We start from the raw sequence: 43108 nt of genomic DNA on the forward strand, positions 1-43108 counted from the left end.
CAGGCCTCGAGCCGGAGAAGAGCGTCTACGACAACGTTGCCCAGGGTAGCGACCGAATCACCGTGGGCGGCAAGGACAAGCACGTCATCAGCTATCTGCAGGACTTCCTGTTCACCCCGGAGCGGGCGCGCCAGCCGGTCAAGGCGCTCTCTGGCGGCGAGTCCAACCGACTGCTGTTGGCCAAACTGTTCACCCAGCCGGCCAACGTGTTGGTGCTCGACGAGCCGACCAACGATCTCGACGTCGAGACCCTGGAGCTGCTGGAGGAGTTGTTGCTCGACTTCGACGGGACCCTGCTGCTGGTGTCCCACGACCGCGCCTTCATGGACAACGTGGTGACCGGCGTGCTGGCCTTCGAGGGTGATGGCGTGGTGCGCGAATACGTGGGCGGCTACAGCGACTGGGTGCGCCAGGGCGGAAAACTGCCGCCGGCGCCATGGGAGGGGGCGGCACGCCAGCAGGTCGAGCCTACGGCCAAGCCGGTGGAGAAGGCGCCCGCCGGCCCGTCGCCCTCAGCGTCGGCGGCGAAGAAACCCGCCAAGCTCTCCTACAAGCTGCAGCGCGAGCTCGATGCGCTGCCGGCCGAGATCGAGCGGCTCGAGGCCGAGGTGGCGGAGTACGAAGCCAGGGTGGGCGCCCCGACGTTCTATCAGCAGGAGGCAGGGGTGGTGTCCGAGGTGCTGCAGGCGATGAGCGACAAGCAGGCCGAACTCGACGCCGCCATGGAGCGGTGGATGGAGCTTGAAGCCATGGCGGCAGGGGAGTAAGACGCTCCCCACATCCCTGTGGGTCGTCGAGCGCAGTAGATAAACAGGGTTTCCGCTACTCGGCGCTTTCGCCCTTTTTTCCTACCCGTACGGCGAGCACGTCGCACTGGGCGCCGTGCAGTACCCCGGTGGAGGTGGAGCCGAGCAGCAGGGCGAAGCCGTGCCGGCCGTGAGAGCCGACCACGATCAGGTCGACGCTGCGCTCCTCGGCGAAGCGGTGGATCTCGGTATCCGGCATGCCCACCAGGACGTGCTGGTTCTCCTTGGCCACGTGAGGGTCGGCAATTTCAGCCAGGCGCTGCTTGGCATGCTCGTCGAGCTGATCCTGGATGCTGGTCAGATCCATTGGGATGTCGCCACCGTAGGCGAAGCCCAGCGGTTCGAGAGTATGCATGATCGACAGCTTGGCCTGGTTGCGCTCGGCGATCTGCAAGGCGCGCTCGAGCACCTTGTGGGAATCCTTGGTCAGGTCCACGGCGACCAGGATGTGGCGGTACTCATTGCTCATGTCAGACTCCTGCGAAGCGGCAAGATGTGGTTGATATGCCTTAACTCTAGGACGCCTGACGAGTCAAGACAACGACTTGCGTCAAGAAACGGAGATAGAGATGGTCTGGGTAGTAATCGTGGCGGCGCTTTTGCTCATGATCTCGCCGGTGATGTGGCTCAAGCCCAGCGCGAGGCAGCGTCGGCTGGCGCCGCTGCGCAGCGCGGCGAACAAAGCCGGGGTCAAGGTCGTTATGGAGAAGCCGCCGCTGCACGGTATCGGCACGCCCATGCCGGGCTATCGCTGGAGCTATCCCAGCGATGCCCCGGGTCCGCGATTCGTGCTGGTGAGGGCAAGCGAGGCCAGCGACGTGCTCGAGCCCTGCGTGGCCGACTGGCGCTGGCGCATCGAGCCTCTCCGGCCGCTGCCGGAAGCGGCTCGTCGACCTCTCGAGGCGCTGCTGATGCGCCTGCCGCAGGATGCGCTGGTCGTCGAATCCAGCGAGTTCGCCATCACCCTGTGGTGGTGGGAGTCGCAGACGGCCGAGCGCTTCCTCACCTACGTCGAGGATTTCCGGTTGCTGCGTGATGCCCTGGCCGGCTACGCCGATCACCCCGGGGCCCGGCGCGCTTTCGGTGAGAAGTCGCCGGGCAACTGAGCTCAGCCATCGCTCTCTCTGGCCTGGATCGCCAGGCCGTTGTTCTCGATGTGCTCCAACAGGGCGTCGAGCTGCCGGATCTCATCCTCGCTGAGGCCTGCCAGCATTTCGCGCCGCGCCTGATTCACCACATCATCGATCTTCTCCAGCAGCGGCGTTGCCGCTTGCGTCAGAAAGACACGCTTGGTGCGCCGGTCCTGATCGCAGGGGCAGCGTTCAATCAGCCCCTGCTCGGAGAGCTGGTCGAGGGTGCGTACCAGGGAAGGCGCTTCGACGCCTATCGCCCGTGCCAGGTCGCACTGAGGCTGCCCATCGCCTAGCCGCCATAGATGGTACAGCGTGATCCAGCGGGTCTGGGTCAGACCCAGCGGCGCCAGGCGCCGGTCGATGATGGCCCGCCACTGCCGGGGCAGGCGGGACAGCCGGAAGCCGATGTTCTGGTGCATGGGACTCCGCAATAATATCGTTGAATTTGTCGAATTGTCCGGACCCCTTGCGTGTAATGCAACTTGTCTGGCGAAAACGCATAGGGAGCGACATGGCCCGGGCCGCCACTTCATTGCCGACGCAGCTCCGTCCGGTGCGGCTCCTGCCACTGAAGCGACTATGCTGTCAGCCAGTTCCACTGACTTCCATTGACCAAGCGTGCCGGTCGCTACGGCCAACAAAGCATCGCCAGGGGCTTGACGTGCCGGCTGGAGTGGACCAAGCTTTCCCGAATCAAACGGCCGTATGAAATCTGGCACTCCGCCAACGCCAACCTCTGTGTGGAGATTCGTGGATGATCTATCAAGGCAACGCCATCACGGTGGCCCGCGGTACCAACAACGGGGGCGACGATGTCGCCATGCTCACCTTCGATCTGAAGGATGAATCCATCAACAAGCTGTCCAGCGCCGTGATCGCCGAGCTCGACGAAGCCGTCCAGGCGATTCGCGCCGAGAGCGGTCTCAAGGGGCTGGTGATCGGCAGCGCCAAGGAGTCGTTCATCGTCGGTGCCGACATCACCGAATTCCAGAGCATGTTCGGCAAGGGCGCCGAGTTCCTCGAGTCGATGCTGATGAAGGTGCATGACATCTTCAATGCCATCGAAGACCTGCCGTTCCCCACGGTGACCGCGATCAACGGCCTGGCGCTGGGTGGCGGCTGCGAGGTCACGCTGACCACCGATTTCCGGGTGATGGGCGACAAGGCCAAGATCGGCCTGCCCGAGACCAAGCTGGGAATCCTGCCCGGCTGGGGCGGCTGCGTGCGCCTGCCGCGCATGATCGGCTCGGACAATGCCGTCGAGTGGATTGCCGGCGGCACCGAGAATCGCGCCGATGCCGCGCTCAAGGTCGGGGCGGTGGATGCCGTGGTACCGAACGATCAGCTCGAGGCGGCGGCCCTGGACATCCTGGCGCGTGCCAATGCCGGTGAGCTCGACTACCAGGCGCGCCGTGCCGAGAAGACCGGCCCGCTCAAGCTCAACGCCATCGAGCAGATGATGGCCTTCGAGACCGCCAAGGGGTTCGTGGCCGGCAAGGCTGGGCCGCACTACCCCGCGCCCATCGAGGCGATCAAGGCGATCCAGAAGGGCGCCGGCGAGGAGCGGACCCGTGCCCAGGCCATCGAGGCCAAGGCCTTCGCCAAGCTGGCCATGACCGACGTGGCCTTCAACCTGGTCGGCCTGTTCATGAACGATCAGGTGGTCAAGAAGAAGGCCGGCAAGTTCGAGAAGCAGGCCAAGGCAGTCAAGCAGACCGCCGTGCTGGGTGCCGGCATCATGGGCGGCGGCATCGCCTACCAGAGCGCCTCCAAGGGCACGCCGATCCTGATGAAGGACATCAAGGAAGAGGCCGTCGAGCTGGGGCTCAAGGAGTCGCGCAAGCTGTTCGCCAAGCAGGTGGAGCGGAAGAAGCTGACCACCGAGCAGATGGCCGAGAAACTGACCCTGATCCGCCCGACGCTCTCCTACGGCGACTTCGGCCACGTCGACCTGGTCGTCGAGGCGGTGGTGGAGAATCCCAAGGTCAAGGGCGCGGTGCTGAGCGAAGTGGAAGGCCTGGTGAGCGAGGACACCATCCTCACCTCCAACACCTCGACCATCTCGATCACTCGCTTGGCGCAGAACCTCAAGCGTCCCGAGAACTTCTGCGGCATGCACTTCTTCAACCCGGTGCACCGTATGCCGCTGGTCGAAGTCATCCGCGGCGAGAAGACCGGCGACGCCGCCGTGGCCGCAACCGTGGCTTACGCCCGGGCCATGGGCAAGACGCCGATCGTGGTTAACGACTGCCCCGGCTTCCTGGTCAACCGGGTGCTGTTCCCCTACTTCGGCGGCTTCAGCCTGCTGGTGGAGCAGGGCGCCGACTTCCAGCGCGTCGACAAGGTGATGGAGAAGTTCGGCTGGCCCATGGGCCCCGCCTATCTGCTCGACGTGGTGGGCATGGATACCGCGGTGCACGCCAACGAAGTGATGGCGGAGGGCTTCCCGGACCGCATGGCTCGCGACGGCAAGACGGCGATCCAGGTCATGTACGAGAACGAGCGCCTGGGCCAGAAGAACGACAAGGGCTTCTATGCCTACGAGGAGGACCGCAAGGGCAAGCCGAAGAAGGTCAGCGACGACAAGGCCTACGAGCTGGTCAAGCAGGTGGCGGTCGGCGAGAAGGAATTCTCCGATGAGGACATCATCGCGCGCATGATGGTGCCGCTTTGCCTGGAGACGGTGCGCTGTCTCGAGGACAACATCGTCGAGACGCCGGCCGAGGCCGACATGGCGCTGATCTACGGCATCGGTTTCCCGCCGTTCCGTGGTGGCGCGCTGCGCTACATCGATGCCATGGGCGTGGCCGAGTTCGTCAAGCTGGCCGATGGCCTGGCCGAGGAGCTGGGGCCGCTCTACGCCCCCACCGACAAGCTGCGCCAGATGGCCGAATCCGGCAAGCGTTTCTATCCCAGCCAGGCCCAGGGCTAATCCACCACGAGCAGGAGGTAAGTTGAAATGAGTTTGAATTCGAGAGACATCGTGGTGGTCGACGGCGTCCGTACCGCCATGGCCAAGGCCAAGAACGGCGCCTTCCGCAACGTGCGCGCCGAGAACCTCTCCGCTGCGGTGATGCAGGCACTGTTCGATCGCAATGCCAACCTCGACCCGGCCGAAGTCGACGACGTGATCTGGGGCTGCGTCAACCAGACCCTCGAGCAGTCGATGAACATCGCCCGCAATGCGGCGATCATGACCGGTATTCCGCGTACGGTGCCGGCCCAGACGGTCAACCGCCTGTGCGGCTCCTCGATGACTGCGCTGCACATCGCGGCGGCCAACATCAAGGCCGGCATGGGCGACTTCTACGTCATCGGTGGCGTCGAGCACATGGAGCACGTGCCCATGGCTCACGGGGTCGACGTCAACCCGGCGGCCAGCAAGTATGCTGCCAAGGCCGCCATGATGATGGGCCTGACCGCCGAGCTGCTGGGCAAGATGCACGGCGTCACCCGCGAGGATCAGGACAAGTTCGGCGTGCGTTCGCACCAGCGCGCCGCTGCGGCCAGCGATCAAGGCTACTTCGATAATGAAATCATCGGCGTCGAAGGCCACGACGAACGTGGCTTCCGCCAACTGGTCAAGCGTGATGAAGTCATCCGCATCGACGCCAGCCTGGAGGACATGGCCAAGCTCAAGCCGGTGTTCGATCCGCGCGGCGGCACGGTGTCGGCAGGCACCTCCTCGGCGCTCTCGGTCGGCGCTTCCGCCATGGCGATCATGAGCTACGAGCGTGCCCGTGCGCTGGGGCTCGAGCCCATTGCCCGGGTGCTCTCCACCGGCGTGGCCGGCTGCGATGCCTCGATCATGGGCTATGGCCCGGTGCCGGCGTCCAAGAAGGCGCTCAAGGCTGCCGGTCTCTCTGCCCAGGATATCCAGACCGTCGAGCTCAACGAGGCCTTCGCCGCTCAGGCGATCCCGGTGCTCAAGGACCTGGGCTTCCTCGAGGCCATGGACGAGAAGGTCAACCTCAACGGCGGCGCCATCGCCTTGGGTCACCCGCTGGGCTGCTCGGGATCGCGTATCTGCACCACGCTGCTCAACGTGATGCGCCAGCAGGACACCACCCTGGGACTCGCCACCATGTGTATCGGCATGGGGCAGGGTGTGGCGACCGTTTTCGAACGCCTGAAGTAAACGCCTGAAGCAACTCTTGATGAAGTCAGTACTCCTATGACCGACGGCCCCGTCCTCAAGGACGGGGCCGTCGACGTTTGTTGCGTTGACGTTTCAGTGTGCGAACAATAAGATACATTTTGTATGCTTCTTTTAATTGCTGCGAGGTGACTCCCGTGGAGCGGCTCAAGAATCTGTTCAAGAAAGCCAAGGCGCAAGACAAGCAGGTCGTTCAGGGCTTCGAGCCTGGCGCACCGACAGGTGCGGAGGTGGATGCCAGCCCTGAAGCAAGTTCCGCCACCGATGCTGCCAAGAAGGTCAAGCATGGTCAGCCTGGTACCTGCTGTGGATCATGCAGTAACTGACATCCGTTAACCGCCGCTAGCCACGTCAAACGGGCATGGCTTGGGGCATACCCGTTTTTGCACGTGAAGGCCAAGTCTTGGCCGGTGGGCTACAGCACGCCGGCCTCAAGGCCCGCCGCCAGATAGAGACCCAGCTCCTCGACCCGATCGACGAAGCCGTCCTGCCACTCGCCGCGCAGGATCAGCGGCTCCTGCACCCAGCGCCAGCGCAGCCCGGTGACGATGCTTTCCACCGCGCGTCGGGTACCGGTGCCGTCATGGCCGGCGCGAACGTAGAGCGCGCAGGGCAGCCCCTGTTTCTCCTCGAGCACGGGGTAGTAGCTGCGGTCGAAGAAGTCCTTCAGCGCGCCGCTCATGTAGCCGAGGTTCTCGGTGGTGCCGAGCAGAATGGCATCGCAGCTCAGCACGTCGTCCGGGCCGGCCTCGAGCGGGGCCTTGACGGTCACTTCGACGCTATCGATATCCGAGTGCGATGCGCCGTGCTTGGCGGCGTCCCGCAGGCGACGGGTATTGGGCGAGGGCGCGTGGGCCACGATCAGCAGACGTTTCATGTTTGACAGTCTAACGGCTTTTTCCGACGCTGTTTCGGCACCTTCCGTATTCGTCAGGCAGGAGGAAACACGCACATGGCCTTTGCTCTTTCGAACATGCAACTGGAAAGTTCCGCCTTCGAGGCCCACGGGGCCATCCCTACCAAGCATACCGGCGAGGGCGACGATGTTTCGCCAGCACTGAGCTGGCGCGATGCTCCCGAGGGTACCAAGGGATACGCGATCGTCTGCCATGATCCCGATGCGCCCCTCGTCCAGCACGGCAGCTACGGCTTCGTGCACTGGCTGCTCTACAACCTGCCGGGTTCGACCACGTCGCTTGGCGAAGGCAGCAGCGACGGCACCCGTGGCAAGAACGATTTCGGCAAGGTCGGTTACGCCGGCCCCATGCCGCCGGAAGGGCACGGCGTGCACCACTACTACTTCTGGGTGCTGGCGCTGAACAAGCCCACCGACCTGCCCGAGGGGCTGGGGCTCGGTGAGCTGCTCAAGCAGCTCGAGCCGCACCTGCTCGGTATGAATCGTTTGATCGGCACCTACCAGCGCGGCTGATCCACGCGACGTTCATGGCAGTCAGGGAGGATTGCGATGTTCGACTGGCTTTTCGAGCACGGAGACGGTGTCTCCGTGCTGACCGACATCGGCACGCTGATCGTCTGGGTCGTCTATGCCCAGTTGCTCTACTTCAGCTTTCGCCGTCAACGCCGGCCTCGCCTGTTGATCAATAGGGGCAGGAAGAAGGACATCGATGCGCTGTGCATCATCAGCAACATGAGCGCCGAGCCTGTCTTCATCCAGCACGTCGTGGCGGAACTGGAAACGTCCCATGGCGTGGTGCGCGTCGATGTGACCGATCGAACCGAGAGCTATCAGGATGGCGACGAGAATCGCGACCAAGACGCCTCGAATTCTTCGTCAGAGAGCTCTCCCATCGTGCGTGACGGTTCTCACCAAGGTCCGCTGGAACCAGGTGGCTTCGTCCATATCGACAGTTTCGATGCCCTTACCCGGCGCCTGGCGCACGACGGTGGGTTCGAGATGGAAGGCCACCAACCCCAGCAGGGGGTGGTGTTTCACTCGCTCACCGTGCGCATCATCTGCATCTATGGCTCCGAAGATCTGCCGATCGGTGCCGAGCGATGCTTCGAGTTCATCGACCGTCAGCCGGGTTGCGGTCTGGTGCCGGCGACCTGGGACACCAAGCGGCTGGCATCGTGGTGGCAGCGAAGACGCCTATGCCGGGAAATCATTCAGTTGAACGACAAGGATGATCTTTCCACCCTGCGCACATCCCGCTCCTGACGACAGTCAGTGGAAGGCTCGCAGTGAAATGTTCTGCTCGATCCGCGCTTACGGTTAATTTTCTTTGCGCAATAGGCGGATACAAACTCGCTTTGCATGCAAACGTTTCCAGGTCTAGGTTGGATCATTACCAGTCCGGATGACTGGCGTTTCGCTTGGATCAAGGAGGAGCATGCGATGAAAAAAGATGTCCAGGACCTGTTTCCGACTCGATTGGAACGCAAGCTGGGAATGTTCGAGCGTATCGACCCGGTGGTATTCACCGATGAGGCGGAGCGTAGCAATGGGCCGCTGAGCGAGGCGCAGGTTCGCGAGTACGAGGAGAAGGGGTTCCTGTCGTTCGAGGGTTTTTTCGACCGCGAAGAGATGGAAGCCTTCATACAGGAACTGCGCGAATACGAGCAGGACGAGGACCTCAAGCTCTCAGAGGGCACCATTCTGGAGCCGGGCCGGGAGGAGATCCGCTCGATCTTCGGCATTCATGAAATCTCGGAGCGCTTCAGCCGCCTGACGCGGGATCCGCGACTGCTGGCGATGGTCGAGCAGCTGCTCGGCAGGGGCATATACATTCACCAGTCGCGAATCAACTACAAGCCCGGCTTCAAGGGCAAGGGCTTCGATTGGCACTCCGACTTCGAGACGTGGCACAGCGAGGATGGCATGCCTCGCATGCGTTCGCTGAGCTGTTCGATCATCCTTACCGACAACGGTGAGTTCAATGGGCCATTGATGCTGATTCCGGGCTCTCACCGCTATTTCGTGCCCTGCGTAGGACGCACGCCAACGGATAACTACAAGGAGTCGCTGAAGAGCCAGGATGTCGGGGTGCCCGACAATGCCAGCCTGCGTGAACTGATGCTCAAGGGTGATATCGAGGCGCCCAAGGGCCCGGCGGGTACGCTGGTGATGTTCGAGTGCAATACCATGCACGGCTCCAACATCAACATGTCGTGCTGGCCGCGCAGCAATCTTTTCTTCGTCTACAACAGCGTCGAGAACGGGCTGATGAATCCGTTCTGCGGCAACCGTCCGCGCCCCGAGTTCCTGGCCAATCGCAGCGACTGGAATCCGCTGAAACCGGTTGGCTGAGCCGCGCCCGCCCTGGGCACACCGCAGATATCGCTCGCATGCGCCATGCCATTCGCCCCGCTTGCGGGGCGAATGCATCAGCATAGCGCCTTGACGCGCAGGCGAACGTAATCGGCCGTCCAGTTGCCATGGCTGTCGCGCAGGTTCGGCGCCAGCAGGGCCAGGGCATCGTTGAGTATCGCATCGCGCAAGTATTCGTCCAGGCCGTGGAGGAAGGGGGCGGCAAAGGTATCGAGCCAGCCGGTCATGCCCGTTGGCAGGCGTGTAGGGCGTGGAATCAGCTCGATGCTCTCGATCGTGAAGCCTACCGCTTCCAGCATTTCGGCGTACTCTTCCACGGTGGGAAAAAACCAGGGAAAGCGGGCTCTGCCGCTTATTCCCCGCGCCTGTAGTGCCGCCAGCATGGCGGTGCAGATGGCCGCCACATTGCCATGGCCGCCAAACTCGGCGACGAATCGCCCATTCGGCTTCAGCGCACGGTGGAGGCTGGCCAGGACGGCCTCGTGATTGAGCATCCAGTGCAGGGCGGCGTTGCTGAATACCGCATCGAACTCATGTTCGAAGGGCAGGTTGTGGGCATCCATGACACGAGCGTCGAGGCCTCGCGCCTTGGCGGCGGCGACCATGTCGGGGGATGAGTCGATGCCGACTACGGTGGCGCCCGCTTTCACCAACGTCTCGGTCAGGGCGCCGTCGCCGCAGCCCACATCGAGGATGCGCTCGCCGGGGCGGGGGGCAAGCAGTTTCGCCACCTCGCCGCCCAGGGCGGAGACGAAGTCGGCATTATGCATGTAGGCGGCAGCGTTCCATTGCTGGCCTGGGGCGTTATGTGGAACTTCGGTCATGGTATGCCCCCTCTCTGGTCTTGAGCCTCATTCTCATCCTACTCCATCCCGAGGTTTTCGGCACCGGCAGCCATGCGCTGCCCACGGCTGCACGGAGCGTCACAAGGACAGCTCTCCCCGGGCTGCCAGCTCCTGTGGCAGGAGGGCCGCATAGACGGCGGCATGAATCGGTGTTTCGACGCCAACCGCTCGGCCCAGGCGCACCACCGCACCATTCTGAGACTCCAGCTCGGATGGTTCACCGGCCAGGATGTCACGCTGCATGGAAGAGGTGCTGTCTGCCGGCATGGCATCGATGAACTGCATGGCGCGCGCCACGGCATTGGCGGGGAAGGCAACGCCGTGGCCCTGGGCCACCTGATGAATCTCTTCGAGCATGCGTTCTATCAAGGCGCGTGTTTCGGGCAACTGCCGTGTAATGCCGATGGGAGCCCGGCACAGGCTGCCGATACCGCTCATGGCGCAGATGAAGAGAAACTTGCTCCATTGCGCGACGACGATGTCGTCGGGTATCTCCGCACTGACGCCATGCGCCTTGTCGAATACTGCCTTGAGACGAGCCGTACGCTCGCTGGTGTGATTGTCGCGCTCGCCGAAGCGCACGAAGGGATCTACGCCGGCATGGCGAATGTGTCCCGGTGCTTCGCGCCAGGCCAGGATGCCGCACAGTCCTTCGAGGACCGGTGTCTCGCCGAGTACCTCGGTCAGGATGTCGGCGGCCTCGACGCCGTTTTCCAGCGGCAGGACCAGGGTGTCGGGCCCGACCAGCGGACGGATGGCTTCCGCTGCCTCGCGTACCTGCCACGCCTTGACGGCCACGATTACGCAATCCACCTCTCCCAGCGTGGCAGGATCGTCGGTGGCCTTGACCGGCTTCACCACGATATCGCCCTTGATGCTGCTCACGTGAAGTCCGTCGTGCTGCATGGCGGCCAGATGTCGACCGCGGGCAATGAAAGTGACGTCCTCGCCGGCTTCGGCCAGGCGTGCACCGAAATAGCCGCCGACACCGCCGCTACCCATGATGGCGAACTTCATGCTGTCTCCTTTCCCTTGCAGGTGTAACGAATTGCGGGTGTTACTCGGAGCATAGCGGCAAAGCAGCGATTGGGTGATCTCCAGGCTGCGTCGGCGGGGCTTGCCCTGGATCATGAGCGCCCGTCGTGGCGCTGCACAGGCTGAAGCAAATGAGGCAGACTGAAAACATCGACCAGCCGAAGACAGGCGCCACATGAACGACACTCAACCCAGTAGCGCGGCCAGTGACGAGACTGGCGGAGAAACGGGATTGCCCCTGGCGCTGTGTCGCGTGGCGATCGACACCTATCGCGAAAACGTCGCCTACCTGCACCGCGAGTGCGACCTGTACCGCGCCGAGGGGTTTCAGGCGCTTTCCAAGGTGGAGGTTCGTGCCAATGGCAAGCGGATACTGGCCACGCTGAACGTGGTGGATGACGTGGCCATCGTAGGCCATACCCAGCTCGGCCTTTCCGAGGATGCCTTCGCCCTGCTCGGGGTGGCGGAGGGACATCCGGTCAGCGTCTCGCAGGCAGAGCCACCCGCATCGATCCCGGCCCTGCGGCGCAAGATCGCCGGCGAGCGCCTGACGCGACAGGATTTCCGCGAGATCGTGCAGGACATTGCCGAGCTGCGTTATTCGAAGATCGAACTGACGGCCTTCGTGGTGGCCTGCGAACTGGGCGAGCTGGATCGCGAGGAAGTCTTCTATCTCAGCGACGCCATGGGCAGGGTGGGGCGACGGCTCGACTGGCACGAGCATCCGGTGGTGGACAAGCACTGCATCGGCGGGATACCCGGTAACCGCACCTCCATGCTGGTGGTGCCCATCGTGGCCGCTCATGGGTTGCTGTGTCCCAAAACCTCGTCGCGGGCGATCACTTCGCCATCCGGCACCGCCGATACCATGGAGGTCCTGGCCAAGGTCGAAGTCCCGTTCGACGAGCTGGGTGAGTTAGTGCGTACTCACCGCGGCTGCGTGGCCTGGGGCGGCACCAGCGAGCTGTCGCCGGCCGACGACGTGCTGATCGCGGTGGAGCGTCCGCTCTCCATCGATTCGCCGGGGCAGATGGTGGCCTCAATTCTGTCCAAGAAGATCGCGGCGGGCTCCACCCACCTGCTGCTCGACATCCCGGTAGGGCCGCATGCCAAGGTGCGCAGCATGCCCGAGGCGCGTCGGCTGCGTAAGCTGTTCGAGTTCGTGGCGGGGCGCATGGGGCTGGTACTCGACGTGGTGATCACCGACGGCAGCCAGCCGATCGGGCACGGCATCGGCCCGGTGCTGGAAGCCCGCGACGTGATGCGAGTACTCACCAACCATCCCGACGCGCCCATGGACCTGCGTCAGAAATCGCTGCGTCTGGCGGGGAGAATGCTGGAGTTCGATCCCGACATCCGCGGCGGAGACGGCTTCGGTATCGCCCGCGACATTCTCGATTCCGGCCGTGCTCTGGAGAAGATGCAGGCGATCATTCGGGCTCAAGGCGAGAAACCCTTCGATCTCGACCATCTAGAGCTGGCGCCGCACCGCTTCGAAGTACTCGCGCCCCGGGCAGGTGTCGTCATTGGCATCGACAATCTTCGTCTGGCCAGGATCGCGCGTCTGGCCGGCGCGCCCAAGGCCAGGGGCGCGGGGGTCGATCTGCTGGCCCGTATCGGCGATCGTGTAGAAAAGGACCAGCCGCTCTATCGGGTCCATGCGGCCTATCGCAGCGAACATGGCTTCGCTCTTCAGTGCAGTGAGCAGGACAGTGGCTTCGATATCGGCCAACCTGACGAGATACAACGCCTGAACGTGGAGTTCTGATGCAAGTGAGTCTGCTCTATTTCGACGAAGAATCTCCCCCCGCCCAGCGCTTGGCAGCGGCGGTCGGCATCGAAGCGCTGCGCATGGAACGCCACCGCTTTCCCGATGAGGAGCTGTGTTTGCGCCTGCCGGATATCGAGCTGCCTGAATGTCTGGTCGTCTATCGCAGCCTGGACCGACCCAACGAGAAGCTGGTCGAGCTGATGCTGCTGGCTCGCCACGCGCGTGAGCGAGGCGTCAGGCGCCTGGTGCTGGTAGCTCCCTATCTGGCCTACATGCGCCAGGACATCGCCTTCCGCCCGGGCGAACTGGTCAGTCAGCGGTTGGTCGGCGGCTTTCTTGCCGAGCTGTTCGACGCGCTGATCACCGTCGACCCGCACCTGCACCGTATCGAGCGCCTCGAGCAGGCGGTGCCGCTGCGCCAGGCCGTTGCGCTCTCTGCGGCGCCAGCGCTGGCCGAGGCCATCGTCGAACGACGCCGCGATGCGCTGCTGCTGGGGCCCGACGCAGAGTCGGCGCAGTGGGTGGAAAGTGCCGCACGTGCAACGGGGCTGGCGTATGGCGTGTGCACCAAGCAGCGCCATGGCGACCGTGACGTCGAGATCGCGCTACCCGAGCTGGCCCTTGCCGGTCGCCGCGTCGTACTGCTGGACGACATTGCCAGCTCGGGGCGTACCCTGGCCCAGGCGGCGAGACGAGTGCTGGCCGCCGGTGCTGCCGGCGTGGACGTGGCCGTGACGCACGCTCTGTTTGCCGGCGATGCGCTGAGCGTGATTCGTCAGGCCGGGGTGGAAGAGGTCTGGAGTACCGACAGCATCCCCCACCAGAGCAATGCCGTGTTCCTGGCGCCGGTGCTGGCGGCGGCCCTCGGGGAAGTGCTCGATGCACGCTGAGCGCGGCCCTTGCCGGCCCATGGACGTTTGACGCGTGAGGGCTGGTCATCGGCCGCACAACAGCGTAAAACGCAGCAGCTCATAGTCAGTGAGCAATCCATCATACCCAGTGAGCAATCCAGACCCAGTGAGAGAATACGCTATGCCAAGTTCCAGACTGACGGGCGCGCTGATCCTGCTGCTGTTCTTGAATGGGTGTGCCGGCCCTTCTCGGTCGCCCGCTCCGCAGGAGAGCCCAGCCCCCGAACCGGCCGAGCAGGTCACCACGCCGCCGCCGGTGGCGATGAGCGGCACCACGCGGGAAGACCGCTTTTGGGTTCCCCCGCACTTTGCTTCGCAAGACGATGAAATCCACTACTACATCAGCCGTCTGGCCGACAGGCGTTTCATTGATGTGTATGGCGGTGAGGAGCACCCGCGGGTGTGGTACATCGCCGCGGAGCAGTTGGGGCAGATCGGCGAGCCCGCGGTGCCGATGCTGTATGCGCTGATCGACACCCGCAACCAGTATGAACTCATGCTGGTGCTCTACGCGCTGCAGCTGGCGACTCAGGATCCGCAACTTCTGGCGCAAACCGGCGGGGACTACGTTCGCCTGAGCGAAACGCTCAGCGAGAGCGCCAATGTCGAGAACCGTGAGATTGCCCAGGAGTGGTGGGAGCGGCATGGCTGGCGCTGGCAATGATGACGCAGCGTGAGCGCAGGATGCCATCGGTGATTGAGACCGCCTGCGCCGAGGTGCGTTGACGGGCAGTCTTTCACGGCATCTGCTAAGGTCACCGCAACGCCGGGCACGCCTTGCCAAAGGAGAGTGTTTCAGATGGACCATTACATGCAAGCGGCTATCGATGAGGCCCGCAAGGGGCTTGCCGAAGGTGGCATTCCCATCGGCTCGGTGCTGGTGCACCAGGGCGAAATCATCGGACGTGGGCACAACCGCCGGGTGCAGGCGGGCAGTACGGTGCTACATGGCGAGATGGATGCGTTGGAAAATGCCGGCAGGCTGTCGGCCTCTGTTTACCGCAACTGCACGCTCTACACGACGCTTTCTCCCTGCCCCATGTGCAGCGGCGCGATCCTGCTGTATGGCATTCCACACGTGGTGATCGGCGAGAACCAGACCTTCCTCGGCGAAGAGGAACTGCTGCGCTCCCGTGGCGTGGCTGTCGAGGTGCTTCAGCTCGAGGAGTGCATCGAGCTGATGACGCACTTTGTCGAATCGGCTCCCGAACTGTGGAACGAGGACATCGGCGAGTAGGTGCATCGCTGTCATGAAACTGTCACACAGGATGGTTACCGTTCGCCAGCAGTCATCTGGGTGTCATGCATCCGTCACATTTCCTGCAGAGAGTAAGTGGCCCTTTCATGTCGAAACCACCTCCTTCTTCCAGCGGAACGCAACGCGCAGCACTGGCTCGTGAACCGGTGCGTGAAGTACCGGCCTGGATGCGCGGCATCTATGCCGGCCTATGCCTCTATCTCTTTCTGGCGGCCCTGAACGTACTGGGGGCGGGTCTCGGCACCTTCGGCCGCGCCAGCGATTTCCTGACCCAGCTCTTTGCCTACGGAGAGAACCCCTTCATCGCTCTGCTGGCCGGGGTGCTGGTCACCATGATCGTGCAGAGCTCCTCGTTCACTTCGGCACTGATCGTGACGCTGGTGGCGAGCGGCGAGATGACCCTCGGCACCGCGGTCTTTGCCATCATGGGTGCCAACATCGGCACCGCGGTAACCGGGGTGATCGTGGCGCTGGCCAACATGCGCATCAAGCGCAACTTCCGGCGCTCCTTCACCGCGGCGCTGATGCACGACTTCTTCAATATCCTCACCGTGCTGGTGGTGTTTCCGCTGGAGTTCGTCAGTGGCCTGTTTCACGAGGCGGGGCGTGGCATCTTCTCCCGGCTGGCGGGCTGGCTGGCCGACCTGATCGGCCTCGACGAGGTGGCACGGCCCAATAGCCCGATCAAAGTCATTACTCAGCCGGTCGTGGATCTCTTCAACCTGATCGGCGGCTGGCTGACACCCACGCCGGCCGCTCAGGGGCTGTTGGTTGCCGGGCTGGGGCTGCTGCTGATGTTCATTGCCCTGATCTTCATGGTGCAGAACCTGCGCGGCGCGCTGCTGCGGCACATGGACGGCCTTTTTCGCACCTACTTCTTCCGCAGCGACCTGCGCGCCTATGGCGTTGGCCTGGTCTCCACCGTACTGGTGCAATCGAGCACCATCACCAGCAGCCTGATGGTGCCCCTCGCCGGTGCCGGGGTGGTGCGGCTGCGTCGGGTACTGCCGTTCATGATGGGGGCCAACCTGGGCACGACCGTGACCAGCGTGCTGGCGGCCACCGCCAACCCGGTGGCGGCGGCCATGACCGTGGCGCTGTTCCATGTCATCTTCAATCTGACCGGTACCGCCATCTGGTGGCCGCTGCGCTATATTCCGCTCAAGGTGGCCACTTGGTACGGCAAGCTGGCGGCTCGCCAGACCCGCTATGCCTTCATTTTTCTGATTGGCGTGTTCCTGGTGATCCCCCTGCTGGGAATCGGTGCCGTCGAACTGTTCACGAGCCTGCGCTGAGCGCGGTATTTCAGGAGTTTCCTCGATGTTTCGTCAGCTATTCAGCGCCTTGACCTCAGAAAACACCATCAATCTCGCCTTTGAGGATCTCACCCAGATGCTGCGCGACGGCGCCTGGATGTTCGACCGAGCCAACGAGGTGCTGCACAGCACGGTGCCCGCCGATGAAGTGCGCCAGCCGCTCTACGAGCGCGACCGCAGCATCAATGAACTCGAACGCTCCATTCGACGCAAGGTGCTGCGCCACCTGACGGTCAACCCGGGCCACGACGTGGCGATCTGCCTGGCCTTGATGAGTGTGGCCAAGGACGCCGAGCGGATCGGCGACTACTGCAAGAACGTTTTCGAGGTCGGACATTTCTACCGCGAAGGCTTCCACGTCACCAAGTACCAGGAGCCGCTGGACCGCATCGCCGCCCAGGTGGCGGAGATGTTCGGCATGGTCATCAAGTCGGCGCAGAAATCCGACGAGGCCAGCGCACGCAAGGCACTGGCGCTGGCTCGCGAGGTACGCCCGCACTGCGACCGACTGATCGAGGAGCTGTTCCGCGACGAGGACCGGGTGGAGTTCCACGAGGCCGTGGCCTACTCGCTGCTGGCGCGCCACTACAAGCGCGTGGCGGCCCATCTGGCCAATATTGCCACCGCGGCTCTCGGTCGCCTCGAAGACCTCGACTTCTACTCCGACGAGGACGAATCCGAGGCTTGAGTTGTCAGGCAGGCGGGCAGGCTGTCGCGCAGTGAGCGCGGCACGATACCCAGGTCGGCGAAGGTGCCAACGTCTTCACCGACCGTATTGTCTTCGCTCATCATGAAGACCTGATCGCGGGTCAGCGGGGAGCCGGGCAGCGGCGCTGCCAGCAGGGCGGCCATGTGCCATAGCGGGAAGGGAATGGCCAGCAGCGGGCGTTCGCGCTCCAGCTGTGCCTGCAGCAGGTTCACCGCGTCGCGATAGGGCAGCACGTCCGGGCCGCCCAGCTCGAACAGGCGGCGCTCGGGAGGATTGGCCCCCAGCAGCCTGGCGATGGCTCGGGCGACGTCCACTACGTGCACCGGCTGCAGGCGGGTTTGGCCTTGCCCGAACAGCGGTATTACCGGTAGCCGCGTCAAGCCCGCCAGGCGCGTGATGAAGGCGTCGCCGGCGCCGAACATCACGCTGGGGCGCACGATCACCGCCTTGGGGTATTCTTCGATCACCTTCGCCTCCCCGCGTCCTCGTGCCCCGACATAGCGAGAACGCGCCGACGGACTTGCGCCGATGCCGGAGAGCTGGATGAAGGTCTTCACACCAGCCACCCGGGCCAGGCGCGCCATTCGGCCGGCACCCTCGACATGGATGTCGTCGAAGCTCAGCCCGGCGCTCTCCACATAGAGGCTCACGGCATTGACCACGCCGCTGGCGCCTTCGAGCGCCCGCCCGACATCGGCTTCGCTACGGACATCGGTCACCATCGGCTCCAGCGGATCGCCGGGCTCGGCCCAGTCAGGCAGCGTCGGGTGACGGGCCGCGATACGCACGGAGTGCCCTGCTTCGAACAATTCGCGAACGATCCGAGTGCCCAGAAAGCCGGTCCCGCCGAACACTGTGATCGGAGCCTTCCTCATGTCTTCTCCATTCATCGCTTAGCGCCTTAATCGCCTCGCCGAGGAAAGCCTCACTGGATAGGCAGGGCGCCGTTCTCCTTGATCGTACGGATCGAGAAGCTGCTGTCCACGGCACTCACCGCCATCAACTGACGAAAGTGCCTCAACCAGCGCTCGAAGGCATCGATATCGGTGGTGATGACCTGCAGCAGGTAATCGAAGTGGCCGGAAACGCTATGGCATTGGATCACTTCCGGCATGTCGCGAACGGCGTGCTCGAAGTGTTCGACCTGTTCCCGCTGGTGCTGGTCGAGGCGCACCTGGACGAAGCTGGTTACCATCAGGTCGAGAAGGGTTTTATCCAGTTCGGCGCGATAACGCGTGATCAGTCCTGCCTGCTCGAGCCTGCGGATTCGGCGAGCGCACGGAGAAGGGGAGAGGTTCACCAGCTCTGCCAGTTCGGCTGTGGTCAGACGGGCATCCTGCTGCAGGGCTTCGAGCAGCATGCGGTCGATGCGGTCGAGTTTGAGGTTACGCATGGGTTGCCTCGTCAATGTGGCGTTCAGTGGTTCCTTGGCCGATACCGCTAACCATCACTGCAAGTCTGGCGAATGCGGCCCGTGCTCGCCAGTTTCCAGGCGTATTCGAGACGCAGTAGGGAATTTTTCGTCATGAGAAAGACGCTTAGGCGAGAAGGAGAGAGGGAAAGAACAAGCGAAGCGTTGAGAACGCCGAAGGTGTCAGCCATTCATTCTGCATACACTTCATGAGTCGTAGCCGGTAGTCTGAATTGGGTGAATCGTGGTTCAGCAATAATCAGCCAGGAGGATGTCATGACAGCCTTGAGCCGTGCTCAGTGTGCCTGGCGTGCCGTGGAGGATCGATGGCGGTCCTGCCCACCTGCTGCACGTGAAACCAGCCGGATCATGGTTCTGGTGGCACTGTTGGCCCTGGGTACCTTGATCGTCTATGTCACCGGCGGGACACGCTATGCCTACCCCTACCTGATGCTGATACCGGTATTGCTGGCAGGTGCCTGGTACACCTGGCGCGGTTCGCTGCTCGTCGCGTTGATGGCCGGCTTGCTGATGGCGGCGATACCGCTGTCAGTGGCCTCGGGAGAGACTCAGGCCGCCCTCAACTGGGTGATCCGCCTGTGTCTGTACCTGGCCATCGGTGCCTTTGCCGGATGCCTGTTCGAGCGGCTGAGGCAGAGTCATCTCAAGGCTGAGCGGGCGTCACGAACCGACCCGCGGGCCGGCCTGCCCAACGAAATCGCCCTGGAGGCAGAGCTATCCCGCTTGCTCAAGGCGCCTCAGCGGCTGGATGGTCGCAGCACGGGAGTCATTCTGATACGCATCGAGGACGTCAGCGAGATCATGGAGGCCTTGGGGGCGGATGCATGCGACGACCTGGTTCTCGCCATCAACCGCCGTCTGGTCCGGCTGGGACCCAACCTGCTGGGGTGCTACCGGGTGAGCGGTGCTGAGTTGGCCCTATTGCTCTGGCCGGTCGGGCTCGATGAGCTCAACCGCATCGCCGCCCGCGTCGTTGAGTTGGGTGAGGACAACCTGTTGGCCCTCGGTGTGCCGCTGCGGGCTCAACTGGTGCTGGGCAGTGCCTTGCACAAGTCTTGCGACGATACGCCTGGCGGCCTCGTGCGTGAGGCGCGTATCGCCATGCTGGCCGCAACGGAGAAACAGCGCTCCCATTGCCACTTTCAGTCCGCTTTCGCTCGCCGAGGCGTACAGAACATCAAGTTGATTGCGCGGGTACGCCGCAGCCTGGCCAGAGGGGAGTTCGAGCTGCACTATCAGCCGAAGCTGCGTCTTGCCGACGGCAGGGTGACGGGCTATGAGGGCCTCATTCGTTGGCGTGACGAGCAGGGCAACCTGATCCCCCCGGGGCTATTCATGCCGAAGGTCGAAAACACGACGTTGATCGCTCCGGTCACCCGCTTCGTGGCGGCGGAGGCCTGCCGTTTTGCAATGTCCCAGGAGAAGCGGGTCAGCATCAACTTCTCGGTACGCAACCTGATGGACGATGCGCTGCTGGAAGAGCTGGGCGAGCATGTCAGGCAGTCAGGCATGGAGCCGTCGCGGTTGGAAGTGGAGATCACCGAGAGCGCGCTGGTGCATGATCTCTTTGCCGCCAAGCGGGCCCTGGAGCGTATTCGCAGCTGCGGGATTCGGGTCAGCATCGACGACTTCGGTACCGGTTTTTCCTCCTTCGAGTACCTGCGCCATCTGCCCCTCACGGGACTCAAGATCGACCGTGCCTTCGTCGAAGGCCTGGAGCACGATCGGCGGGCACGCAAGTTGATGGCCTGTCTGATCGATGTGGGGCATGCGCTCGATCTTGAAGTAACCGCGGAAGGTGTCGAGACCCAAGAGCAGCATCGTCTACTCAGGGAGATGGGCTGTGACCGGGCCCAGGGCTTTCTCTACGCCAAGGCGCTTCCCGCCGAGGAGGTACTGGCCTGGCATCGTGAGCGCGAACGACCATCACACAACCAGGTTTCCGCTCTGAGCTGCCGCGGCGCACCAAGCGAATAGTGAGCCAGCCTCGCTGTCCCCCGACAAACGCCAAACTGGACTCGCCATTCCATAAGATGGGCAGAATTGCACTGCGTTGCGAATAGGAATGATTCCGTTTATTGATGCTATCGGCGCCGAACATGCCGGTATCTCGCTGCTTGCAGTGCCCTTTTCGCCAGCGGGACTTCACATCGAATCCATACAGGACTAAAATGGTCCCAAATGGAGCGATGGCACGACTTCGCAACGTGAGACCCAGGAGTCAGGCATGCTGAAGCTTTCCCGGTTGACCGATTACGCTGCGGTGATCCTGGCGCAGATCGCCCGGCATCCCGAGCAGCCTCATGCGGCAACGGAGTTGGCCGAGACCGTGCAGTTGCCGCATCCCACGGTCAGCAAGACCCTGAAGATGCTGGTCAAGGCGGGGCTGCTGGAGTCGCGCCGTGGTGCCCAGGGCGGCTACTCCCTGGCACGCCCGGCATCGCGTATCACCGCCATCGACATCATCACCGCCATCGAAGGGCCGGTGGCGATGACCGAATGCAGCCACGCCGAAGGCGATTGCGACCTGCTCGCCACCTGCGGTGTGTCGGACAACTGGCAGCGCGTGTCGCTGGCCGTGCGTACCCTGCTCGACAGCGTGACACTGGCCCATTTGGCCGACAGCGCACCGATCAAGCTGCCCGTACAGCTACCCATACAGAGCGTGAGCCTGGCCGCCGATATGGCCTGAGCCAGCGAACAGAAATCATTACCCGAGGCGAGTACGCTCGCCGGCCCAACCGCCCGGGAGGGGAGAGACCATGGCAAGTCAGGAAATGGAACAGCTGGTCCGCCGCGAATACAAAGAGGGATTCGTGACGGACATCGAGAGCGAGACGGTACCACCGGGGCTCGATGAGAGCGTCATCGCCTTCATTTCCAACAAGAAGGGCGAGCCCGAGTGGATGCTCGAGTGGCGCCTCAAGGCCTACCATCAGTGGCTCAAGATGAAGGAGCCTTCCTGGGCGCATCTGGACTATCCGCCCATCGATTACCAGGCGATCTCCTACTACAGCGCGCCCAAGCGCCCCGAGGACCGCCCCCAGAGCCTCGACGAGGTCGATCCCAAGCTGCTAGAGACCTACGAGAAGCTGGGCATTCCGCTGCACGAGCGGGCCGCCCTGGCCGGCGTAGCGGTGGATGCGGTGTTCGACTCCGTGTCGGTGACCACTACCTTCAAGGAGAAGCTGCACGAGGCGGGGGTGATCTTCTGCTCCATCTCCGAGGCGATCCGCGACTACCCGGAGCTGATCAAGCAGTACCTGGGCACGGTGGTGCCGGTAGCCGACAACTACTTTGCCGCGCTCAACTCGGCGGTGTTCACCGATGGCTCCTTCGTCTTCGTGCCCAAGGGCGTGACCTGCCCGATGGAGCTCTCCACCTATTTCCGCATCAACGCCGCCAACACCGGCCAGTTCGAGCGCACCCTGATCATTTGCGAAGAGGGCGCCCAGGTCTCGTACCTGGAGGGCTGTACCGCGCCGATGCGTGACGAGAACCAGCTTCATGCGGCGGTGGTCGAGCTGGTGGCACTGGACGACGCCTACATCAAGTACTCCACGGTGCAGAACTGGTACCCCGGCGACGAGAACGGCAAGGGTGGCATCTACAACTTCGTCACCAAGCGCGGCGACTGCCGCGGCGACCGTTCGCGCATCAGCTGGACCCAGGTCGAGACCGGCTCCGCCATTACCTGGAAGTACCCCTCCTGCGTGCTGCGTGGCAAGGACAGCATTGGCGAGTTCTATTCGGTCGCGGTGACCAACGGCCGTCAGCAGGCCGATACCGGCACCAAGATGATCCATATCGGTGAGGGCACGCGCTCCTACATCGTTTCCAAGGGCATCTCCGCCGGGCGCAGCAACCAGTCCTACCGCGGGCTGGTCAAGATCGGCCCGCGGGCGAAGGGCGCGCGCAACTTCACCCAGTGCGACTCGCTGCTGATCGGCGACCAGTGCGGCGCTCACACCTTCCCCTATCAGGAGATCGGCAACAGCACCGCGACCATCGAGCACGAGGCGACCACCTCGAAGATCGGCGAGGACCAGCTGTTCTACTGCCAGAGCCGCGGTATTTCCGAGGAGGACGCGGTGAGCATGATCGTCAACGGCTTCTGCAAGGACGTGTTCCAGGAGCTGCCGATGGAGTTCGCCGTAGAGGCCGAGGCGCTCCTGAACGTCACCCTGGAAGGTGCCGTGGGTTAAAGCGCTTTGGCTAAGGAAACGGCTACGCGACGCCTGTACGGCGTTGAGCGCGGATTCGAGAATGCTCATTTACAGCCGTAAACTCCGCTTCTCTCTTCCGCGCTCGCCTTGTCAAGACGCCGCTCGCTCGTTTCGCTGGGCTGGATGAATTATTTTCCGGGTCGCGTTGGCGGCCCGCCAGAATCGAAAAGGTACTCATGATGCTCGAAGTCAAGGATCTGCACGTCAAGGTGGAAGGCAAGAACATCCTCAAGGGCCTCACCCTGACCATCAACGCCGGAGAAGTGCATGCCATCATGGGCCCCAACGGGGCCGGCAAGTCGACTCTCTCGGCGGTGATCGCGGGTAAGGACGGCTATGAGGTGACCCAGGGCTCGATCACCTTCGAGGGCCAGGACGTGCTGGAGATGGAAGTGGAAGAGCGCGCCCAGGCGGGCCTGCTGCTGGGCTTCCAGTACCCGGTGGAGATCCCCGGGGTGAAGAACATCTACCTGCTCAAGGCGGCGCTCAACGCCCAGCGCCAGGCCCGCGGCGAGGGCGAGGTCCCGGCGCCGGAGTTCATGAAGCTGGTCAAGGAGAAGCTGGCGCAGATGAAGATGGATGCCAGCTTCCTGCAGCGCGCCGTCAACGAGGGCTTCTCCGGGGGCGAGAAGAAGCGCAACGAGATCCTGCAGATGCTGGTGCTGCAACCCAAGCTGGCCATGCTCGACGAGATCGACTCCGGGCTCGACATCGACGCCATGCGCGTGGTGGCCGACGGCGTCAACTCCCTGCGTGACGAGAAGCGCGCCATTCTGCTGGTGACCCACTATCAGCGTCTGCTCGACTACATCGTACCCGACCGCGTGCACGTGCTGGTCGACGGACGCATTGCCAAGAGCGGCGATGCCGAGCTGGCCAAGGAACTGGAATCCCGCGGTTACGACTGGGTCGTGGAGGAGTCCGTCGCATGAGTGACGTCAGCAGCGAAGTGACGACCTTTCTCGCGCGCCTCGAGGAGCGCAGCGCCGCGCGCCGTGCCGCCCAGGGGGCGAGCCGACCTGGATCGCCGCCCGGCGTCAGGCCGGGGCGGCTCGCTTCGAGGCTCTCGGCTTCCCCACTCGTCGCGACGAAGCGTGGAAGTACACCGACGTACGCGCCATCGCCCGGGGCGATTTCGCCCTGACCGACAGCGCCGAGTTCTCACCGGCCTCGGCCGCGGCGATCACGCTGCCCATCGACGCGTACCGGCTGACCTTCGTCGACGGCGTGTTCTCGGCGGCGCTCTCCGATCTGAGCGAGCTGCCCGGCGGGGTGGCGGTTCTGCCTCTTTCCCAGGCGCTGGCCGAGAATCACGAGGCGGTGGGTGGCCCTCTGGGGCGCCTCACTGGCGTCGATTTCTCGCCGTTCTCGGCGCTCAACACCGCCTTCATGGAGGAGGGCGCCGTGGTGCGCCTGGCGCCAGGCAGCGTGGTGGAGAAGCCAATCCTGCTGCAGTTCCTGTCCCGGGCCAATGCCGCGCCGGTGATGAGCCATCCGCGCATCCTGGTCGAGGCCGGTGCGCGCAGCCAGGCTACGCTGATCGAGCATCACGTCGGCGAGAGCGAGGCGGCCAATTTCACCAACCTGGTGGCCGAGCTGATGCTCGACCGCGGTGCGATCCTGACCCACTACAAGCTGCAGGAGGCGCCGCTGGCCGACCTGCACGTGGCCAGCATTCACGTCGAGCAGAACCGCGACAGCCGCTACACCTCGTTCAACCTGAACCTGGGCGGCGGGCTGGTGCGCAACGACCTGATCGGTGAGCTCAACGGCGAGGGGGCCGAGGCCAACTTCTACGGGCTGTTCTACGGTCAGGGGCGTCAGCACATCGACAACCACACCCTGGCCAACCACAACGCCCCGCGTACCTTCTCCAACGAGAACTACAAGGGCATCCTCGACGACCGCGCCCGTGGCGTGTTCAACGGCAAGGTAGTGGTCAAGCGTGACAGCCAGAAGATCGAGGGCTTCCAGAGCAACGCCAATCTGCTGCTCTCCGACCGCGCCGAGATCGACGCCAAGCCGGAACTGGAGATCTACGCCGACGACGTCAAGTGCTCCCACGGCACCACCACCGGCCAGCTCGACGAAGAGGCAATCTACGCGCTGCGCACCCGCGGCATCGATGAGCAGACCGCCCGCGGCCTGCTGACCCTGGCCTTCGCCGGCGAGGTGATGGAGCTGGTCGATCTGGATGCCATCTCCGAACGGGTGGAGCTGGCGGTGGCCGGCAAGCTGCCGGAGCGTTTCAACCTGGCCGGGCTGGTGGAAGCCGCCGTGGCCCTGCACGACGAGTGAGCGAGGAGAGAGCGATGAATCACCTGGCCACCGAGCACGAACTCGACACTCCGGCCTTCGACGTGGCCGGGATTCGCGCCCAGTTCCCGATCCTCGAACGGCAGGTGCACGGCCGGCCGCTGATCTACTTCGACAATGCCGCCACCAGCCAGACGCCGCTGGCGGTGATCGATACCTTTCGCGACTACTACAGCCGCTACAACGCCAACATCCACCGCGGCCTGCATACCCTGGCCGACGAGGCGACGGCGGCCTACGAAGCCACTCGCGAGACAGTGCGCGGCTTTCTGAATGCCGCCGACCGCCGCGAGATCGTCTTCACCCGCGGTACCACCGAGGCGATCAATCTGGTGGCCAATAGTTGGGGCCGGGCCAACCTAAAGGCCGGGGACGAGGTGCTGGTGTCGCTGCTGGAACACCACTCCAACATCGTGCCGTGGCAGCTGCTGGCTAGCCAGCTCGGTATCGTGGTCAAGGTGATCCCGGTGGACGAGCGCGGCGTGCTCGACCTCGATGCCTACCGTGCGCTCTTCACTGAGCGCACCCGGCTGGTGGCGGTCAATCACGTCTCCAACGCCTTCGGCACCGTCAATCCGGTGGGTGAGATGGCGGCCATCGCCCATGAGCACGGCGCCCTGATCCTTGTCGACGGCGCCCAGGCCACGCCGCACCAGACAGTGGACGTGCGCGCCATCGACGCCGATTTCTACGCCTTCTCCGGGCACAAGGTCTACGGGCCCACGGGGGCCGGTGCGCTCTACGGCAAGGCGGCGCTGCTCGAGGCGATGCCGCCGTGGCAGGGCGGCGGCGAGATGATCAAGAGCGTCTCCTTCGAGGTCCCGACCACCTTCGCCGACGTGCCGCATAAGTTCGAGGCGGGCACGCCGGCCATCGCCGAGGTGATCGCCCTGGGCGTGGCGCTGGAGTGGGTGCGCGGTGTGGGGCTCGATGCCATCGGCGCCTGGGAGGCAAGACTGCTGGAGCGGGCCACGGCGGTAGTGTCGCGCATTGATGGTCTGCGCATTCTCGGCACCGCGCCGCACAAGGCCGGCGTACTCTCCTTCGTCGTCGACGGCGCGCACTCCCAAGACATCGCCTTGCTGATCGATCAGCTCGGGGTGGCGATCCGTACCGGCAACCACTGCGCCCAGCCATTGCTGGCGCACTTCGGCGTGACGGCGACCTGTCGGGCTTCGTTTGCCGCCTACAATACGCTGGAAGAGGTCGACGCCTTCGGCGAGGCCCTGGAACGTGTGATCGGAATGGTGCGCTGAGCATGACCAGCATCGAGCAGATAGCGAGCCTGCAGAAGGGGCAGAAGCTGCCGCTGCAGCGCGACGTGGATGTCATCTCGATCCCCTTCGGCAAGACCATCTCGCTGCCCGAGGATAGCGAGGTCACGGTCATGCAGGCCAAGGGCAGCTCGGTCAGCGTCGGGTTCGAGGGCAGGCTCTACCTGATCGAGGGCAGCAACCTCGATGCCCTGGGCCTTGAGCCGCTGCCGCGCCCGACCCTGCCCGAGGATGCCGGCGACGAGGAGATCGAGCAGTTCGTCTGGGACCAGCTGCGGACCTGCTTCGACCCCGAGATTCCGGTCAACATCGTCGATCTGGGGCTGGTCTACGGCTGTCGCATCGAACGGCTGATCAGCGGCGAGCGCATCGTCACCATCCGTATGACACTGACCGCGCCCGGCTGCGGCATGGGCGACGTGATTGCCGCCGATGCGCGCAACAAGATCCTCGGTGCCCCGCAAATCAGCCGAGTGCATACGGAAATCGTCTTCGATCCGCCCTGGAGCCGTGAGATGATGAGCGATGAGGCCAAGCTGGAACTCGGCATGTTCTAGCGGCTGGCCCTCGCTATCGATGAGGGCCGTCCATCTCCTCGACCGGTGACGGTGAATGCAGGCGCTGCTGTGGAAAACCTTCAAGTTCGTTCTGATGACGCTCGGTGCCGTGCTGCTGCTGGCAGCGCTGCTGTTCGTCTCTGCCAACCTCTGGGTGCTGGGCAAGACTCACTCGCGTATCGAGTATGAGCTACCGCTATGCGGTCCGGAGCGTGTCGGCATCGTCTTCGGCACCTCGAGCTGGACCCGGAGCGGCGTGCGCAACCCGCATTTCGAGGCGCGCATGAACGCCGCTTCCCGCCTGCTGCGGCTGGGACGGGTCGAGCATCTGCTGCTCTCCGGCGACAACCGTACCCGCCAGTACAACGAACCGATCAGCATGTGGCGCGACCTGCGCCGACAGTACGTGCGCGACGAGGACATGACCCTCGATTACGCCGGGTTCAGCACCTTCGATACGCTGGCGCGGGCGCGAGACGTGTTCGGCGTCGAGCAGGCGCTGCTCGTCACCCAGTCGTGGCACCTGCCCCGGGCGCTGTTCATTGCCGACGCGCTGGGGCTCGAAGTGCGCGGCTGCAGCGCGCCTTCGCGCCCGGTGGCAGGTCTGTGGCGGTTACAGGCGAGGGAGTGGATGGCGCGTGCCGCCACCGTGGGCGACCTCTATGTATGGGGGCGTGAGCCTTACTTCCTGGGGCCGCTGGAGCCGCTGCAGATCGTGCCGCCGACCTGGCGGCAACTGCTGGATATCGAGCCCGATCTGGACTTCGAGTAGCGGCTTCTCAGTTCAGCGCCGGCGCTCTTTCTGCAGTCGGTAGAGTTCGCGGATCAGCGCCCGGCACTCTTTCCAGCATTGCTCCACGACCGGCTCGAGCGGATTCGGCAGGGGGTGGGTGTAAAGCGTGGCCAGAGCCTGCATCAGCACGCGCTCCTGCTCGAGCAGTTCGCCGATGACGACCTGACTCTCGTTGCCGACGAAGCTCTTCAGGCGGCTCCACAGCCACATGTAGTCGTCGCGCTCGACGTCGGCATCGCGCGGGAGTAGCTTGAGGTGCCGTCTGGCCAGCTCACGGAGCTTCTGCAGGGCCTTGGCGCGTGCCTCGTAGTGCGGCTTGAGCGTTTCACGCAGGGAAGGGCGCAGGCGCTCGAGATTGTCCTGGAAATAGTCGATGCTGTCAGCCAGCGCTTCCAATACGCTGTCCATCGCCACCTGGCGATTGTCGAGAAACATGAGCGGTCACCTCCTCCGGTGACGCAGATTGTGGCGGGGGAAACACTGTTTTGCTACCCCCGCAGGCGAAATAAGTAGCCTTTCTACAAAAACAGGCGCTTTTCTCGCAATTACCCTTTGGGCTTGGGCGGTGCCTTGCGCGAGGCGCTGGCATTCTTCTCGATGTGCTCGATGATCAGCCCGGCGATGTCCTTTCCGGTAGCCGTCTCGATTCCCTGCAGCCCCGGTGAGGAATTGACCTCCATTATCACCGGTCCATGATTGGCGCGCAGCAGATCGACGCCGGCGACCCGCAGCCCCATCGCCCTGGCTGCACGAATGGCCGTGGAGCGCTCCTCCGGCGTGATGCGAATCAGGCTGGCCGTACCGCCGCGATGCAGGTTGGAGCGGAACTCGCCTTCGGCCGCCTGCCGTTTCATCGAGGCGACCACCTTGTCGCCGATCACGAAGCAGCGAATGTCGGCGCCACGGGCCTCCTTGATGTACTCCTGAACCATGATGTTGGCCTTCATGCCCATGAAGGCCTGGATCACCGATTCGGCGGCCTGGTTGGTCTCGGCCAGCACCACACCGATGCCTTGGGTGCCCTCCAGCAGCTTGATGACCAGTGGTGCGCCCTTGACCATGGTGATCAGATCGGGAATGTCGTCCGGGGAGTGGGCAAAGCCGGTAATCGGCAGGCCCAGGCCCTTGCGCGACAGCAACTGCAGCGAGCGCAGCTTGTCCCGCGAGCGGGTGATGGCGACCGAGTCGTTGAGCACGTAGGTGCCCATCATCTCGAACTGGCGCAGCACGGCGCAGCCGTAGAAGGTCACCGACGCCCCGATGCGGGGAATGACCGCATCGAAGCGCTCGATCTCTTCACCCTTGTAGTGAATCGAGGGGTGGTGGGCGGCAATACTCATGTAGCAGCGCAGGGTGTCGATGACCCGCACTTTGTGGCCGCGTTGTTCGGCGGCCTCCACCAGGCGTCGCGTGGAGTAGAGGTTGCGATTGCGTGACAGCAGCGCGATGTGCATCTTGGGCTCCGGACGTATGGCCGAGTGGGTCAGGGTTCGCCGTGCAGGAAGGTGACGCCGGGCGCCACCAGCAGTCGGCGCAGGGCGCGTCGGCCCAGCAGCATGGGGTAGCGCATGTCACTGCGGTCGGTCAGGGTCAGTTCCACCATCATTTCGAGTTCGCCAAGCTGCATCAGTGTGCGAATCACGTAGCGCCACTCCTTGTGACCGTTGGAACTCGTCACCCGACGGCGGTCGTGCAGATGGGTGCGGTGCTGGTGCGGTGGCGACTCCAGCCCGCCGCTGCGCGTCGTGAAGCTGACCCAGAGATGACCCTCTTCCTCGAAGATTTCGATATCTTCCGCATGCAGCGCCGAGGTATAGGCGCCGGTATCGATCTTGGCGCAAACGGTCATGCCGATGGTCGGCAGGCTAGCCATCTCGAGGCGGCCGATGACGGCCTTCGGAGTATAGGGCAGTTCCTTCATATCATTATGTCCCGCTATCCACACTCAATGGCCCAGCTCGGCCAAACGCTGGCCGATGGGGGTTTCCCGCTGCGATTCGCGCAGCACCATCAGCACGGGCAGGCGCAGACGGGGAATCAGCGCCAGGTCGCGTGCGGCAGAGGCGAAGTCGGTGCCTGGCTGCTGCGCCAGTCGCTCGAGGAAACGTGGCAGCCGCTCGCCGTGTTCCAGGTGGTTCCAGCCCCGCGCGGCAATGGCGGCCAGCAGGTCGGGGCCGCAGGCGGCCGGGTCGTCCAGCAGGGCATCGTACCAGGCGCCGGCCAGTGCCGGGCTGGCGCCACCCACGGCGCGTACGCAGGCGCACAGGGTTTCCAGATCGCCGGCTTGGGCTGCCTGCTCGCCCCGGTGTCGCAGCGCGGTGGCGAGCCCATCGGCAATGGCCATGTGCTCGAGGCAATAGCACAGTGTCACCAGCACCTCATTGGGCAGCTGCGGCAGCGAAGCGATCAACGCCTGGGTCGATTCGCTGTCGAGGCGGACGACGAAATCGGCCAGCCCCTGCAAGCCGAGAAACTGCCAGTCTACCGGCTGTTGGCCGCTGAGATAGGCTTCCACCGGCTCCAGATGGGGGCTCGCCGGCTTGTCGAGATCGTAGGTGGCACGTGCATGCAGCATGGCCTGAAAGGGCAGCGATGGCGTGAAGGCCAGCGGGTTGTCGTGCATCAGATTGTCGATTTGTCCCTGATGTTCGGGCTCGCGACCGGCGCGCTCCACGTTGCGCCCCAGAGTGACCAGCAGGCGCTGCAGGAAGGCATCCCGCGGTGCCGCTACCAGTTGCCCCTGCTCGTCCAGCGGCAGTGCCAGAAACCAGATCAGCGGATCGGTTAGGTCACCCAGACGAAAGACGATGCCCAGGCGCGCCTGACCCTGCCAGGGCAGCGGCCAGGCGGTTCCATCGTCCTCCAGGCTTGCCAGGGTCGCCATGGAGCACGGTTCGACCCGGCGCCCCATGTGGTAGAGATGCACATCGGCCCCGGTGCGGAGGAAAAAATCATGAAGCGAATGAATCGGCTGCATATCGGCTCCCTTTTGAGCGTGCACTCTACCGTGACGGCCGGGGGGTTGTCAGCCACTCGTCGGCGCGGATCGTCGCAATCTGATCAAGAAATGAGCATGCCTGGCGAAGCCCCGTATTCTCTGCTACCGGAGCAGGTTTCCAAAGCTTATCCACAGTCTCTTGCAGCGAATCTGTGAACAGTCCGCTGGCGGTCCTGGCCAGAAGGCGGGGCTGGAGGGATATAATGAAGGTACATTCGCTTCAGGTATTTCGACATGACGGTCCACGATGAGCTCGATGTGGCCTTGCGCCGCCTCGAAGCCACGATGAAAGCCACCAACATGTGGCGCATGAGTGCTCCGACGCCCGACGCGTACGAGAGCCAGCAACCCTTTTGCATCGACACCATGGACCTGCCGCAGTGGCTGCGCTTCGTGTTCATCGCCAGGCTCGATGCACTGATCGAAGCGGAAGCGCCGATGCCGGAGAAGTGCGATGTGGCGCCGGTGCTGGAGACTTACCTGGCGCAGCAGGGAGCGCGCGCCAACGACCGCCTGCTGCTGTGCAAGGCAGTGGAAGAGATCGACCGGTTGGTCACGGATAATTGAGCTGAAAGCAACAGGGTCCGCCAGTCGGCGGACCCTGTTGCGTCAGCGTACTCCTCAGAAACGGTAGCTGATGCCGGCCATGAAGACCCAGGGGTCGACGCTGACCTTGCCGAGGTCGGTACCGCCCAGGCTGACGTCGGTATCGATATCGATGTACCAGGCGGCAGCATTGAGGCCCCAGTTGTCATCCAAGCGCACGTCGAGACCCAACTGGCCTGCCAGGCCCCAGGAGCTGTCGAGTTCCAGATTGCCGAGCTCGCTCTTCTCACTGAAGAAATGCGTGTAGTTGAGGCCGATACCGGCATAGGGCTGCAGCTGTGCGCCGGTACCGCCCAGGGGGTAGTACTGCACGGTCAGGGTCGGTGGCAGATGCTTGGTGGAAGCAAGATCCTCACCATTCAGCCGAATGTCATGCTTGAACGGCAGCGCCGCCAGCAGCTCGACGCCGAAGTTGTCGTGGAACAGGTAACCCAGGGTGAAGCCCAGGTTGGTGTCGCTGCGAACGTCGACGTCGATGGTGCCGTCCGCCAGGCTGCCATTGTTGCTCTTGGGGTCGACATGGGCAACGCCCACGCGGGTGATGAAATCGCCCTGGTTATAGGCGAGCGCCTGGCTGCTGGCCAGCAGTGCTGTCGCGGCGAGGCCGGCAGTAGCGAGCGTGGAAAGGGTGTAATTGCGCATGGGTCGACTCCTGTCGTTTCAAAGGGGCAGTTGTGAAGCTGCCATACGATGAAAGGAGTCTACTCAGCGGCTGCGAGGCAATTCTTGATCCAGGGCAACAGTTCCATCTGAAATTAAAGAGGTGTTCAATATATTCATTATGCGCCCGATGCGCCAATGAAAACGCCGGGCTCATGGCCCGGCGTATAGGGAGACGTGGTGTCTTGTTCGCTCAGAAGCGGAAGGTCACGCCGCCGCCGATGGTCATCGGGTCCACCTTGACTGTGCCTAAAGCCCCGTCATCAGTGGAGAGGCGCGCATCGACGTCGGCATAGTTGGCAAAGCCGTTGAGCATGAAGTTGTCGGTGATGGCCAGATCGATCCCCACTTGACCCACGGCGCCATAGGAGCGACGGGCGTCGACACCCTCCGGCTCGCCGGAGAAGCGGGTGTAGTTGAGGCCCGCACCCACGTAGGGCTGCACGCGGGAGTCGAAGCCGCCCAGCGGGTAGTAGTTGACCAGCAGGTTCACCGGCATGCGGTCGATGGTGCCGAGGTCGGCGCCACCCAGCGCGACGTCATGCTCGAACTTCTCGGAGCTGTTCAGCTCTATACCGATGTTGTCGGTGAACAGGTAGCCGGCGCCGAAGGTGAAGCCCCGTGCCGTGCCGAGATCGAAATCCACGCCACCGGCTTGGCCGTTGTCCGAGCGAACGTCCGACTGAGCGACGCCGCCACGCACGAAGGCGTCGCCAGCGCTGTAGGCCAGGGCTGCCTGGCTGGCGAAGGTAAAGCCAGCAGCGAGAGCTACTACGGGAATCAGGCGAATCGGTTTCATAACAGCGTCCTCCAGTTTTCACTCGAGCCGGAGTCCCGGCAGTGTTGAACGCCTCCAACTATACGAACACTGTTTCTAAAAGTCTTGTTTAAATTTGTTATGGCACTGATTGGCTTGATTGATTGTCGTAATGCCAAGGCTCTCTAATTTCATGAGCGCGCATATGCTGGCGAAGGTAGGCGAGCTGTACAATTATTGCTGTGCTGCATCATGGCGAGACAGAGCACTTGCAGCTAAGCCTTGAATAGGAAAAGCAGGAGGCAGACGATGCGAGTCGAGGTACAGACCCCCCCCATCTGGCTCAATCTCGGCGCGATGCTGTTGGCTGCGGCGCTTGCGCTGTGGTTGCTCGTGCAGCCCGCGCTCATCAGCGGACTGCCCATGGCGCTGAGGCTGCCCGCCATTGCGCTGGGCGTATGGGCCTTGGGAGCGGCATTCATGCAACCGCTGGGGCTTGAGTTGCGGCGCTACTGGCAGCGTCAGGCCACCAGCCCGCCGATCAGCCTGGCGGCCCTGGCCGCCTTCACCTTGCTGGTGGTCGTTCGCGCCCTGTGGCTGGCATGAGGGGTTGCTTGAGCAAGGACGAGAAAGCCGCCCGAGGGCGGCTTTCGTCTACGGTGAGCTACTGCCTGTCGATTACGCTTCGTCGAAGGTGTCGAAGTCGGCTGTGACACGCAGGTCGGGCTCTTCCGTGGCCAGGCTCGCCACCACGATGGCGATGTAGGCAAGGATCACGCCCGGCACGATCTCGTAGAGGTCGAAGATGCCGCCGGACAGCTCGGCCCAGACCACCACGGTCACGCCACCGGTCACGATGCCGGCCAGGGCACCCCACTTGTTCATGCGGCGCCAGTAGAGCGACATGATCAGTGCCGGGCCGAAGGCGGCGCCGAAGCCGGCCCAGGCGTAGGCGACCAGGTCGAGCACGGTGGCATCGGGGTTGAGCGCCAGCAGGTAAGCGACGATGGCGATGGCGATGACGGCGAAGCGGCCGACCCAGACCAGCTCGGTCTGGCTGGCATCCTTGCGGAAGATCGCCTTGTAGAAGTCGTCGGTCAGCGCCGAGGAAGAGACCAGCAGCTGCGAGTCGGCGGTGGACATGATCGCGGCCAGGATGGCGGCGAGCAGGATACCGGCGATCACCGGATGGAAGATCAGATTGACCATCACCATGAACACGGTTTCGCCATCGGCCAGGTCGCGTTGAACGAAGCCGACACCCAGCAGGCCCACGGCCACAGAGCTGATCAGGGCGATGGCGGTCCAGGTCACCGCGATGCGGCGAGCGGCGGGGATGTCACGGTCGCTGCGAATGGCGGCAAAGCGCGCCAGGATGTGCGGCTGACCAAAATAGCCCAGGCCCCAGGCAAGCGAGCTGACGATACCGATGAAGGTCAGCGTCTCACCGGTGGAAGCGTCGCGGAACCAGGCCAGCATGTACTCGCTCTCCGCCGCCAGCGCCGCAGCGGCACCTGTGGTGCCGCCCAGGTCGCCGAAGGCGATGATCGGCACGATGGCCAGAGCTGCCGCCATCATCAGCCCCTGGATCAGGTCGGTCCAGGAGACTGCCAGGAAGCCGCCGAAGAAGGTGTAGGAGATCACTGCTACGGTGCCGATGGTGACGGCCAGCGTGTAATCGTAGCCGAACACCGTCTCGAACAGTCGTCCGCCGGCGACCAGGCCGGAGCTGGTATAGAAGAGGAAGAACAGCAGAATGAAGATCGCCGAGATCACCCGTAGCAGCTGCGACTTATCGCGGAAGCGGTTGGCGAAGTATTCGGGCAGCGTCAGGGCATCGCTGACCTTGAAGCTGTAGAGGCGCAGACGGCGCGCCACGATCAGCCAGTTGAGCCAGGTGCCGATCAGCAGGCCCACGGCGATCCAACTGGCAGAGATGCCGCTGACATAGGCGGCGCCGGGCAGGCCGAGCAGCAGCCAGCCCGACATGTCCGAGGCTCCGGCGGAGATCGCCGAAGTCCAGGGCCCCAACGAGCGCCCGCCAAGGATGTAGTCGGAAAGGTTGGTCGTACGCTTGTAGGCGACGATACCGATGCCAAGCATCAACAAGAGGTACACCACGAAGGTGAAACCGATAGCCATGTTATTCTGAACCATGAGGGGTTCCTTCAAATGTTGTTGTGGTCAATGACGAGCGCGGTTACTCGTCTCCCAGCGCAAGCAGTGACGCGTTACCGCCCAGCGCGGCGGTATTGACGGTCACGGTCTTCTCCGTGGCGAAACGCAGCAGATAGTGCGGTCCGCCCGCCTTGGGGCCGGTACCGGAAAGACCTTGCCCACCGAACGGCTGCACACCCACGACGGCGCCGATGATATTCCGGTTGATGTACACGTTGCCAACGCGAATCTTCTGCGCAACGAGCTGTGCAAAGGATTCATTGCGGCTATGTACGCCGAAGGTCAGCCCGTAGCCCCTGGCATTGATCGAGTCGAGCACCTTCTCGATCTCGCTGGCCTTGTAGCGCACCACATGCAGCACCGGGCCGAACTGTTCCCGCTCGAGGGCGTCGATGGCGTCGATGCTGAAGGCCACCGGCGGCACGAAGGTGCCATGCGCGGTGTGGGCCGGATCCAGGCGGGTCTCGGCCAACAGGCGCCCCTCGCCCTTGAGCTTCTCGATATGCGCCAGCAGGTTCTTGCGTGCATCCTCGTCGATCACCGGGCCCACGTCGGTGCCCAGGTCACGGGGATCGCCGACGTGCAACTCGTCCATGGCGCCGCGCAGGATCTCGATGACCCGGTCGGCCACGTCTTCCTGAAGGTAGAGCACGCGCAGCGCGCTGCAGCGCTGGCCGGCACTCTGGTAAGCCGATTGGATCACGTCGGCCACGACCTGCTCCGGCAGGGCGGTGGAGTCGACGATCAGTGCATTCATGCCGCCGGTTTCGGCGACCAGTGCCGGCAGCGGGGCGTTCTCGCGAGCGGCCAGAGCGCGGTTGATGATCTGCGCGGTGTCGGTGCCGCCGGTGAAGACCACCCCGGTGATGCGCGGGTCGGAGGTGAGGACGCTGCCCACGGTGGGGCCGTCGCCCGGCAGCAACTGCACCACGTCGCGGGGCATGCCGGCCTCGTGCAGCAGCTCGATGACACGGTGAGCCACGATAGAGGTTTGCTCGGCGGGCTTGGCCAGCACGCTGTTGCCGGCCACGGCAGCTGCTACCACCTGACCGCAGAAGATCGCGACCGGGAAGTTCCACGGGCTGATGGCGGCGAACACGCCCTTGCCGCCCAGCATCAGGCGGTTCGATTCGCCGGTGGGGCCGGGCAGCTCGAGGGGCTCACCGAACTGCTCTTCGGCGCGCATGGCGTAATAACGGCAGAAGTCCACCGCCTCGCGGATCTCGTCGACGCCGTCGGTGAGCAGCTTGCCGCCCTCGCGGGAGCACAGCGTCATCAGCTCGGCCAGATTCTCTTCCATCAGGTCGCCCAGGCGGCGAATGATGGCGGCGCGCTCGGCTACCGGCGTGGCTTCCCAGCGCGGGAATGCGGCCCAGGCGGCATCCACCGCGCGGGCGGCCTGGTCGCGGGTGGTCCACTGCACGCTGCCGACCCGCTGACGGCGGTCATAGGGGCTGAATACCTCGTGCACGTTGGCCGGGTTGCGTTGTACATCGAAGGCCAGCAGGGGGGCGACGTCATAGCTGCGTTCCATGAAGCCCGACATGGCCTTCATCAGCGGTTCGTAATGGCTGCGCACGTTGAGGTTGACTCCCCTCGAGTTGTGTCGTTTTGCGCCGTAGATGTCCTTCGGCAGCGGAATCCGTGGGTTGGAGAAGGTGCGATACTGGCTCAGCGTCTCCACCGGGTGCACGCACAGGGTCTCCACCGGCACCTTGGGGTCGACCAGTTGGTGCACGAACGAGGAGTTGGCACCGTTCTCGAGCAGCCGGCGCACCAGGTAGGGCAGTAGATCCTTGTGCGCTCCCACCGGCGCGTAGATACGGCAATAGGTACCCTTGGGGGCGCGCTTGAGGGCCGCGTCGTAGAGCGCCTCGCCCATGCCGTGCAGGCGCTGGAACTCGAACGGCCGGGTCGCCTCGTCGGCCATCTCGAGGATGGTGCTGATGGTGTGGGCGTTATGCGTCGCGAACTGGGGGAAAATGCGACCGCGGGTCTGGTCGGAGAGCAGGAAACGCGCGCAGACCAGGTAGGCTACGTCGGTGCAGGCCTTGCGGGTATAGACCGGATAGCCCTCGACGCCTAGCTGCTGGGACTCCTTGATCTCGCTGTCCCAGTAGGCGCCCTTGACCAGGCGCACGGGGATCTCGTCGCCTTGACGCTCGGCCAGACGATTGAGGTAGTGCAGCACCGGCAGGGCACGCTTGGAATAGGCCTGCACCACCAGGCCGAAGTGTCCCCAGTCCTTGCAGGCGTCGCTCTCGTAGACGGCACGGAACACTTCCAGCGATAGCTCCAGGCGATCCACTTCCTCGGCGTCGATGGTCAGCGCCACGTTACGCTCGCGGGCCATGGTCACCAATTCGCTTACGCTGCCCACCAGTTCGCGTAGGATTTGCTCGCGACGGCCGAACTCGTAGCGCGGGTGCAGCGCCGAGAGCTTGATCGATACCGAAGGCGCCGGGGTTCGTTCGGTGAGTTTGGTGCTGGTCAGCCCGACCTGCTGGATGGCCTTGGCATAGTCGTCGAAGTAGCGCTTGGCGTCGGCCCGCGTGCGTGCTGCTTCGCCCAGCATGTCGTAGGAGTAGGTATAGCCCTTGTCGAACAGCGGACGGGAGCGCTTCAGCGCCTCGTCGATGTCGCGGCCGAGCACGAACTGCTTACCCATGATTTTCATCGCCTCGTACATGGCGCGGCGGATCACCGGCTCACCCATGCGATTGACCAGGCGGTTGATGAAGCCCGAAGGCTTACCGTCGCGCGGCTTGTCGAGGGTGACCACGTGGCCGGTCATCAGCAACCCCCAGGTGGAGGCGTTGACCAGCCAGGAGTCGCTCTGCCCGACATGGGCCTTCCAGTCGGCGGGACCGAGCTTGTCTTCGATCAGCGCGTCGGCCGTGGCCGTATCGGGAATGCGCAGCATGGCTTCGGCCAGGCACATCAGCATCAGCCCTTCGTGGGTGTCGAGGCTGTACTGCTGCAACAACTGATCGATCGTATCGACGGCGGTATCCATCTCGCGGACTTCGCGCACTAGTTCGGCGGTCTTGCTGGCAATGCGCCGGAAATCCTCGGGATTGGCGCTGAGTACGCTGACTAGCTCCTTGACGAAGGTCTCTTCGTCCACGACGTAATGTTCGCTGATACGCGAGAACAGACTATCGAGATCCTGCTGCCAGGTAGCAGCATTCAGCATGGTATCGGCATTGAGCATAGGAATCCCCCGGGTATCCACCCGTTCCAGAACGGCAAAACGCCATGTGCGTGGCGCTCTGCCCGAACATGGGTGTGTCTTCCTTGACTGTAGGGCCGGTTGAACTGGGCTGCTTGCCAAAAACCGGGAAGGATTTATGAATTTCGCGGCAGAATGCCGCAGTGCCATTGAAGTTTAGACTTAAGTCGTATGTTGTAGTCGGTTGGTGATGTCGAGAGGGGAGGGGCGATCCAGAACGGCGCGCCGGATCTGGCTCGGCGGGCAGCCGAAAGCACTGCGAAACGCATGCGACAGCGCACTCTGATGGGCAAAGCCGGTACTCACCGCAATCTGTGACAATGGCATGCGACTCTCCTCGAGCAGCCGGCGGGCGGCCTCCAGGCGCCGTCGGCGTACGTACTGCCACGGCGACAGGCCGGTTTGCTCACGGAAGCAGCTGCTGAAGTGGGCTTCGCTGAGGCAGGCCTGCCCGGCAAGGTCGGCCACGGAGATCGGTGCCGCCAGGTGCCGGTCGATGAAGCGGTCGAGCTTGGCAAGGTTCAGACGGCGTTTTGCCGGTGGCGACGTTTCTCCGCCGAGTCTGGCGTGCAGGCAGCCGAGAAAGGTCGCGGCCAGGCGGTCGCTCTGTGCCGAGCTCAACCCGTCCTGGCTATCGCCCTGCTCGAGTAGCAGGAAGTCGAGATAGTGCTGGAGCGGCTTGTCCAGGGCGAAGAAGCGCGGTGCGTCGAACAGGCGTGACAGCTCATGATGATAGCCGGTGAGCGAAGGGGCATCTGCCGGAAGGTCGAGGATGAGCTGGCGGTTCTGGCCCTGGCCGACATAGTAGTGAACGTGGTTGGCAGGCACGATGCAGCCGGAAAGGGCAGAGATGGCGCCACCCAGGCCCTCGATTTCGAACTCCGCCCGGCCCTGCAGACCGATCACGATCTGATGAAAGTCATGGGAGTGGTGCTGAGTGGCGGTATCGAGCGGAATCTGGCGTATGACGCTGGACATGAGGGCCTCCCGCATGTGGCTGTCGTAACAGAGCTTACCACATCAATGTTGTGTCAACGCTACGATTCGTTGCGTTGCCTTTCACGCAGCCGCAGGTGGGCATCAAGGTGGTTGCGTAATGCCGTCAGCTCTGCCTGGCCCGTCTTGTTGAGCAGGGGCTTGCCCTGAGCCACTTGCCAGGGGCGACCGTGCTCCTGCATCAAATGCTGGGCGCGCCGTCTCACACCGTCGAGATAGTCGTCGTGGCGAATCGGATAGTTGATCACGACGTTCCACTCGGTCTCACCGACCTGGTTGGCGATCGCCTTGTCGAACAGCTCCAGCAACTGCTCCGGCTCGGTGCGGTAACGGGGCGTACGTGAAAAGAGAAGCACCAGCACCATGCCGCCGATAATGAACAAGCAAACGGCAAAGATGAGCAGGAAGAGAGCCATGTTCGAGCCACGCTGATAAGCTGGGACCGGACTTGCGGCGGTGAGGCATCGGTGCGCAGCCAAGGCCGGTGGGGATGGCATCGCCCCCTGTCATAGACATGCAGTATCAAGCACCTGAAAGGGAACGAGCGTTCGTAGCCGCTGCGTCAGCCGCTGGCGGATGAGCAAAATTGTACCGTCCTGCAGGAAAGCATGGCAAACCGGCCGATCGAGCGCAGTGAGGCTCTCTGTCGCTGCGAGGTATTTGCGTGTCGGCAATCTCTCACCAGGGACGCGTAAATACGGCCCGGCCCATGGCCGGGCTTTTGATGCACAAGGAAACGTTCAGTTTCTCAAGTCTTCTTGATCATGGCGGAAGCCTGGCTATTGTTAATGATAACGAGGCAGGAAGCCCGAACAGAAAGGAACAGGGATGGCCGGGCGAGACAGGACGTCATGCAGGCCAGGGAGTTCTACATTTATCTTGAAATCTTGAATAAAGCAATATATTGGCCCCCAGTATCGGTATTGCTGGGGGCTCGTTCTTTGTGGCTCATCTTTGTGATTTGTTGGCGCGGCTTGCTTGTGGCGCCCTGGATGCAGGACAGAGGTCTTGGTGAGCTGGAGAGGAACCACATCGCTTGAAGCCTGGCGCAGCGCCGGGTTTTTCTTTGCTCATAAGCTGCTCGCGAGCGGAGCGGTTGCCGACATAGGGTGACGATCAGGTGGGGCGGGAGCGATAACTGTAACTCATAGTATACACTTTTGGTCAAAGCGAAACGGAATGAAAATTAAGCTGCAGAAACTTAACGTGCGTTAATTTCTTTGCCTGCCAACGATGGCAGGGTAGACAGCCGTCAGCCAGCGTGGCCAAACAAGACGAACGTCCGGTTGGCCGTGCATTGGCGTTCTTGGGCTGGATGGGAATTTTCAGTCAGGTAAGAGGTGAGCATCCTCGGCGTTCGGCTCATGTCGGTTGAGGCTGTCTGATATACAAGAGGTGCTGTCAAGAATACGCAAATATCACCAGGGAATCGTGAGCGCAGGAGAAGAAAAATGATCAGGCTAATTTGGAAGGCGGGATCGAAACTTCTTGAAGAAAATGGCCCTATTGTTGCAATCGTGTCTTTTATATCTTTCATGTCGTGGATGTTGTTCTGGCCGCATGGAGTTAGTATGAGTGCTGCTGTCGGCCAGGAGCCCGAAATGACCATGTATGAAAAAATCAAGAGCTCCTACTCCGCACAAGCTGCGGAATTGTTGCGAGTCGATGAGGACGTTTTTTTGCGTTCCTTGAGTATTCTCGATGCGCAGCGGTTTTACTGCCTGCTCGCAGAGCACTTCAGCGATGAAGGAAAGAGCTCGCTGCGCCCTTCTTATTTATTGCGCTATGAAGCACTATGTAATGTTTTTGCCGATGCAGCAAGCATGGTCGATACTTATGCCGATCGGCTCAGTGGGGGAGGCGGTTTTTACCCGAAGCTGCATGAATTTATGTTTCATTCCCAAAAAAAAGAGCAGGTCATGGGGCCTTTCTTGACTCAGGAGGAGTGCGTAGAGATTGCGGAACGTTTGATACGGCTGGGTGAGCGTGTCTCGCGTTGCAACCCTTACGGTATGTCACGAAGCCCGACACTCTATAGCTCTCTGCAATGATATTGGCTGCTGGATTGTCACCTGTGGGTTGTTGGTTTTTCAGGCGATTCAGTAATCTGAGAGAGGGATAGAATGTTTATAGGCAATGAAAAGACAATCAGAAAAGGTGCTTTTCTTCGCACCATGGTGGTTTGCCTGCTTCTCGCATTGGCCTTGCCTGTCTGGGTTGTGCTTAGTCGAAGTATCGAGGCTTCGGTTGAAAAGAAAGAGCTGGAGCGGGAAGTAAAGACCGATAGAAAAGCCGCCGCGGCATGGGAGGATGCAGAACGGCATGGCCATTTCCGTCAGCAGGCTTTGGCGCTGCTTCAACTTTACAAGGAAATTTGCCACCTGGGTGGGCGCAATGATGTCGTAACTGACGTTGATGGCGCCATTACGGCCGGGCATGTAAACCTGTGCAGTGCTCTTGCCGACGCAGCGGGCAGGCTGAAGGGGGAGCGACAGCTGAGTCTGGGCGCGGGTGTCTTGCCCCAGGCGCTGTTTCACTTCAGTCTGATGCAAGCTGAGAGGGAGCGAGCCATCGGTCCATTCTTTTCACAGGTAGAGTGCTCAGAGGTGGCTGCCAGGCTGGCGCAGTTTGGTGAGCAGGTGACTCCCTGCCTGCCCTACGAGCATTGGCATTACGAATTATTGCTCACTGATAAAGAGAGATAGTCTCTGCTCCCGGGGAGCCCATGTCGTCATATGTTGTCCCTATCAAGGAGGGGGGCATTCGGTCGCGTCGGGCGAAGGATGCGCGCTGGGCAGGACTTGTCGGCTGCCGGAGTGTTAGTCTAGTAGGGCAATGTTCGGTCAGGAGAAAGGCATGAAGGCATGGCGTCGATCCTGTATAAGCCTGATGGCTGCGGTATGGCTGGCGGGTTGTGGCGGCGACGGCAATGGCACACCGGCGGAGGAGGAGGCCGAACTCGAACAGCCGACTGACGTTACCGAGCCGGTGGAAGAACCGGTCGAAGTGGAGCCGCTGGCGGTCGAAATGCACGCCTCGGCTACCCTGCGTAGCGATCGTCGTTTGATGATCGATGGAGAGACCAACCTGCCTGACGAGACGCGGCTGCTGGTGATAGTGGAGCGCGAGTTGAGCGGTGTGCGCTGGCAATCGCGCACCGTGGTCGAAAACGGTGGTTTTGCCACAGGGCCCTTCGGTCCCGGTAGCGGCCTGCCGGATGGCGGCTACCTCATTACCGTCAACCTTGTGGAGGCCAGCGTGCAGCCGCCTGCCGTGCGCGAGCGAATCGGCGATCAAGGGGAGCACTTGGAAGGAGAACTGGTCAGGAGCGCCCGGCATGGGCTGGGGCAGGTGGCCAGCTATTCGCGGCGATATCTGATCGGCAGTGAGCCTCGTCGGACTACCGATCAGGTCGACGTTCTTGAAGTGGAATGAAGGTAGAGTGGCGCCACTCAGGCGCCTTCCATTCGCCAGCGTGCCAGTAGCCGCCCCACGATTTTCTCTGAGGCCTCCAGCGGGGTCGGCAAGGCTCCGACATCATCCTCGCTACGGCACACTGGCTCGCCGTTTTCACTGAGTTCCAACTGGCCGATATACAAGCCGCCGGCACCTTCGATCAGATAGTGTCCCGGCCGGTCGCAGCTTTCCGTGGGGCCGAAAGCAGCGAGGTCGCCATTCTCCAGATAATCGAAACGCTCCCCTGGTGCGGGGGTGACGAGATAGCACTCACCGTCCCAGCTGACACTATTCAAGATCTCCCGGGATAACGCAATACGATTCGAGTTGGTAGCTTGCCAGGGCGCTGGTGGCTGGCCGCGAAGGTAAAGCGGGGTGGTCAGGAGCTGCGTTTCACC

General features: G+C 63.0%; 44 protein-coding genes and 1 pseudogene. 27 read left to right on the top strand and 18 right to left on the bottom strand.

Features of this window, described 5'->3' with window-relative positions:
- A partial coding sequence (locus tag B8115_RS10225) for an ATP-binding cassette domain-containing protein (RefSeq protein ID WP_010627702.1) occupies positions 1-767 on the top strand: 767 nt, incomplete at its 5' end.
- Between the two features lie 55 nt (positions 768-822).
- Here the strand turns inward: B8115_RS10225 and B8115_RS10230 are convergent.
- Positions 823-1275 (bottom strand): universal stress protein, encoded by a 453-nt coding sequence (locus B8115_RS10230; protein ID WP_010627703.1) that lies wholly within the window; start codon positions 1273-1275, stop codon positions 823-825.
- Positions 1276-1375: 100 nt separating this feature from the next.
- Here B8115_RS10230 and B8115_RS10235 point away from each other — a divergent pair, with 100 nt between their 5' ends.
- Complete coding sequence (locus tag B8115_RS10235; protein WP_010627704.1) at positions 1376-1912, top strand: hypothetical protein; 537 nt, start codon at positions 1376-1378, stop codon at positions 1910-1912.
- Between the two features lie 2 nt (positions 1913-1914).
- On the opposite strand, the gene slyA is transcribed toward B8115_RS10235, so the two are convergent.
- Positions 1915-2358 carry a transcriptional regulator SlyA gene (gene slyA, locus B8115_RS10240; RefSeq protein WP_010627705.1) on the bottom strand — a complete coding sequence of 148 codons (444 nt, stop codon included), beginning with the start codon at positions 2356-2358 and terminating at the stop codon, positions 1915-1917.
- Positions 2359-2693: 335 nt separating this feature from the next.
- On the opposite strand from slyA, the gene fadB reads away from it, so the two are divergent.
- The 3 genes from fadB to B8115_RS10255 all read left to right on the top strand — a co-directional run bounded on the left by fadB (position 2694) and on the right by B8115_RS10255 (position 6421).
- Positions 2694-4871 carry a fatty acid oxidation complex subunit alpha FadB gene (gene fadB, locus B8115_RS10245; RefSeq protein ID WP_010627706.1) on the top strand — a complete coding sequence of 726 codons (2178 nt, stop codon included), beginning with the start codon at positions 2694-2696 and terminating at the stop codon, positions 4869-4871.
- A gap of 27 nt (positions 4872-4898) precedes the next feature.
- A complete protein-coding gene (gene fadA / locus B8115_RS10250) occupies positions 4899-6077 on the top strand; it encodes an acetyl-CoA C-acyltransferase FadA (protein WP_010627707.1) in 1179 nt (392 codons plus the stop codon).
- 155 nt (positions 6078-6232) lie between these two features.
- A complete protein-coding gene (locus B8115_RS10255; RefSeq protein WP_141638564.1) occupies positions 6233-6421 on the top strand; it encodes a CCGSCS motif protein in 189 nt (62 codons plus the stop codon).
- A gap of 89 nt (positions 6422-6510) precedes the next feature.
- On the opposite strand, the gene B8115_RS10260 is transcribed toward B8115_RS10255, so the two are convergent.
- Positions 6511-6972: a flavodoxin family protein gene (locus B8115_RS10260; RefSeq protein ID WP_010627708.1), complete on the bottom strand. Its 462-nt coding sequence runs from the start codon at positions 6970-6972 to the stop codon at positions 6511-6513.
- 75 nt (positions 6973-7047) lie between these two features.
- On the opposite strand from B8115_RS10260, the gene B8115_RS10265 reads away from it, so the two are divergent.
- The 3 genes from B8115_RS10265 to thpD all read left to right on the top strand — a co-directional run bounded on the left by B8115_RS10265 (position 7048) and on the right by thpD (position 9363).
- Positions 7048-7524: a YbhB/YbcL family Raf kinase inhibitor-like protein gene (locus tag B8115_RS10265; RefSeq protein ID WP_010627709.1), complete on the top strand. Its 477-nt coding sequence runs from the start codon at positions 7048-7050 to the stop codon at positions 7522-7524.
- A gap of 36 nt (positions 7525-7560) precedes the next feature.
- Positions 7561-8274 (top strand): hypothetical protein, encoded by a 714-nt coding sequence (locus B8115_RS10270; RefSeq protein WP_010627710.1) that lies wholly within the window; start codon positions 7561-7563, stop codon positions 8272-8274.
- Between the two features lie 177 nt (positions 8275-8451).
- A complete protein-coding gene (gene thpD / locus B8115_RS10275; RefSeq protein ID WP_010627711.1) occupies positions 8452-9363 on the top strand; it encodes an ectoine hydroxylase in 912 nt (303 codons plus the stop codon).
- A gap of 77 nt (positions 9364-9440) precedes the next feature.
- Here the strand turns inward: thpD and B8115_RS10280 are convergent, their stop codons facing one another.
- Both B8115_RS10280 and B8115_RS10285 read right to left on the bottom strand, forming a co-directional pair.
- Positions 9441-10208 carry a trans-aconitate 2-methyltransferase gene (locus B8115_RS10280; protein ID WP_026038033.1) on the bottom strand — a complete coding sequence of 256 codons (768 nt, stop codon included), beginning with the start codon at positions 10206-10208 and terminating at the stop codon, positions 9441-9443.
- Positions 10209-10307: 99 nt separating this feature from the next.
- Complete coding sequence (locus tag B8115_RS10285; protein WP_010627713.1) at positions 10308-11246, bottom strand: 2-dehydropantoate 2-reductase; 939 nt, start codon at positions 11244-11246, stop codon at positions 10308-10310.
- 193 nt (positions 11247-11439) lie between these two features.
- Here B8115_RS10285 and B8115_RS10290 point away from each other — a divergent pair, with 193 nt between their 5' ends.
- From B8115_RS10290 to B8115_RS10315, 6 genes are all read left to right on the top strand, one after another.
- A complete protein-coding gene (locus B8115_RS10290; RefSeq protein WP_026038034.1) occupies positions 11440-13032 on the top strand; it encodes a thymidine phosphorylase family protein in 1593 nt (530 codons plus the stop codon).
- Entirely contained in the window at positions 13032-13925 is an 894-nt protein-coding gene (locus tag B8115_RS10295; protein ID WP_010627715.1) for a ribose-phosphate diphosphokinase, read from the top strand. Before B8115_RS10290 ends, B8115_RS10295 begins: the two co-directional genes overlap by 1 nt.
- Before the next feature lie 142 nt (positions 13926-14067).
- Positions 14068-14610 carry a hypothetical protein gene (locus tag B8115_RS10300; RefSeq protein ID WP_010627716.1) on the top strand — a complete coding sequence of 181 codons (543 nt, stop codon included), beginning with the start codon at positions 14068-14070 and terminating at the stop codon, positions 14608-14610.
- A 135-nt stretch (positions 14611-14745) separates the two neighbouring features.
- The gene (locus B8115_RS10305; protein ID WP_010627717.1) at positions 14746-15183 is read left to right on the top strand and encodes a nucleoside deaminase; all 438 of its coding nucleotides are present in this window, start codon (positions 14746-14748) and stop codon (positions 15181-15183) included.
- A gap of 107 nt (positions 15184-15290) precedes the next feature.
- Positions 15291-16499: a sodium:phosphate symporter gene (locus B8115_RS10310; RefSeq protein WP_026038035.1), complete on the top strand. Its 1209-nt coding sequence runs from the start codon at positions 15291-15293 to the stop codon at positions 16497-16499.
- Positions 16500-16524: 25 nt separating this feature from the next.
- Complete coding sequence (locus B8115_RS10315; RefSeq protein ID WP_010627719.1) at positions 16525-17208, top strand: PhoU domain-containing protein; 684 nt, start codon at positions 16525-16527, stop codon at positions 17206-17208.
- Here B8115_RS10315 and B8115_RS10320 read toward each other — a convergent pair.
- On the bottom strand, positions 17178-18104 hold the full coding sequence (locus tag B8115_RS10320; protein WP_026038036.1) for a complex I NDUFA9 subunit family protein: 927 nt from the start codon (positions 18102-18104) through the stop codon (positions 17178-17180). The two genes, B8115_RS10315 and B8115_RS10320, sit on opposite strands and share 31 nt — an antisense overlap.
- Positions 18105-18154: 50 nt before the next feature.
- Positions 18155-18622, bottom strand: a complete 468-nt coding sequence (locus B8115_RS10325; protein ID WP_010627721.1) for an Lrp/AsnC family transcriptional regulator — start codon at positions 18620-18622, stop codon at positions 18155-18157.
- A gap of 294 nt (positions 18623-18916) precedes the next feature.
- Here B8115_RS10325 and B8115_RS10330 point away from each other — a divergent pair, with 294 nt between their 5' ends.
- The 8 genes and pseudogenes from B8115_RS10330 to B8115_RS10365 all read left to right on the top strand — a co-directional run bounded on the left by B8115_RS10330 (position 18917) and on the right by B8115_RS10365 (position 27806).
- A complete protein-coding gene (locus B8115_RS10330) occupies positions 18917-20638 on the top strand; it encodes a bifunctional diguanylate cyclase/phosphodiesterase (RefSeq protein WP_026038037.1) in 1722 nt (573 codons plus the stop codon).
- Between the two features lie 250 nt (positions 20639-20888).
- Positions 20889-21353: an SUF system Fe-S cluster assembly regulator gene (locus B8115_RS10335; RefSeq protein ID WP_010627723.1), complete on the top strand. Its 465-nt coding sequence runs from the start codon at positions 20889-20891 to the stop codon at positions 21351-21353.
- Positions 21354-21423: 70 nt separating this feature from the next.
- On the top strand, positions 21424-22866 hold the full coding sequence (gene sufB / locus B8115_RS10340; protein ID WP_010627724.1) for a Fe-S cluster assembly protein SufB: 1443 nt from the start codon (positions 21424-21426) through the stop codon (positions 22864-22866).
- 200 nt (positions 22867-23066) lie between these two features.
- Positions 23067-23819, top strand: a complete 753-nt coding sequence (gene sufC, locus B8115_RS10345; RefSeq protein ID WP_010627725.1) for a Fe-S cluster assembly ATPase SufC — start codon at positions 23067-23069, stop codon at positions 23817-23819.
- 79 nt (positions 23820-23898) lie between these two features.
- Positions 23899-25185: pseudogene (gene sufD, locus B8115_RS10350) on the top strand (Fe-S cluster assembly protein SufD); the annotation flags it as partial.
- Between the two features lie 14 nt (positions 25186-25199).
- Positions 25200-26459, top strand: coding sequence for an aminotransferase class V-fold PLP-dependent enzyme (locus tag B8115_RS10355; RefSeq protein ID WP_010627727.1), 1260 nt, complete (start codon positions 25200-25202; stop codon positions 26457-26459).
- 2 nt (positions 26460-26461) lie between these two features.
- Entirely contained in the window at positions 26462-27034 is a 573-nt protein-coding gene (gene sufT / locus B8115_RS10360) for a putative Fe-S cluster assembly protein SufT (RefSeq protein ID WP_010627728.1), read from the top strand.
- A gap of 55 nt (positions 27035-27089) precedes the next feature.
- Entirely contained in the window at positions 27090-27806 is a 717-nt protein-coding gene (locus tag B8115_RS10365) for a vancomycin high temperature exclusion protein (RefSeq protein ID WP_010627729.1), read from the top strand.
- Positions 27807-27818: 12 nt separating this feature from the next.
- On the opposite strand, the gene B8115_RS10370 is transcribed toward B8115_RS10365, so the two are convergent.
- From B8115_RS10370 to B8115_RS10385, 4 genes are all read right to left on the bottom strand, one after another.
- The gene (locus B8115_RS10370; RefSeq protein ID WP_010627730.1) at positions 27819-28262 is read right to left on the bottom strand and encodes a hypothetical protein; all 444 of its coding nucleotides are present in this window, start codon (positions 28260-28262) and stop codon (positions 27819-27821) included.
- A gap of 110 nt (positions 28263-28372) precedes the next feature.
- Entirely contained in the window at positions 28373-29281 is a 909-nt protein-coding gene (rimK, locus tag B8115_RS10375; protein WP_010627731.1) for a 30S ribosomal protein S6--L-glutamate ligase, read from the bottom strand.
- Positions 29282-29310: 29 nt separating this feature from the next.
- Positions 29311-29748: a RimK/LysX family protein gene (locus tag B8115_RS10380; protein WP_010627732.1), complete on the bottom strand. Its 438-nt coding sequence runs from the start codon at positions 29746-29748 to the stop codon at positions 29311-29313.
- A gap of 24 nt (positions 29749-29772) precedes the next feature.
- On the bottom strand, positions 29773-30804 hold the full coding sequence (locus tag B8115_RS10385) for a DUF3549 family protein (protein WP_010627733.1): 1032 nt from the start codon (positions 30802-30804) through the stop codon (positions 29773-29775).
- A gap of 255 nt (positions 30805-31059) precedes the next feature.
- On the opposite strand from B8115_RS10385, the gene B8115_RS10390 reads away from it, so the two are divergent.
- Complete coding sequence (locus B8115_RS10390; protein WP_010627734.1) at positions 31060-31392, top strand: YqcC family protein; 333 nt, start codon at positions 31060-31062, stop codon at positions 31390-31392.
- A gap of 54 nt (positions 31393-31446) precedes the next feature.
- Here B8115_RS10390 and B8115_RS10395 read toward each other — a convergent pair whose 3' ends face one another.
- Entirely contained in the window at positions 31447-32073 is a 627-nt protein-coding gene (locus tag B8115_RS10395) for an OmpW family protein (protein ID WP_010627735.1), read from the bottom strand.
- 211 nt (positions 32074-32284) lie between these two features.
- Positions 32285-32890 (bottom strand): OmpW family protein, encoded by a 606-nt coding sequence (locus B8115_RS10400; protein ID WP_010627736.1) that lies wholly within the window; start codon positions 32888-32890, stop codon positions 32285-32287.
- A gap of 267 nt (positions 32891-33157) precedes the next feature.
- Here B8115_RS10400 and B8115_RS10405 point away from each other — a divergent pair, with 267 nt between their 5' ends.
- Entirely contained in the window at positions 33158-33454 is a 297-nt protein-coding gene (locus B8115_RS10405) for a hypothetical protein (protein ID WP_010627737.1), read from the top strand.
- Between the two features lie 72 nt (positions 33455-33526).
- On the opposite strand, the gene putP is transcribed toward B8115_RS10405, so the two are convergent.
- The 4 genes from putP to B8115_RS10425 all read right to left on the bottom strand — a co-directional run bounded on the left by putP (position 33527) and on the right by B8115_RS10425 (position 39670).
- The gene (gene putP / locus B8115_RS10410; RefSeq protein WP_010627738.1) at positions 33527-35005 is read right to left on the bottom strand and encodes a sodium/proline symporter PutP; all 1479 of its coding nucleotides are present in this window, start codon (positions 35003-35005) and stop codon (positions 33527-33529) included.
- A gap of 43 nt (positions 35006-35048) precedes the next feature.
- Positions 35049-38240 (bottom strand): bifunctional proline dehydrogenase/L-glutamate gamma-semialdehyde dehydrogenase PutA, encoded by a 3192-nt coding sequence (putA, locus tag B8115_RS10415; RefSeq protein WP_010627739.1) that lies wholly within the window; start codon positions 38238-38240, stop codon positions 35049-35051.
- Positions 38241-38420: 180 nt separating this feature from the next.
- Positions 38421-39236 carry an AraC family transcriptional regulator gene (locus B8115_RS10420; protein WP_010627740.1) on the bottom strand — a complete coding sequence of 272 codons (816 nt, stop codon included), beginning with the start codon at positions 39234-39236 and terminating at the stop codon, positions 38421-38423.
- 59 nt (positions 39237-39295) lie between these two features.
- The gene (locus B8115_RS10425; RefSeq protein WP_010627741.1) at positions 39296-39670 is read right to left on the bottom strand and encodes a hypothetical protein; all 375 of its coding nucleotides are present in this window, start codon (positions 39668-39670) and stop codon (positions 39296-39298) included.
- Between the two features lie 1035 nt (positions 39671-40705).
- On the opposite strand from B8115_RS10425, the gene B8115_RS10435 reads away from it, so the two are divergent.
- The 3 genes from B8115_RS10435 to B8115_RS10445 all read left to right on the top strand — a co-directional run bounded on the left by B8115_RS10435 (position 40706) and on the right by B8115_RS10445 (position 42689).
- Positions 40706-41305, top strand: a complete 600-nt coding sequence (locus B8115_RS10435; protein WP_010627743.1) for a hypothetical protein — start codon at positions 40706-40708, stop codon at positions 41303-41305.
- Between the two features lie 72 nt (positions 41306-41377).
- The gene (locus tag B8115_RS10440) at positions 41378-41959 is read left to right on the top strand and encodes a hypothetical protein (RefSeq protein WP_010627744.1); all 582 of its coding nucleotides are present in this window, start codon (positions 41378-41380) and stop codon (positions 41957-41959) included.
- Between the two features lie 151 nt (positions 41960-42110).
- A complete protein-coding gene (locus tag B8115_RS10445) occupies positions 42111-42689 on the top strand; it encodes a hypothetical protein (protein ID WP_010627745.1) in 579 nt (192 codons plus the stop codon).
- Positions 42690-42706: 17 nt separating this feature from the next.
- Here B8115_RS10445 and B8115_RS10450 read toward each other — a convergent pair.
- Positions 42707-43108, bottom strand: a 402-nt coding sequence (locus B8115_RS10450) for a hypothetical protein (protein ID WP_010627746.1), incomplete at its 5' end; no start/stop codon positions are given.

The sequence above is a fragment of the Halomonas sp. KM-1 genome, from assembly GCF_000246875.1.
GTDB lineage: Bacteria > Pseudomonadota > Gammaproteobacteria > Pseudomonadales > Halomonadaceae > Halomonas > Halomonas aerodenitrificans.

Bases quoted from the DNA above. Each gene is read 5' to 3' on its own strand.
- B8115_RS10235 (WP_010627704.1), top strand. From the start codon at position 1,376: ATGGTCTGGGTAGTAATCGTGGCGGCGCTTTTGCTCATGATCTCGCCG.
- B8115_RS10295 (WP_010627715.1), top strand. From the start codon at position 13,032: ATGCAAGTGAGTCTGCTCTATTTCGACGAAGAATCTCCCCCCGCCCAG.
- B8115_RS10425 (WP_010627741.1), bottom strand. From the start codon at position 39,670: ATGGCTCTCTTCCTGCTCATCTTTGCCGTTTGCTTGTTCATTATCGGC.
- B8115_RS10260 (WP_010627708.1), bottom strand. From the start codon at position 6,972: ATGAAACGTCTGCTGATCGTGGCCCACGCGCCCTCGCCCAATACCCGT.
- B8115_RS10285 (WP_010627713.1), bottom strand. From the start codon at position 11,246: ATGAAGTTCGCCATCATGGGTAGCGGCGGTGTCGGCGGCTATTTCGGT.
- putP (WP_010627738.1), bottom strand. From the start codon at position 35,005: ATGGTTCAGAATAACATGGCTATCGGTTTCACCTTCGTGGTGTACCTC.
- sufT (WP_010627728.1), top strand. From the start codon at position 26,462: ATGACCAGCATCGAGCAGATAGCGAGCCTGCAGAAGGGGCAGAAGCTG.
- thpD (WP_010627711.1), top strand. From the start codon at position 8,452: ATGAAAAAAGATGTCCAGGACCTGTTTCCGACTCGATTGGAACGCAAG.
- B8115_RS10305 (WP_010627717.1), top strand. From the start codon at position 14,746: ATGGACCATTACATGCAAGCGGCTATCGATGAGGCCCGCAAGGGGCTT.
- B8115_RS10265 (WP_010627709.1), top strand. From the start codon at position 7,048: ATGGCCTTTGCTCTTTCGAACATGCAACTGGAAAGTTCCGCCTTCGAG.
- B8115_RS10355 (WP_010627727.1), top strand. From the start codon at position 25,200: ATGAATCACCTGGCCACCGAGCACGAACTCGACACTCCGGCCTTCGAC.
- fadA (WP_010627707.1), top strand. From the start codon at position 4,899: ATGAGTTTGAATTCGAGAGACATCGTGGTGGTCGACGGCGTCCGTACC.
- B8115_RS10230 (WP_010627703.1), bottom strand. From the start codon at position 1,275: ATGAGCAATGAGTACCGCCACATCCTGGTCGCCGTGGACCTGACCAAG.
- B8115_RS10310 (WP_026038035.1), top strand. From the start codon at position 15,291: ATGTCGAAACCACCTCCTTCTTCCAGCGGAACGCAACGCGCAGCACTG.
- B8115_RS10365 (WP_010627729.1), top strand. From the start codon at position 27,090: ATGCAGGCGCTGCTGTGGAAAACCTTCAAGTTCGTTCTGATGACGCTC.
- B8115_RS10380 (WP_010627732.1), bottom strand. From the start codon at position 29,748: ATGAAGGAACTGCCCTATACTCCGAAGGCCGTCATCGGCCGCCTCGAG.
- B8115_RS10335 (WP_010627723.1), top strand. From the start codon at position 20,889: ATGCTGAAGCTTTCCCGGTTGACCGATTACGCTGCGGTGATCCTGGCG.
- B8115_RS10385 (WP_010627733.1), bottom strand. From the start codon at position 30,804: ATGCAGCCGATTCATTCGCTTCATGATTTTTTCCTCCGCACCGGGGCC.
- B8115_RS10445 (WP_010627745.1), top strand. From the start codon at position 42,111: ATGAAGGCATGGCGTCGATCCTGTATAAGCCTGATGGCTGCGGTATGG.
- rimK (WP_010627731.1), bottom strand. From the start codon at position 29,281: ATGCACATCGCGCTGCTGTCACGCAATCGCAACCTCTACTCCACGCGA.
- B8115_RS10280 (WP_026038033.1), bottom strand. From the start codon at position 10,208: ATGACCGAAGTTCCACATAACGCCCCAGGCCAGCAATGGAACGCTGCC.
- B8115_RS10440 (WP_010627744.1), top strand. From the start codon at position 41,378: ATGTTTATAGGCAATGAAAAGACAATCAGAAAAGGTGCTTTTCTTCGC.
- B8115_RS10390 (WP_010627734.1), top strand. From the start codon at position 31,060: ATGACGGTCCACGATGAGCTCGATGTGGCCTTGCGCCGCCTCGAAGCC.
- B8115_RS10405 (WP_010627737.1), top strand. From the start codon at position 33,158: ATGCGAGTCGAGGTACAGACCCCCCCCATCTGGCTCAATCTCGGCGCG.
- B8115_RS10330 (WP_026038037.1), top strand. From the start codon at position 18,917: ATGACAGCCTTGAGCCGTGCTCAGTGTGCCTGGCGTGCCGTGGAGGAT.
- slyA (WP_010627705.1), bottom strand. From the start codon at position 2,358: ATGCACCAGAACATCGGCTTCCGGCTGTCCCGCCTGCCCCGGCAGTGG.
- B8115_RS10435 (WP_010627743.1), top strand. From the start codon at position 40,706: ATGATCAGGCTAATTTGGAAGGCGGGATCGAAACTTCTTGAAGAAAAT.
- B8115_RS10270 (WP_010627710.1), top strand. From the start codon at position 7,561: ATGTTCGACTGGCTTTTCGAGCACGGAGACGGTGTCTCCGTGCTGACC.
- putA (WP_010627739.1), bottom strand. From the start codon at position 38,240: ATGCTCAATGCCGATACCATGCTGAATGCTGCTACCTGGCAGCAGGAT.
- B8115_RS10400 (WP_010627736.1), bottom strand. From the start codon at position 32,890: ATGAAACCGATTCGCCTGATTCCCGTAGTAGCTCTCGCTGCTGGCTTT.
- fadB (WP_010627706.1), top strand. From the start codon at position 2,694: ATGATCTATCAAGGCAACGCCATCACGGTGGCCCGCGGTACCAACAAC.
- sufB (WP_010627724.1), top strand. From the start codon at position 21,424: ATGGCAAGTCAGGAAATGGAACAGCTGGTCCGCCGCGAATACAAAGAG.
- B8115_RS10370 (WP_010627730.1), bottom strand. From the start codon at position 28,262: ATGTTTCTCGACAATCGCCAGGTGGCGATGGACAGCGTATTGGAAGCG.
- B8115_RS10325 (WP_010627721.1), bottom strand. From the start codon at position 18,622: ATGCGTAACCTCAAACTCGACCGCATCGACCGCATGCTGCTCGAAGCC.
- B8115_RS10395 (WP_010627735.1), bottom strand. From the start codon at position 32,073: ATGCGCAATTACACCCTTTCCACGCTCGCTACTGCCGGCCTCGCCGCG.
- B8115_RS10320 (WP_026038036.1), bottom strand. From the start codon at position 18,104: ATGAGGAAGGCTCCGATCACAGTGTTCGGCGGGACCGGCTTTCTGGGC.
- B8115_RS10300 (WP_010627716.1), top strand. From the start codon at position 14,068: ATGCCAAGTTCCAGACTGACGGGCGCGCTGATCCTGCTGCTGTTCTTG.
- B8115_RS10290 (WP_026038034.1), top strand. From the start codon at position 11,440: ATGAACGACACTCAACCCAGTAGCGCGGCCAGTGACGAGACTGGCGGA.
- B8115_RS10420 (WP_010627740.1), bottom strand. From the start codon at position 39,236: ATGTCCAGCGTCATACGCCAGATTCCGCTCGATACCGCCACTCAGCAC.
- B8115_RS10315 (WP_010627719.1), top strand. From the start codon at position 16,525: ATGTTTCGTCAGCTATTCAGCGCCTTGACCTCAGAAAACACCATCAAT.
- sufC (WP_010627725.1), top strand. From the start codon at position 23,067: ATGCTCGAAGTCAAGGATCTGCACGTCAAGGTGGAAGGCAAGAACATC.